Below are 55,477 nucleotides of genomic sequence, written 5' to 3'. Positions count from 1 at the left end.
CCTCCGGTGCCCGACGCCGACGACTTCCGCGCCCTCGCCCGGTCCTCGCCGTGGCGCTGGACGACGCTGCGCCTCACCGAGCGCCGGAGGCACGACCGGACCTGGTCGGAGCCGGTGCACGCGTGGCTGCGTCGGCCGGACCTGCTGCGCGTCGAGGACGCCGCCGCGCGGCTGCTCGACGTCGTCCGCGGGACCCCGACCGTGTCCGCGGTCCTGGGCAGCGGCCCCTGGGACCCGCCCCCGCCGGTGGGCGACCCGGTGCTCCGCACCGACGGGCTGGTCGCCGTGCGGCCGGACGGGGCGCACCTGGAGGACCCGATGTGGCAGGACCACCGCTGGGTCGCCGAGCTGGACCCGGCCGAGCTGGCCGACGGTCGCGACGGGCCGCCGCTGGAGCTCGAGCGCCGGCGCCGGAGCCAGGCGCGGAGGCAGCGCTAACCGAGGTGGACGGTGCCGTCGGCGCCGACCGACCAGCCCGGGTTGTGCGCGACCTCCCAGACGACACCGTTCGGGTCGGCCACCAACGCGTGGAACACCCCGCCGAAGGCGCCCTCCTCCGGCGGGGTGAGCACCGTGCCACCGGCCGCGACCATAACGTCGACCAGCGCGGTGACCGCGTCCCGGTCGGCCACGTCGTGCGCCAGCGTCACGCCGGAGACGGCGGGCCGCGCCGGGCCGCGGCCGAGGTCCTGCGCGAACTTCCCGGCCTCGAAGAAGGCCAGCACCGTGCCGGGCGCGATCTGGAAGAAGACGATCTCGCCGGGGACGTCGAGCAGCGGGCGCCAGCCCAGCCCGTCGACGTAGAAGCGGCGGGCGGCGTCGAGGTCGGCGGTGGCCAGGGTGGTGAAGTGGACCTGCTGTTCCACGGGGGTCTCCTCGTCGGTCAGGGGCAGACTCGGCCTGTGAGCGGCTACCGGGAGGTGCGGGGGATGCGCACGGGTGCCGTCCTGTGGCGGGTCACGGCCGGCCCCGGGCACCGGGTGCTGCCCGACGGCGCGGTCGACCTGCTGTGGTGGCGTGAGCGCCTGGTGGTCGCCGGGCCGGACACCCGCGCGGTCGTCGTCGACACCGCGCCCGGCGAGGAGATCGCTGGACTGCGGCTGCCACCGGGTGCGGCGGCCGAGTTGCTCGGCCGGCCCGCCAGCGAGCTCACCGACGTCCGCACCGACCTCGCCGAGCTGGTCGGTGCCCGCGCAGCCGACCCGGGACGCGGCGCCTCCCGTCCAGGGGAGCTGCTCGAGCGGGCCTACGCCGCCCTGTGGCGACGGGCCGACCCCGACCCCGCCGCGCTGCGGCTGGCCGCGGCGCTCGACCGATCCCTGACCGTCGGCACCCCGGTCGGGCGGGTGGCCGCGCGGACCGGCCTGCCGCTGCGGACCCTGCACCGGGTCAGCACGCGGGCGTTCGGCTACGGCCCGAAGACGCTGACCCGCATCCGCCGCTTCCAGCTCGCCCTCGACCGGGCCCGGCGCGGTGAGCCCCTGGCCGAGGTGGCCGTCAGCGTCGGCTACGCCGACCAGGCGCACCTGACCCGCGAGGTCACCCGGCTGGCCGGGCTGCCGCCGCGGCGGCTGCTCGGGGGCTGAGGGTGGGGGCACGCCTCGAGCCTGGTCCCGATCGGGGCGGCCGTCTTGTACGGATCGGCCGGCTCAGTAGCCGGGGCCGAGCTGGCCGACGGCGTCGAGCAGGCGGCGCAGGCTCTCCAGCCGTTCGCGGCGGGCGGGCGGGCCGGCGCCGGCCCAGGCGTCCAGCGCGCAGTCGGGGTCCTCGGCGGTGTGCCCGCAGCCGGGCGGGCAGTCCACCGCGGCCTCGGCGACGTCGTCGAACGCGGCGACGACGTCCTCGGCGGTCACGTGCGCCAGGCCGAACGAGCGGATGCCCGGGGTGTCGATGACCGTGCCGCCACCGGGCAGGTCCAGCAGCACCGCCGAGGACGACGTGTGCCGGCCCTTGCCCACCTTGGTGACCTCGCCGGTGGCCCGGTCGGCGTCGGGCACCAGCCGGTTGACCAGCGTGGACTTGCCGACGCCGGACTGGCCGACCAGCACGCTCATCCGTCCGTGCAGCCGCTCCAGCAGCGGGTCCAGCGGCGCCTCCCGCGACATCGGGACGGCGTCGACCTCCAGGCCCGCATAGCGGTCGAGCAGCGGCTGCGGGCTGGCCAGGTCGGTCTTGGTCAGGCAGAGCAGCGGCTCGAGGCCACCGGCGTAGGCGGCCACCACGCAGCGGTCGAGGAAGCCCAGCGCGGGGTCGGGGTTGGCGACCGCGGTGACGATGACGAGCTGGTCGGCGTTGGCCACCACCACGCGCTCGGTGGGGTCGGTGTCGTCGGCGGTGCGGCGCAGGGACGTCGTCCGGTCCTCGATGACGACGATGCGGGCGAGGGTGTCCGGCCGGCCGCTGGTGTCGCCGACCAGCCGCACCCGGTCGCCGACGACGACCCCGTGCCGGCCCAGCTCGCGGGCGCGCATCGCGGTCACCTCGAGCGGGACGCCGTCGGGGCCCTCGATCCGCACCGTCATCCGGCCGCGGTCGACGGCGACCACCAGGCCCGGCACGGCGTCGGAGTGCATCGGCCGGGTGCGGGTGCGCGGGCGGGAGCCGCGCCGGCTGGGCCGGACCCGGACGTCGTCCTCGTCGGACCGGGAGTCGTGCCTGCGGGGACTCAGGGCAGGGCTCCCGCGGGCGTCTCCAGCATCCCGTCCCACCGCGCCACGAAGTCCGGCAGCGTCTTGCTCACCGCACCCGGGTCGCGCACCTCGACGCCCTCGACGGCCAGCCCGAGGACGGCCGCGGCGTGCACCATCCGGTGGTCGGCGTAGCTGTCCAGGCACGCCGCCCGGTGCGGCCCCGGCTCGATCACCAGGCCGTCGGGCAGCTGCTCGACGCGGGCGCCGACCGCGGTGAGCACCTCGTCGAGCGCCTGCAGCCGGTCGGTCTCGTGGCCGCGCAGGTGACCCACGCCGGTCAGCCGGGAGGTCCCGTCGGCCAGGGCGCAGAGGGCGGCCAGCACCGGCGTCAGCTCGCCCACCTCGCCGAGGTCGGCGACCAGCGGGCGGATGGTCCCGGTGCCGGTGACCCGGAGGCCCTCGTCGGTGCGCTCGACGCCGGCGCCCATGGCACCGAGCAGCACGTCCAGCCGGCCGCCGGGCTGGGTGGTCTCCGCGGGCCAGTCGCGCACCGTCACCCGCCCGCCGGTCACCAGCGCCGCCGCGAGGAAGGGGGCCGCGTTGGACAGGTCGGGCTCGAGCACCTCGTCCCGCGCGGCGACGGGGCCGGGGGTCACCCGCCAGCCCCGCTCGGTGCGGACGACGTCGACACCGCGCTCGCGCAGCGACCCCACGGTCATCTCCACGTGCGGCATCGACGGCACCCCGCCGGCGAGGGCGAGGTCGAGGCCCTCGTCGAAGCGGGCCGCGGCCAGCAGCAGCCCGGAGACGATCTGCGAGGACTCGCTCGCGTCCACGGTCACCGCGCCGCCGCGCACCCGCCCGGTGCCGTGCACGGTGAACGGCGCCCGTCCGCGGCCGCCGTCGTCCAGCTGCACGCCGAGGTCCCGCAGCGCCGCGATCAGCCCGGCGTTGGGCCGCTCGTGCAGCCGCGGGTCGCCGTCCACCCGCACCGGGCCGTCGGCCAGGGCGGCGACCGGCGGCAGGAACCGCAGGACGGTGCCGGCCAGGCCGGCGTCGACCTCGGCCGGGCCGCGCAGCGGACCGGGGGTGACGACCCAGTCCCCGCCGTCCTCCTCGATCCGCACACCCAGGGCCCGCAGCGCCGCCGCCATCAGGTCGGTGTCCCGAGCCCGCAGCGGCCGGACCAGCCGGCCCGGGCCGTCGGCGAGCGCGGCCAGCACCAGCGCCCGGGCCGTCAGCGACTTCGACCCGGGCAGCGCCACGACGGCATCGACCGGGGTGACGCGGTGCGGCGTCGTCCAGACCTCGCTCACGGGACCATCCTGCCCTGTCGCGCCGACCGGCCGGCCGGCGCGACAGGGCAGGGCTCAGCCCGCGGCCGCGGCGTCCGCCGGCTTCGACTTCTTGGCCCCCGCGACGCGCACCAGCCGGCGGTTGGCGAACTCGAACATGCCCAGCTCGGAGAGCTCCCGGCCGTAGCCGGAGTTCTTCACGCCGCCGAAGGGCAGCTCCGGTGACGTCCCGGACGGCGAGTTGATCCACACCATGCCGGAGTCGACCTGGTCGGCCACCCGTCGGGCACGCTCCACGTCGCCGCTGAAGACGGTGGCCGACAGCCCGTACGGGGTGTCGTTGGCCAGCCGCACCGCCTCCTCCTCGCTGGAGACCCGGTGGACGACGCCGACCGGGCCGAACAGCTCCTCGCGGTAGGCGCGCATCTCCGGGGTGACGTCGGCCAGCAGGGTGGCGTGGACGTAGGCCCCCTCGCGGTCCGGGCGGCCGCCGCCGGCCAGCACCGTGGCGCCCTTGTCGATCGCGTCCTGCACCTGGGCGGTGAGGTCGGCCGCGGCGCGCTCGGAGGACAGCGGGCCCAGCCGCGTGGACGGGTCGCTGGGGTCACCCGGCTGCAGGCCCGAGAAGACCTCGGCGAGCCCGCTGACGAACTCGTCGTAGACGTCGTCCATGACGATGAAGCGCTTGGCGGCGATGCAGGCCTGCCCGGCGTTCATGGTCCGGGACATCGCCGCGGCCTTCACCGTCTTCTCCACCTCGGGGGCGTCGAGGACGATGAACGGGTCGCTGCCGCCGAGCTCCAGCACCGACTTCTTCAGGTACTTGCCGGCCAGGGAGGCCACGGCGCTGCCCGCCCGGTCGCTTCCGGTCAGCGTCACACCGGCCACGTGCGGGTGGGCGATGACCTGCTCGACGTCGGAGATGCGCAGGAAGAGGTTGGTGTAGACCCCCTCGGGGACGCCGGCGTCGTGGAACAGCTGCTCCAGCGCGAGCGCGGTCTGCGGGTTGTTCTCCGCGTGCTTGAGCAGGATCGCGTTGCCCAGCACCAGGTTGGGCGCCGCGACGCGGGCCACCTGGTACAGCGGGAAGTTCCACGGCTCGATGGCCAGCAGGACGCCGGTCGGCTCGTTGACCACGACCGCCTCGCCGTCCATGACGTCGATGGGCCGCGGCTCCAGGAAGCGGGGGCCGTTCTGCGCGTAGTAGTCGAAGATGCCGGCGACCAGCATGGCCTCACCGGCGGCCTCGCGGACCGGCTTGCCCATCTCGCGGGTGATGAGCGCGGCCAGCTCGTCGCGGCGCTCGGTCACCAGCTCGCCGATCCGGCCGACGACCGCGGCACGCTCCTCAACCGGCCGGCGGCGCCAGTCCTGGAAGGCCGCGTGCGCCTTCTCGACGACGCCCGGGACCTCCTCGCTGTCGAGGAAGGGGAACTCCTTCTCGGTCCGGCCCGTGGCCGGGTTGACCGTCGCGTACGGCCGGTCGCCGGTGGTGCTCGCGGTCTTGCCGACCGGGACGGTCTCGGTGGTGGTCACTGCTCTGTGCCTCCGTCGCGCTGCTCGGGTGTGTCCGGTCCCGTCCTACCCCTCGCCTCCCGGGGCACGCGCAGGGGGCGGCGGATGTCGGCACGGCGATCTACGCTCGCGATCACGGTCCGCCGGACCGAGCCGCCGCCCGCCGTCCGCCCGCAGGGAGGAGTGCCGCCGTGTGTGGCCGCTACGCCGCCAGTCGCCGTCCCGAGGACCTCGTCCTGGAGTTCGACGCGGTCCCGGCCGAGGGGCAGCCCCCGCTCCCGGCCGACTACAACGTCGCCCCCACCAAGGACGTCTACGTCGTGCGCACCAAGCGCGAGCGCGACGCGGAGGGGGCGCCCACCGGTGCCGCGCACCGCGAGCTGCGCGCCGTCCGCTGGGGCCTGGTGCCCTCCTGGGCCAAGGACCCGTCCGTCGGCAACCGGATGCTCAACGCCCGCGTCGAGTCGCTCACCGAGAAGCCGGCCTTCCGCCGCGCCGCCCGCTCCCGCCGCTGCCTGGTGCCGGCCGACGGCTGGTACGAGTGGGCCAAGAAGCTCGACGGCCCCGGCAAGCAGCCGTACTACACGACCCCGCGCGACGGCTCGGTGCTCGCCTTCGCCGGCCTCTGGGAGGTCTGGGGCGAGGGCGACGACCGGCTCTACACCTGCACGGTCATCACCCAGCCCGCCGTCGGCGCGCTCACCGAGATCCACGACCGGATGCCCCTCGTGCTGCCCCGCGAGCGCTGGGCCGACTGGCTGGACCCGGCGCGCGAGGACGTCGCCGAGCTGGCCGCGCCGACCCCGCCGGAGCTGGTGGAGGGCCTGGAGGTGCGGCCGGTGAGCCCCGCGGTCAACAGCGTGAAGAACAACGGCGTCGAGCTGACCGCCCGCGCCGAGACGGTCGCCGCGCCGGCCGACCAGCCCGCGCTCTTCTGAGGTGGCGGGCACCGGGGAGGCCCTGGCCGAGAGCGCGGACCGGGCCCGCTCGGCCGCGCTGCCGGACTGGGTGGCCGCCGTCGTCACCTTCCTGGCCTCCGGCGCCGTGCTGGTGCTCGAGATCGCCGGGCTGCGGCTGATCGCGCCCTACGTCGGCATCACCCTGCAGACCAACACCGCGGTCATCGGCTTCGCGCTGGCCGCGATCGCGGTCGGGGCCTGGATGGGCGGTGCCCTGGCCGACCGCACCGACCCGCGCCGGCTCATCGCGCCGCTGCTGGTCGCCGGTGGCGCGCTCGTGGTCGCCGTCCTGCCGCTGGTGCGCTTCGCCGGGTCGGTGTTGACCGGTGCCGACGCCGGGAGCGTGCTGCTGCTGGCCGCCGTCGCCGTCGTCGTCCCCGCGGCGCTGCTGTCGGCGGTGCCGCCGATGGTGGTCAAGCTGCAGCTGGCCAGCCTCGCCGAGACCGGCTCGGTGGTGGGCCGGCTCTCGGGCATCGGCACCCTCGGCGGGATCGCCGCCACGTTCCTCACCGGCTTCCTGCTGGTCGCGGTGTTCCCGACCAGCGGCATCCTCGTCGGCACCGGCCTGGTCGCCGTCCTGGCGGGGATCGCGGTCGGGGTGCTGCTGCGGCGGCGGACCGGTGGTGCGGCCGGGCGGGTGCCGGCGGCGCTGCTCCTGCTGGCCGTGGTCGGCGCGCTGCTCGCCGCGGTCGCGCCCAGCCCCTGCCAGGCCGAGACCGCCTACCACTGCGCGCGGGTGGCCGCCGATCCCGAGCGGGACAGCGGCCGGGTGCTGGTCCTCGACACGCTGCGGCACTCCTACGTCGACCTGGCCGACCCCACGTACCTGGAGTTCGCCTACGTCCGGGCGATCGCCGCGGTCACCGACGCGATGGCGCCGGCGGGCGAGCCGCTGTCGGCGCTGCACCTCGGCGGCGGCGGGGCGACCGTGCCCCGCTACCTCGCCGCCGTCCGCCCGGGCACCGAGAGCCTGGTCATCGAGGTCGACCCCGGGGTCGTCGAGATGGACCGCGAGCAGCTCGGGCTGACCGAGACCGACGGACTGCGCGTCGAGGTCGCCGACGCCCGCGTCGGGCTCGAGCAGGAGGCGCCGGGGGAGCGCGACCTCGTCGTCGGCGACGCGTTCGGCGGGCTGTCGGTGCCCTGGCAGCTGACCACCGTGGAGGCACTGGGCCTGGTCGACCGAGCGCTCACCGACGACGGCGTCTACGTCGCCAACCTCATCGACCACCCGCCGCTGGGCTTCGTGCGCGCCGAGCTGGCCACCCTGCAGGCGGTCTTCCCGCACGTCGCGCTGCTCGCCCGGGACGCCGTCCTGGCGGGGGAGGAGGGCGGCAACGTCGTCGTCCTGGCCTCGCAGCAGCCGCTGCCGCTCGACGCGGTGGGCACCGCGCTGGGCCGGCGGGACCTGGACTGGCGGGTGGCCTCCGGCGCGGAGCTGGCGGAGTTCGTCGGGGAGGCCGAGGTGCTCACCGACGACCACGCGCCGGTCGACCAGCTGCTCACCCCCTACGCCACGGCCGGTTCCTGAGTCCGGCCCCGTCCCGGTTCCCGCCCCGAGCCTGCGCCCCCTGTGCCCGCCCCAGCGGTGATCATGGACCTGCGGTGGCGACACGCTCACGACCGACGGCGTGTCGCCACCGCGGGTCCATGATCGTCCGGGAGAGCGGGATGCAGCCGGGCCGTCAGCGGCCGATCGCGGCGGTGCGCGCGCGGGTCAGCCGCACCAGATCGGCCGGTGCCAGCTCCACCTGCAGGCCCCGCCGTCCGGCGCTGACCATGACGGTCGGGAAGCCCAGGGCGGACTCGTCGACGACCGTCGGCAGGGCCTTGCGCTGCCCGAGCGGGCTGATGCCGCCGAGCACGTAGCCGGTCGTGCGCTCGGCGTCGGCCGGGTCGGCCATCGTCGCCTTCCGCCCGCCGGTCGCCGCCGCGAGCGCCTTGAGGTCCAGGCTCCCGGCCACCGGGACGACGGCGACGGTCAGGGCGCCGTCCACCCGGGCGACCAGCGTCTTGAAGACCTGCCGCGGATCCTGGCCGAGCGCGGCCACCGCGGCCTCCCCGTACCCGTGTCCCTCGGCGTGCTCCGGGTCGTAGGTGTACAGGGTGTGGGCCACCCGGGCCCGCTCGAGAGCCCGCACCGCGGGGGTCGCCGCCACGCTGCGGGAGCGTAGCCAGCGGCGCCGCCCATCTGGTTCCACCTCACACCGGGGAATGGGTGCCCCCGCCCGCACGGTTGGACAGGCCGTGAGCAGCACCCTCTCCACCAGCGCACGCCAGCGCCCCGCGCTCCGGCGGCCCCCGGGCCGGCCGGGTGCCGCGCGGCTAGGATCGTCGGAGGCGGTGGCCCGCGTCCGGGCGCCGCAGAGAGGACGGTCGGTGCCTGAGGAGTCCGTGGACCGCACGCCCGAGACCACGACCGCCGACGCCGTCGAGCAGAGCTCGCCGGTCGAGGTGCCCGAGGCGCGCGAGGGCGGCAGCCGCACGGAGGTCGACGAGACCCGTGCCGAGCGCGACGCCCGTTTCGAGCGGGACGCGCTGCCGTACCTCGACCAGCTCTACCCGGCGGCCCTGCGGATGACCCGCAACCCGGCCGACGCCGAGGACCTGGTCCAGGAGACGTTCGTGAAGGCCTACTCGGCCTTCCACCAGTTCGCCGAGGGCACGAACCTCAAGGCCTGGCTGTACCGGATCCTGACAAACACCTACATCAACAGCTACCGCAAGAAGCAACGGCAGCCGCAGCAGTACCCCACCGACCAGGTGCAGGACTGGCAGCTGTACGCCGCCGAGGAGCACAGCTCCAGCGGCCTGCGCTCGGCGGAGATCGAGGCCCTGGACCACCTGCCGGACTCCGACATCAAGGAGGCCCTCCAGCAGCTGCCGGAGGACTTCCGCCTGGCGGTCTACCTCGCCGACGTCGAGGGGTTCGCGTACAAGGAGATCGCCGAGATCATGGGCACGCCCATCGGCACGGTGATGTCCCGCCTGCACCGCGGCCGCCGGGGGCTGCAGAAGCTGCTGGCCGACTACGCCCGGGAGCGCGGCTTCGTCCGGGCCGGTGCCGGGGAGGAGGCGAGCCGTTCGTGACCAGCGACCAGCGTCCGGACGCCGGCGAGCCGATCTCGATCGACTCCTGTGACGACGTCCTGTCCCACGTGTTCGAGTTCCTCGACCACGAGACCGAGCCCGCCCGGCGCGAGGTCATCGCCGAGCACCTCGAGGACTGCTCGCCCTGCCTGCGGCAGTTCGGCATCGAGCAGGAGTTCAAGGCCCTGGTCCGCCGTCGCTGCGGGGGCGACACCCCGCCGCCCGGCCTGCGGGACCGGATCAAGCTGCAGCTGACGTCCGTCTCCTTCGAGGAGGACGGCACGCAGGTCAGTGTCGAGCGGGTCAGCGTGGAGCGCACGCAGGAGCGCCCCACCACCGCCTGAGGGACCCTCGAACGCCAGAGGCCCAGAACCCCGTCGGGTTCTGGGCCTCTGGCGTTCGTCTCCCCGCCGCGCTCCGGCGGCCACCCTCCAGGTCCCTCCGCCCGAGCCTGCGAGGCGTGGTGGGGAAGGGTGGTCCTCCTTCAGGCGTTGGGGCGCTTGCCGTGGTTGGCCTTGTTCCCCTTGCGGGAGCGCCGCTTGCGTCCACGCTTGGACATCGCTGCCCTCCTTCCCTCGTCGCTGCTGCGGGCCCGGTGCCGGGCCCCTGGACACCTCTGGGTGACCCGGGGCACGTCTGGCGCTGCGATCCCGGGTGGACCCGTCAGGCTGGACCCCCAGCCTCTCACGAGCCCGCGCGGCGCCGGCCCCCTGTGGCGGTCCGGCGGGGCGCGGGGTGAGGCTGGGAGGCTGGGACGCGTCGAGGTCGGTGGAAGGCGGTTCGGGACGTGGCACACGTCGGGATCGAGAGCGTGCTCGTGGCAGGCCGTGGGCCGGCCGCGTGCGCGGTGATGGCGGCCTGCTCACGCCTGGACGTGAAGACCGTCGCCGTCCACTCGGAGGCCGACCGCAACGCCCGGCACGTGCGGCTGGCCGACGACGCGATCCTGCTCGGCCCGGCCCCCGCCGCGGAGTCCTACCTCGCCGTGGACCGGATCGTCGAGGCAGCTCGCCGCAGCGGCGCACGGGCGGTCCTCCCGGTGCCCCCGGCACTGGCCGGCAACGCCCGGCTGGCCGGTGCGGTGGTGGCTGCCGGCCTCACCTGGGTGGGCCCCTCCGCCGCGGTGCTGGAGCGGCTCGGCGGGGACGGCGTCGAGCCGGCCAGCGAGCGCGGGTTCCTCGCCCTGGTCACCGACGGCGGTCTGCGCTGCACGACCCCGGTGTCGCGCGACCGTGCCGCCGGCATCGCCCGCGTCTCCTGGACCCCCGACGAGCCCTTCGAGCTGCCTCCGGCGGCCAAGCGGCTGCCCGAGATCGGCTGGCGCGGCCTGGTCACCGTCGGCATCGCCCCGGACGGCGAGCTGGCCGAGGTGGCGGCCGGGTTCTCCCTCGACACGACGGTGCTGGAGCGGGCGCACGGCGTGGACGCCGTCGAGCTGGCGCTGCGCAGCGCGGCGGGCGGCTCGGCCGCCGACTCGGGGACGGGCGCGCCGCCGCGGCGGGCGGTCACCGTCCAGCTGCGCTCGACGTTGCCGCCGGGTCGGGGCGGGCGGGTCACCGGGCGGCTGCCCCGCTCGGGCCGGCACACCGCCGGAGGACGCGGGGTCGAGGTCGTCGCGGTGAGCGGCTACGACCCCGGCGATCGGCTGGACCGCTGGTACGACGCGCTGCTGGCGACCGTGAGCGCCGGCGCCCGGGACACCGCGACCGCCGCGCGGGCCGTCAGCGACGTCCTCGACGCGGTGCCGGAGGTCGGCGTGCCGCACGACGGTCCCGAGGTGTGCGCGGTGCTCGAGCGGCTGGCCTCCGGGAGCCCCGCGGCGGAGGTCTGACGCGTGCCAGGATGGACCGACGGCGAGCCCAGGGAGGTGCGGTGGCGGTCGAGGAAGTGCACGCCGAGATGGTGTCGAGCGTCTGGAAGGTGCTCGTGCAGCCCGGCAGCGAGGTGGCGGCCGGCGACACCCTGGTGATCCTCGAGTCGATGAAGATGGAGATCCCCGTCCTCACCGAGCGGGCCGGCACCGTCCGCGAGCTGCACGTCGTCGAGGGCGAGGTGCTCCAGGAGGGCGACCTCATCGCCACCGTCGACGGCTGAAGCTCAGAGGTCGAGGGCGTACACGAGGAGGTCGATGCCCGGCGCGGGCCGCCAGTCGCGCTCCGGCAGCCGGGTGAAGCCCAGCCGCTGGTAGAGGCGCTGCGCCGCCGTCATCCGCCGGTCCGTCGAGAGCACCACCCGTCGCTTGCCGGCCGCGCGGGCCCGCTCCAGGCAGGTCCGCACCAGCAGCTCGCCGATCCCGCGGCCCTGCACGGCCGGGTCGACGACGAGCATCCGGAACGCCGCCTCGTCGCCGGACCGGGTGACCTCGCCGAAGTCACCCGAGAGCACCAGCGCCACGCTGCCGACCACGCGGCCCTCGTCGTCCCGCACGACGAGCAGTTGGGCCCGGTCGGCCCGCCCCGCGACGTCGCGCAGCTGCACGCCGTACTCGGGGGAGGCCAGCCCGCCACCCACGTACACGTCGGAGGTCAGCTGCCCGATCCGCGGGAAGTCGTCGGGACGGGCGCGGTCGACGGTCAGGGCCGGTGCGTCGGAGGACGGGGACACGGCGACGAGCCTAGAGAGGGTCCCCACAGGCTGGAGACGCCCCGGGCAGGGCCGGTCATACGCTCGGTCTCACCATGAACAGCCTCTCCGAACGCCTCACCCGCGGCTCGGCGTCCGCCCCGGCCCAGGTCGACCACGCCCGCCGGCTGGTCGCCGACTGGCAACTGCTGGCCGACCTGTCGTTCGCCGACCTGACGCTGTGGGTGCCGCTGCCCACCGGGGCGTGGTGGTGCGTCGCCCAGGTGCGGCCGCTCACCGCCCCCACCAGCCAGCCCGAGGACCTCGTGGGCTCGGAGCTGGAGGGTCCGGCCGCGGAGCCGTTCCTGGTGGCGCACCGCGAGGGCCGCCCGGTGACCGAGGGGGAGCCGGACTGGTCGGGCAGCACCCCGCGCCGCCGGGAGGTCGTGCCGGTGCGCCACGACGGCGTGGTCGTCGCCGTCCTGGCGCGGGACACCAACCTGGCGGTGACCCGGTCGCCGTCCACCCTGGAGCTGACCTACCTCGACATCGCCGCCGACCTCTGCCTGATGGTCTCGGCGGGCACGTTCCCGCCGGAGAAGCCGCTGGACGCCGAGCTGAGCCCACGCGTGGGCGACGGGCTGGTGCGGCTGGACGCCGACGGTCGGGCCGTCTACGCCAGTCCCAACGCGCTGTCGGCCTACCGCCGGCTGGGCGTCACGGGAGACGTCGTCGGCGCCGACCTGGCCCGGCTCACCCGGGACGCCGCGGTCGACCGGGTGGCCGGCGAGGCGGTCTCGGCCGGCATCCGGGCTGCGGTGGCCGGGCGGTTCCCCGACCCGATGGACGTCGACAGCGTGGGGGCGACCCTGCTGGTGCGGGCGCTGCCGCTGCAGGCGCCCGGTGCCGAGGAGGGCGCGCTGGTCCTCGTGCGCGACGTGACCGACGTCCGCCGGCGGGACCGCGCGCTGCTGACCAAGGACGCCACCATCCGCGAGATCCACCACCGGGTGAAGAACAACCTGCAGACGGTGGCCGCGCTGCTGCGGCTGCAGGCCCGCCGCATGACCGAGCCGGCCGCCCGGGAGGCGCTGGAGGAGTCGGTACGCCGGGTGTCGTCGATCGCGGTGGTGCACGAGACCCTGGCCGGCAGCCGGGAGGACGTGGTGGACGTCGACGACGTCCTCGACCGGGTGCTGCCGATGCTGGGCGACCTGACCTCCGTCGGCCCGGCCGCGCGGACGCGCCGGGTCGGCCAGTTCGGCGAGCTGCCGGCGGTCGCCGCGACACCGCTGGTGCTGGTGGTCACCGAGCTGCTGCACAACGCCGCGGAGCACGCGTTCCCCGACGGCAGCCCGGGCAGCATCGAGCTGGTGGCCGAGCGGGACGGTGACGACCTCGTCGTGCGCGTGGTGGACGACGGGCAGGGGCTGCCCGAGGGGTTCGACCCTTCCGCCAGCGAGGGACTGGGCCTGCAGATCGTGCGCACGCTGGTCGCCAGCGAGCTCGGTGGCAGCCTCGCCATGACCAGCCCGCCCTCCCGCCCCGCCGACGGCCGCACCGGCACCGAGGTGGTGCTCACCCTCCCCGGCGCGGGCCGTCTCCGTCGTTAGGCGGGCGGACCGATCGCTGGGGGACGGCACCTGGTCGCGGTGGACCGACCGCGGGGGCCGACAGCGACACGGACGACACAGGGGCCGGTCCGGAGATCCCGGACCGGCCCCTGCGGCCGTGCAGTGTGGTGGTGCCGGGCGCGGGGCCCGGGTGCCGTGGTGCGGTGTGCTCAGGCGGTGCGGACGCGGGTGCGGGCCTGACGCCGCTTGAGCGCGCGCCGCTCGTCCTCCGAGAGCCCACCCCAGACGCCGGAGTCCTGACCCGAGCGCAGTGCCCAGTCGAGGCACGACTCGGTGACGGGGCAGCGGCGGCACACACCCTTGGCCTGCTCGATCTGCACGAGAGAGGGGCCGCTCGTCCCGATGGGGAAGAACAGCTCCGGGTCCTCGTCGCGGCAGAGCGCGCGGTGGCGCCAGTCCATGGCGGTGTTCTCCTCGATGTCGTCTACGGTGTGGTGCAGTCGTCGCCGGCCTCGGACCGATCCGCAGGCCGGCACCGGGGTGGCCAGCGCCATGGCACAGCGACTTCGTGCATTTGTTACCGACAGGTTGCTTTCCTACCGCGATGTTTTCACGGCGAGGACGCCTGTCAAGCAGAACGAGGGCATCGGTCGACCCCTCGTGAGCAAGCTCACCACGGGCATGGTAGGGCCCGCCACTCGACCAGCGGAACCTCCTGCGCGGTGCGTTGACAGGCGGCTGTGTCCGTGGGGAAAGCCCAGGTCAGCGACCCGGTAGCGGAACCGTGTGGTTCCCGTTGCTAGACGACGACGGTCAGCGCCGAGGGCACGCTGCGCACCCGCAGTCCGGTCGCCGTCCCGAGGTGGTCGCCGTCGAGCTGCCATCCCTGCGGACGGCGTGCGGTGAGGGTCAGTTCGTCCAGGTCGTGCCAGCGGTGCACACCCCCGCCGCGGACGTCGGGCCCCGAGGCGAACACCTCGCGCACGTGGTGCAGCATCCGGACGATCCCCGTGGGGCCGAGCGCGAAGACGTCCAGGCCGCTGTCGAAGGTGGCGTCCGGGGTCGGGTTGACCGCGTGGGCGCCCAGGTAGGTCCACGGGGAGACGTTCGAGACCAGGCACAGGAACAGCCCGTCGAGGGGCGGACCCCCGGGCAGGTGGGCCGACATCGCCGGGTCGCGGCGCTCGCGGCCGAACACGAACGTGCTGGTCGCCTCGAGCACGTAGAGCAGCCCGGTCGAGCGGAGCCCGCGGGCGCGGTGGGCCTCCACCCGGCCGATGACGTCGGCGTCGAAGCCCAGCCCGGCGGAGAAGGCGAACCAGCGCGGCTCGCTCCACCCGGGGTGGGCGGCGGCCCCGGCGTCGGCGGCGGACTGCGCCAGCGCCGGGTCGGGCAGCCGGGCCGGCGCCGTGGTGGCGCCGCGGACGCTGGCCGTGCCGAGCGAGATGCTCCGGGTGCGCCCGGCGCGCAGCGAGTCGAGGACCTCGCGGGTCGCGGTCAGCGGGTCGCGCGCCCGGCCCAGCGCGCGGGAGAACACGTTGGTCGACCCGCCGGGCACCACGGCGAGCGGCGGGACGTGCTCGCCCGGGCCGTCGTGCAGCAGGCCGTTGACCACCTCGTTGACCGTGCCGTCACCGCCGAGCGCGAGGACGACGTCGACGCCGTCCACGCAGGCCTTGCGAGCCAGCTCGCTGCCGTGGCCGCGGTGGGTGGTCTCGGCGAGCTCCACCTGCAGCTCACCGGCGAGGGTGGTGAGCACCCGGTCGCGCACGCCGCGGTTGGTCGTCGTCGCCGCGGGGTTGGCCACCACGAGCGCGCGCATGGCAGTCAGGCTAGCCAGCGGCGCAGCCCACCCCGGCGCTGGCGTGGCACGGGCGCGCGGGAACGGACTCGACGGGTCCAGCGGGACGCCGTCCCGCGGGTGCCCCGGCGCGTACCCTGCCGGTCGTGACCGAGCAGTCCGGAGCCCGGCCGTCGCGGGACCGCCGGCGGATGGAACGGCTGCTCGGCGGCGCGGCCGAACCGGCGGCGCCGCGCCCGGAGCGGGAGCGACCGGCGGCCCCGACGGCGGTGCGCCGGGCGGCGCTGGTCGCCGGCGTGGAGGCCGCGGGGCTGGCCGCCGTCGCGCTGTGGCTGCTCGTCCTCACGTTCACCTCGACGGCTGACAGCGTCGGACGGGCCCTCGCCGAGGTGGTCTACGTCGGCATCTTCGCGGTCGCGTTGGGCGCGGCCGCCGTGGGGCTGTGGCGGGTGTCGCCGTGGTCGCGCGGGCCGGTCGTCTTCCTGCAGCTGCTGCTGGGCCTGTTCGGCTTCTACTCGGCGTTCGAGTGGGGTGGCGCGTGGGTCGGCGTCCCACTGCTGGCGCTGGTGGCGACCGAGCTGTACCTGCTGGCGACCCCCGAGGCCCGGCTCGCGTTCGAGGACCGCTGACGCTGGTGAGGTGATGGAACGGCCACCCTCCAGGGGCCCGCACCGAGCTTGCGGGGCGCGGGGGAAGGGTGGTCCCTCACACGAGGTCGACGACGTCGGCGATCGAGTCCAGCACCCGGCCCGGCCGGAACGGGAAGCGTGCGACGTCGGCGGCCCGGGTCGACCCGGTGAGCACCAGGATGGTGTCCAGGCCGGCCTCGATGCCCGCGACGACGTCGGTGTCCATCCGGTCGCCGATCATGACCGTCGACTCCGAGTGCGCCTCGATCCGGTTCATGGCGCTGCGGAACATCATCGGGTTGGGCTTGCCCACGAAGTAGGGCTCCGAGCCGGTGGCCCGGGTGATCATCGCCGCGACCGAGCCGGTGGCCGGCAGCGGGCCCTCGGGGGAGGGGCCGGTGACGTCGGGGTTGGTCGCGATGAACCGCGCCCCCGCGCCGACCAGCCGGATGGCGCGGGTGATGGCCTCGAAGGAGTACGTGCGGGTCTCGCCGAGGACGACGTAGTCCGGGTCGGTGTCGGTGAGCGTGTAGCCGGCCTCGTACAGCGCGGTGGTCAGGCCCGCCTCGCCGATGACGTAGGCCGAGCCGCCCGGCAACTGGGTGGACAGGAAGTCCGCGGTCGCCAGCGCCGAGGTCCAGATCGACGCCTCGGGCACCTGCAGGCCCGACCTCGCCAGCCGCGCGGAGAGGTCGCGCGGTGTGAAGATCGAGTTGTTGGTGAGGACGAGGAAGCGCCGGCCTGCCGCGACCAGGCGGTCGAGGAAGTCCGCGGCGCCGGGCAGTGCCTGGCCCTCGTGCACCAGGACGCCGTCCATGTCGGTCAGCCAGCACTCCGCCGGCTTGCGGTCGATGCTCACCCCGGTGATCCTGCCGACCCCCCCTCGGTCCTGCTCAGCGGGGCCCGCGGCGGTCGGCCGCGAAGGTGGTCAGGGCGTCGTCGGTGAGCCGGAAGACCGTCCACTCGTCCATCGGCACCGCGCCGGCTGACTCGTAGAACTCGATCGAGGGCGTGTTCCAGTCCAGCACCGACCACTCCAGCCGGTCGTACCCGCGCTGCACGCACAGGTCGGCGAGCGTGCGCAGCAGCTCGCGGCCCAGCCCGCTGCCGCGGTGCTGCGGCTGGACGTAGAGGTCCTCCAGGTAGACGCCGTGGGTGCCGCGCCAGGTGGAGAAGTTGAGGAACCACAGCGCCATCCCGACGACCGCCCCGTCGGCCACGGCGACGTGCCCGAAGAGCGCGGGAGAGTCGCCGAACAGCGCCGCGGACAGCTGCTCCTCGGTCATCCGGGCCTCGTGCAGGGCCTTCTCGTACTCGGCCAGCTCGCGCACCAGGTCTACCACGGCGGGGACGTCGTCGGGGCGCACCGGCCGGACGCTCACGGGTCCTCCTCGCTGAGGCTCGTCGGACCCGTGCCCGACGGTGCTCTGCCCTCCGCGTGAGCTCGCAGGCTCGCTCACGTGAGCAGCTCCTTGAGACGGGTCGGGACCAGCCGGCCGAGCGGGGCGACGACCGGCACGAGGACCGGTGCCAGGAGGTAGCCGTAGGCCAGGACGCATCCGGTCACGACCGGCACGAACGCGAAGCCGACGACGACGGCCAGCGCCGCGACGATCAGCCCGTACGGTCGTCCGCTCTTCGGGCTGACCAGCGAGCGGAACGAGCGGAAGCGGATCGTGCTGACCATCAGCAGCGCCGGGACGGCCACGATGAGCAGCACCCACAGCCGCTCCCGGCCCTGCATCTGGCCGCCGAACGCGAACACCGAGGCGAGCACGACACCGGCCGCGCCGGGGCTCGGCATGCCGGTGAAGTACCGCTTGTCCGCGGTCGGGTCGATGGTGGTGTTGAAGCGCGCCAGCCGGATGGCCGCGCACGCCACCCACAGGCCGCAGACGACCCAGCCCAGCGGGTCCCAGGCGTCGCGGCCCTCGGAGAACAACGTGAAGGCGAGCAGCGCCGGGGCCAGCCCGAAGGACACCAGGTCGGCCAGCGAGTCGAACTGCAGGCCGAAGGGCGTCACCGCCCCGACCAGCCGGGCCACGGCGCCGTCGGCGATGTCGAAGACCACCGAGAGCCCGACCAGGACGGCGGCCAGCGTGTACTGGCCCCGGATGGAGACCAGGATCGCCACGAAGCCGCACATCATGTTGGCCAGCGTGAACAGGCTGGGCAGCGTCGCCAGCGCCCGTCGCCGGCTGCCGCGCACCGATCCGCGGACGAACTCGACGGTCGCCGTCCGCCGGGTCTGGGGGAGCCGGGCCCCGGACGAGGAGCTGGGCACCAGGGACCTCCTCAGCGGGCGTCGGACCAGCGGGCGATGACGGTCTCGCCGCCGCGCACCCGCTGGCCCACCTGGACGAGCACCGTGCAGTCCCGGGGGACGAAGACGTCCATCCGGGAGCCGAACTTCATCAGGCCCATCCGCTCGCCGGTGGCCAGCCGCCGGCCGACGCCGGTGCGGGTGACGATGCGGCGGGCGAGCACGCCGACGATCTGCCGGAAGACCACCGTGCGGTCGCCGTCGCGCAGCCACAGCTCGCTGCGCTCGTTCCGGTGCGCCGACTCCTTGCGGTAGGCGGCCAGGAAGCTGCCCTTGCGATAGGAGCTCTCCACGACCTCACCGTGGTAGGGCGAGCGGTTCACGTGCACGTCGACGACGGACAGGAACACGCTGACCTGCTGCCAGTCGCCCTCGGGGGCCACCCCCTCCTGGGGCTCGCCCGCGACCATCACCACGCCGTCCGCGGGGGAGAGGACGTCGTCGGGTGCCGGTGCCTCGACGTCGCAGCGCCGGTCCGGGTCGCGGAAGAACAGCGCCATGTAGGCCGACAGGACAGCGAAGGGCCAGGCGGCGAGCCGCAGGCCACGCCGCCCGCCGGCGCGGCCTGCCGCAGCGAGGACGGCGGCGGGTGCCAGGGGCCCGGTGATGAAGGGCCACCCGGCCCGGTCGATACGCATCGAGATCAGACGGTACCGGGGAGCAGTCGCTCCCACCGACGGTCTCCGCCCCCGGGACGACCGGTCGTCGCCCACGCGAGGACGGCGACCGGACGAGGTCCTTCCTCAGGCCGGGGCCGAGCCGATGTTCACCAGCCAGCGCAGGCCGTAGCGGTCGGTCACCTGACCGAAGGTGTCGCCCCACACCTGCTTCTCCAGGGGGACGTCGACCGTGCCGCCCTCGGCCAGCCCCTCGAACCACCGGGTGAGCGTGGGGGCGTCGTCCCCGGACAGGGACAGCGACACCCGGTCGGGTCCGGCGGCGTCCGGGTCGTGCCCGTCGGAGGCCATCAGCTCGAGTCCGCCGTCGGTGCGCAGGGAGGCGTGCATGACGCCGTCGTCGGGGAACTGGTCCCCGCCCCCGCCGACGTCACCGAAGGTCATCACGTCGAGCTCGCCGCCGAGGACGGAGCGGTAGAACTCCATCGCCTCGCGGGCGTTGCCGGCGAAGTGCAGGTACGGGTTCAGGCGGGCGGCCATCGGGTCTCCTGGGGTGTGGGTGGGTGTCTCGGCACGGCAGACCGTCCGGGCCCGCAGAAGTCATCGCCCGCGGCCGGGAGGCGGTCAGCGCTCGGTCGCGGCGAGTCCGCGCCCGGCGTCACCGCGAGCACCAGCGACGTCAGGGCGTACCCGATGCCCCCCAGGCCCTCCCCGGCGGCGGGACGGCGACGGCCGGCGAGCGGAGCGCTCGCCGGCCGTCGCGACGTGGTGCAGCGGCCTCCCTGCAGGGGTCCGCCGCCGGCGTGCGAGCGGCGGGGGCGGGGAGGCCCTTCTTCAGGCAGCGGCCTTCGTCTCCCAGAAGATCTTGTCGATCTCGGCGATGTAGTCGAGCAGCTTCTGGCCCTCGGCCGGGTCCATACTGCCCTTGGCGCCGGAGGCGCCGGCCTGCTTGGTCGCCTTGTTGAACAGCTCGTGCAGCTGCGGGTACTTCTCGAAGTGCGGGGCCTTGAAGTAGTCGGTCCACAGCACCCACAGGTGGTGCTTGACCAGGTCCGCCCGCTGCTCCTTGATCAGGATGGCGCGGGTGCGGAACACCGGGTCCTCGTTGGCCTGGTACTTCTCCTGGAGGGCCTTGACGGACTCCGCCTCGATGCGGGCCTGGGCCGGGTCGTACACGCCGCAGGGGAGGTCGCAGTGAGCGGTGGCCTCCACGGCGGAGAACATGCGGAAACGCATGGGCTGAGCCTCCGGTTCTGTGGGGTCGGTTCGTCTGCGACCCTACTCCCGGTGAGCAGCGGGGACACGTCCGGAGCAGGGCGGACGACGGACGTCGAGCCGCTGGTCACGCCCTGGGTCGTGGCCCGGGTGTCCGGTCCGTCGATGACCCCCACGGTCCGCTCCGGCGACCGGCTGCTGGTGCGGCGGGTCACCGGAGCGACCACGGTGCGTCACGACGACGTCGTCCTGGCCCGCTTCCCGGCACGGCCCGAGCTGCTGGTGGTCAAGCGGGTGCGTCGCGCGGTGCCGGGTGGGCACTGGGTCGAGGGGGACAACCCCTTCGTCACCGACGACAGCCGCGCGTTCGGCCCGGCGGTCGTCGTCGGCCGGGTGGTCGGCCGGCTGTGGCCGCGGCCGGGGCGGCTGCCCGGGCGTCCGGCCTAGCGGGCCGTGCGCAGCTGCGCGTAGCGGGCGCGGCACTCCTCGATCGTCGGCAGCAGACCCTGCTCGCGGGCCTCGGCCAGCGTGGGCGCCTGCCCGTCCTTGGCCGACAGCTCGAACTCCACGTCGTCCGGCCACGGCAGGTCCAGCGCCGGGTCCAGCGGCGAGACGCCGAACTCCCGCGAGGGGTCGTAGCCGCTGGAGACGAGGTAGGTGACCGAGCTGCCGTCGGCCAGCGACAGGAAGGCGTGCCCGAGGCCCTCGGCGAGGTACACCGCACGGGGCCGCTCGCTGTCGAGGACGACGGCGTCGTGCACGCCGAACGTGGGGGAGCCCACCCGGACGTCGACGACGACGTCGAGCACCCGGCCGGCCGGGCAGTAGACGTACTTGGCCTGGCCGGGCGGGACGAGGGCGAAGTGGACGCCGCGCAGCACGCCGCGGGCGGAGACGCTGTGGTTGGCCTGGGCCAGCGGCAGGCCGTGGCCGACGACGTCGGCGAGCACGTCGGCGCGGTACCACTCGGTGAACCGGCCGCGGGCGTCGCCGTGCGGGACGAGGTCGAGGACGTAGGCGTCGCCGACGGCGAGCTGACGGATCTGCACGCCTGGACGGTAACCAGGTCGGTCCCCGGCACCGCGCAGCCCCGGCCCACCGCCCGGACCGTGTCCCCCGCACGGCGGGACGGGACCGTGCGAGGGGGATTACGCTCCCGGTTCCATGAGCGCGCAGCAGCACGACGGGACTGCCGACCGTTTCGCCGACGACCCGGCGTTCGCGGTGCACGAGGGCGGCAAGCTGGTCGTACGCCCCACCCGCTCGATCGACTCCGTCGCCGACCTGGCGCTCACCTACACGCCCGGCGTCGCCCGGGTGTCCAGCGCCATCGCCGCCGAGCCCACGCTGGCCGACCGGTTCACCTGGGCGCCGCGCGTGGTCGCGGTGGTCTCCGACGGCACCGCCGTCCTGGGCCTGGGCGACATCGGCCCGGCCGCGGCGCTGCCGGTCATGGAGGGCAAGGCCTGCCTGTTCAGCGAGTTCGCCGGCCTCTCGTCGGTGCCGGTGGTGCTGTCCACGTCCGACGTCGACGCGATCGTGGAGACCGTGGCGGCGATCGCGCCGTCCTTCGGTGGCATCAACCTCGAGGACATCAGCGCGCCGCGCTGCTTCGAGATCGAGGACCGGCTGCGCGAGCGGCTGGACATCCCGGTCATGCACGACGACCAGCACGGCACGGCGATCGTCGTCCTGGCCGCGCTGCGCAACGCGGCGCGGGTGGTCGGCCGGGAGCTCGGGTCCCTGCGGGTGGTCGTCTCCGGCGCGGGCGCGGCCGGGGTCGCCTGCACCAAGATCCTGCTGGAGGCCGGCGTCGGTGACATCGCCGTGGCCGACTCCCGGGGCGTGCTGCACACCGGCCGGGAGGACCTCACGCCGATCAAGCGCTGGCTCGCGGAGAACACCAACCGGGCGGGCTACGCGGGCACGATGGCCGGTGCGCTGCAGGGCGCCGACGTCTACCTGGGCCTGTCCGGGGGGTCGGTGCCCGAGTCGGTGATCGCCTCGATGGCGCAGGACTGCATCGTGTTCTCGCTCGCCAACCCGATCCCCGAGGTGGACCCGGCGATGGCGGCCCGGTACGCGGCCGTCGTCGCCACCGGTCGCAGCGGCGAGCCCAACCAGATCAACAACGTGCTCGCCTTCCCCGGGGTCTTCCGGGGCGCGATCGACGCCGGGGCGACCAGCATCACCGAGGAGATGAAGCTGGCCGCGGCCACCGCGATCGCCGATGTCGTGGGCGACGAGGTGCGGGCGGACTACGTGGTGCCCAGCCCGCTGGACCGCCGGGTGGCCGAGGCCGTGGCCACCGCGGTGGCCGCCTGCGCCCGCGAGCAGGGCGTCACCCGCTGAGGGAGACCCCCTGCCCCCTGCCCCCGCCTGCTCAACCCCAGCTGCGCAGGTCCTGCAGCAGCGGGTCGACCGCGGCGCGGACGTCGGTGTTGAGGTAGACGCAGTACAGCGTCACCAGCGCGAACGCCGGCACCAGCACGACCTTCTCCAACGACGCCCCGGTGCGCAGCGGGGTCAGCTTCAGCCGTGACCGGCGCAGCAGCCAGAGCACCGGCACCGGCACGCCCTGCGTCGTGATCGCGTCCCCGGCGATGTGGGTCAGCACGCCCAGCGCGACCGCCCAGGGCAGCCAGGCCGGGCTGGGGGAGTGCTCGAGCAGCAGCCAGGCGCCACCCCACGACAGCACCAGGTTGCCGACGACGGTGTTCTCCGCCCGCCCCGGGATGACGAAGTGCAGCGCCCTCAACGCCAGCCCGACCGCCAGGCTGAGGAGCAGCAGGCTGGACCAGAACGCGTGCGCCGCGGCCAGCGCGAGGGCGCCGAAGGCCAGCGGGGCCAGGACGGCGTCGTGGGTGCCCCAGCGGTGCCCCTGCGCCAGCCGTCCCACCGCACCGGAGGGGACGTCGGTGATCGGGCCCCACATGTCCGACACCGTCGAGCCGTTGTGGTCGAGGTCGGGCAGCATGGCCATCCCGCCGACGGCGGCGATCCAGGCGACCTGGCCGACGGTGCCGCCGACCGGGGCCCACGGCAGCGTCGCGGCACCGGCGGCGAGCCCGGAGAGCGCGTGCGAGTGACCGAGCACGGACACAGCGTGCCGTCGCGGGCCGCCGTCCCCACGCAGGCGCGCCAGGACACCGCGGTCCTCCGGACCGCACCGCGGGCAGGTGCCGCCCCGGGTGCGTGGAGCCGACCCGCTCAGCCGCGGGGAGGAGCCTCCGGCCCCGTCCCCGCGGCTGGCCCTCGCAAGGGCGCCTCGCTCAGTCCTCCTCGTCCTCGGTGCCGCCCCGGGCCAGCCAGGTGGCCAGCCGCTCGACGGGCACCTCGAACTCGGGGTGCTGGTCGACGAACGCCTGCATCTGGTCGGCCAGCCAGGCGAGGGTCACCTGCTCCTCGCCCCGCCGGTCGGCCAGCTCCTCCAGGCCCCGGTCCGTGAAGTACATGGCTCGGGTGGACTAGTCCGCGAAGGCCTCGGCCACGAGACGCTTCTGCTCGACCTCGTGGACCTTCGCCGAGCCGACGGCCGGGCTGGCCGCCGCCGGGCGGCTGACGCGGCGCAGGCGGCGGCCGCCCGGCAGGTGCTCGGGCAGGTTCACGGCCATGAACTGCCAGGCGCCCATGTTCGCCGGCTCCTCCTGCACCCAGACGACGTCCTGCGCGTTCGGGTAGCGCTCCAGCGCCTGCCGGATCTGCTCGGCCGGCAGCGGGTAGAGCTGCTCGACGCGCAGCACCGCGGTGTCGGCTGTGCCGGTGGCCTCCCGCTGGGCCAGCAGGTCGTAGGCCACCTTGCCGCTGCACAGCAGGACCCGGCGCACGGCGCCGTCGTCCAGCGGCTCGCCGCCCACGCCCGGGTCGGCCAGCACCGGCCGGAAGGTCTCGTCGGTGAACTCCGAGACCGGGCTGACGGCGGCCTTGGCCCGCAGCAGCGACTTGGGCGTGAAGACGACCAGCGGCCGGTGCACGTCCGAGAGCGCCTGACGGCGGAGCAGGTGGAAGTAGTTGCCCGGCGTCGAGCAGTTGGCGACGGTCATGTTGTTCTCCGCCGACAGCTGCAGGAACCGCTCGATGCGACCGCTGGAGTGGTCCGGGCCCTGCCCCTCGAGGCCGTGCGGCAGCAGCAGGGTGACGCCGGAGCGCTGACCCCACTTGGCCTCACCGGAGCTGATGAACTCGTCGATGACCATCTGGGCGCCGTTGACGAAGTCGCCGAACTGCGCCTCCCACAGCACCAGGGCGCTGGGGTTGGCCACCGAGTACCCGTACTCGAAGCCCAGCGCCGCGTACTCCGAGAGCAGCGAGTCGTAGACGAAGAACTTCGCCTGCTCCGGGGACAGGTTCGCCAGCGGCGTGTACTCCGCGGCGGACTCCCGGTCGATGAGCACCGAGTGGCGCTGGACGAAGGTGCCGCGGCGGGAGTCCTGACCGGCCAGCCGCACCGGGACGCCCTGCATGAGCAGGGACCCGAAGGCCAGCAGCTCACCCATCGCCCAGTCGATGCCGCCCTCGCTGACCATCGCCGCGCGCCGCTCCAGCATCCGCTGGAGCTTCGGGTGGACGGTGAAGTCCGGCGGCAGGGAGACGTGCGCGTCGCCGATCGCCTTGAGCACCTCGGTGGTGATCGCCGTGGCGACCGGCTGCTCCTGCGCGGGCTGGTCCATGACCGGCTGCGGCTTCGAGGTGTCCTGCGCGTCGTGCGTCTCGGCGAAGGCCCGCTCCAGCTGGTCGCGGTAGTCCTTGAGCGCCTCCTCGGCCTCGGCCAGCGTGATGTCGCCGCGGCCGATGAGGGACTCGGTGTACAGCTTCCGGACCGAGCGCTTGCGGTCGATGATGTCGTACATCAGCGGCTGGGTCATCGACGGGTCGTCGCCCTCGTTGTGGCCGCGGCGGCGGTAGCAGACCAGGTCGATGACGACGTCCTTCTTGAACGCCTGCCGGTACTCGACCGCCAGCCGCGCCACCCGGACGCACGCCTCGGGGTCGTCGCCGTTGACGTGGAAGATCGGCGCGTTGACCATCCGCGCCACGTCGGTGGAGTACAGGCTCGAGCGGGACTGCGCCGGGCTGGTGGTGAAGCCGACCTGGTTGTTGATGACGACGTGCACGGTGCCGCCGGTGCGGTAGCCGCGCAGCTGCGAGAGGTTCAGCGTCTCCGCGACGACGCCCTGGCCGGCGAAGGCCGCGTCCCCGTGCAGCAGGACCGGCAGGACGGTGAAGCCCTGCTCGCCCTTGTCGATCATGTCCTGCTTGGCGCGGACGACGCCCTCGAGGACGGGGTTGACCGTCTCCAGGTGCGAGGGGTTGCTGGCCAGCGAGACGGCGATCTCGGCACCCGGCTTGAACGGGTTCTCGAAGGTGCCCTCGGCGCCCAGGTGGTACTTCACGTCCCCGGAGCCCTGCACGGTGCCGGGGTCGATGTTGCCCTCGAACTCGCCGAAGATCTTGGCGTAGCTCTTGCCGAGGACGTTGGCCAGCACGTTGAGCCGGCCGCGGTGCGCCATGCCGATCGCGACCTCGTCGAGGCCGTGGTCGGTGCCGGCGATGAGCACCTCGTCCAGCAGCGGGATGACCGACTCGCCGCCCTCGAGGCTGAACCGCTTCTGGCCGACGTACTTGGTCTGCAGGAAGGTCTCGAACGCCTCGGCCGCGTTGAGCCGGCCGAGCACGTGCTTCTGCTTCTCCCGGTCGGGCTGCTCGGCCTTGACCTCGACCCGCTGCTGGATCCACTCCCGCTCTTCGGGGTCGGTGATGTGCATGTACTCCACGCCGACCGTGCGGCAGTAGGAGTTGCGCAGCACCCCGAGGACGTCGCGCAGCGCCATCAGCTTCTCGCCGGCGAAGCCGCCGACGGGGAACTTCCGGTCGAGGTCCCACAGCGTCAGGCCGTGCTGGAGGATGTCCAGGTCGGGGTGGCTGCGGACCTTGAACTCGAGCGGGTCGGTGTCGGCCATGAGGTGGCCGTTGCGCCGGTAGGACTCGATGACCTCGATGACCCGGGCTTCCTTGTCGATCTGCCCCTCGCGGCTGACCCGCACGTCGGGCATCCAGCGCACCGGCTCGTAGGGGATGCGCAGCGACCGGAAGACGTCGTCGTAGAAACCGTCCTCACCGAGCAGCAGCTGGTGCAGGCGGCGCAGGAAGTCGCCGGACTCGGCGCCCTGGATGATCCGGTGGTCGTACGTGGAGGTCAGCGTGATGATCTTGCTGACCGCCATGTCGGTGAGCGCCTCGGGGCTCATCCCCTGGAACTCGGCGGGGTACTCCATGGCGCCGACGCCGATGATCGCGCCCTGGCCGGCGGTCAGCCGCGGCACCGAGTGGTTCGTGCCGATCGTGCCCGGGTTGGTCAGGCTGATCGTGGTGCCGGAGAAGTCCTCGAGGGTCAGCTTGCCCGCGCGGGCGCGGCGGATGACGTCCTCGTAGGCGCCCCAGAACCGGGCGAAGTCCATCTCCTCGGCGGCCTTGATGGAGGCGACGACCAGAGAGCGCGAGCCGTCGGACCGGGGCAGGTCGATGGCCAGGCCGAAGTTGACGTGCTCGGGCTGCACCAGGGTCGGCTTGCCGTCGACCTCGGCGAAGGCGGCGTTCATGTTCGGGAAGTCGTCGAGCGCACGGACCAGCGCGTAGCCGATCAGGTGGGTGAACGAGACCTTCCCGCCGCGCGAGCGGGCCAGGTGGTTGTTGATGACGATGCGGTTGTCGGCCAGCAGCTTCGCCGGGACCGCGCGCACGCTGGTCGCCGTCGGCACGGTCAGCGAGGCGTTCATGTTCTTGACGACGCTGGCCGCCGCCCCGCGCAGCGGGACGCGCTTCGGGCCGTCACCGGCGGGCTGGTCGGCCTTGGCGGCGGCGGCGGGCTTCGCGGCCGGTGCCGGCTTCGCGGCGGGCGCGGCCTTGGCGGCCGGCTCCTGCTGCGCCTTCCGGTCGGCGGCCCGGTCCACCACGGTGTCCTCGGTGCGCTCCTGCACGCGGGTGGCCCGGGAGGGGGCGCCGGCGCCGTCGCTGGGCTGCTGGTCGGGGGCCGGCTGCTGGGCGGCGGGGGCCGGCTGCCGGTCGGCGGGCGCGGGGGCCGGGGCGGACGACGCGGGTTCGGCGGCCGGAGCGGCCGGTGCCCCCCGGTCGTCGCTCGCGGACACCGGACTGCCCGGCCGGTAGTCGGCGAAGAACTCGTGCCACGCCTGGTCCACGCTCGAGGGATCGGCGAGGTACTGCTGGTACATCTCCTCGACCAGCCACTCGTTGGTGCCGAATCCCGCCACCGCTGAGGAGTTGGGGGTGGAGGACGGCCGGGATGAGCTCACGCTTGACACGGGGTCGAGTGCCTTCTTCGTCGTCGGTGCACGTCTCTGGACCGGGGATGGAGTCTACGCCCGCAGCTCTGTGCGGACCGGGTGCGAAACGGCCCCGTCCAGGGCGCCGCCCCGAGCCTGCGAGGGGTGGGGAGGACGGGCGGCCCCCTGCAGGGTCCCGCCGCGAGCCCGGAAGTGGTGGGGGGCAGGGCGGGCCTCCCTCAGTCCGTGGCGCCGCGTGCGACGAGCAGGTCGGCGAGGGCGTCGTGCGTGGTCGCCCGACCTGCGTCGTCCCGGCGGGTGCGGGCCGCGGCGACCCGGCTGATGTCGAGGGCGGTGGCGCCGTCGACGGTGGTGGCGTTGACGTCGGCTCCCGCGTCCAGCAGGACGCGGACCACGTCGGACGCGTCGCGCCCGGGAGCGCCGGCGACAGCCGCGTGCAGCGGGGAGCGGCCGGTGTCGGGTTCGCGCCGGTTGACGTCGGCCCCGGCGGTCAGCAGCAGGCGGACCAGCTCGAGCCGGGTGCTCGCCGCGGCGGCGTGCAGCGCGCCGTGGTCGACGTGGGCGCCCCGGTCCAGCAGCGTCCGGGTGCTGCCGGCGGCACCGCCGGCCGCGGCGAGGGTCAGCAGGTCCACCCCCGTCACCGGGTCGGTCAGCGGGGCACCGGCGTCCAGCTCGGCGCGCAGCCGCTCGACGTCGTCGAGGTAGGCGGCGCTGGCGGCGTCGACCGGGGCGCCCAGCTCGCGCAGCAGCGGGACCAGTCCGGGCGCTGACTCCAGCGCGGTGTGCAGCGGGTCCCGGCCGTGCTCGGTCCGCGCGGAGACGTCCGCGCCGGCCTCCACCAGCAGTCGCACCACCTCGGCGCGCCCCTCGGCGACGGCCAGGTGCAGCGGCGTCCAGCCGCCCTGGCCGTCGCGCTCCACCGTGGCGGTCAGCAGCCGGGGGGAGTCCTGGACGGCGGCACGCACGGCCTCGAGGTCGCCGTCGGCGATCAGCCGGGCCAGTCGCGGGGCGGTCATGCGCGTGGTCATGGGGCGATCCCCGTTCCGATCGGGAGCGCGGCCCCTGCAGGGCCCCGCCGTGAGCTCGTGAGTGGTGGGGGCAGGGGGTCCTTCATCGGACGACGTCGCGCTTCATCAGACGACGTCGCGCTTCATCAGACGACGTCGCGGCGGACGGAGAGCAGAGTGCCCACGAGCGCCGCCACCAGACCGTAGCCGAGCAGCAACAGGCCGCCCTGCCACCGCTCGAGGAGGTCGGGGGCGATGGCCTGCGGGCCGCGGAAGGTGGTGGTCATGGCCTCCAGCGCGCCGCCGGGCAGCCACTTGTAGACCGCCGCCGTGGCGGAGAAGGCCGACAGCAGCGGCTCGACGACGTAGAGGTAGACCAGCGCCCCGACGATCGCCCCGACCTGGTTGCGCAGCAGCGCGCCCAGGCCCACGCCGATGACCGCGTACACGACGATCGCCAGCCCGGCGCTGAGCAGCACCTCCGCGTTCTCGCCGGTCAGGGACGGCGCGGCGCCCCGCGCCCCGGCGTAGACGACGACCACCGCGACCGTCACGGCCACCGCCGCCAGCGCGAACGGGACGGCGGCCAGCGCGTAGGCCACCAGCTTGGCGACCACGACCCGGCCGCGCCTGGGCGTGGTGAGGAAGGTCGGGGTCGCGGTGCGGTGCCGGAACTCCTGGGTCATCCCGATGATGCCGAGGATCAGCGCGAACACCACGGCGTTGGCCGCGACGGCGAGGGCCAGCGCCTCGTAGTCGGGCGAGCCGACGGGCGGCGGGCCACCCTCCTGGCCGGCGAGCCCGGTGAGCAGGGCGGCGAACCCGCCGGCCATCACGCAGGCGCCGGCCAGCAGCCCGATCCAGACCCGGGTGGTGAACAGCTTGGTCCACTCGGCGCGGACGAGCGCGGTCATCGGGTGGCCCCCTGGGGTGCGGCGTACTGCTCCTGGCCGGCGGTGAGCCGGAAGTACAGCTCCTCCAGGCCGCTGGTCTCCGCGCGCAGCTCGTGCAGCTCGACCCCGGCCCGGAAGGCCTGCGCACCCACGGCGTCCGGCGTCGTCCCGGTGACCGTGACCCGGCCGTCCTCGCTCGGTGCGACGGCGAACCCAGCGGCGCCGAGGACCTCGGCCAGCCGGCCGGCCTCGGGGCTGCGCACCAGCACCGCGCCGCTGCCCTGCGCGCCGGAGCGCAGCTCGGCCAGCGAGCCCTCGCGGACCAGCCGGCCGGCGCCGACGATGACCACGCGGTCGGCGGTCTGCTCCATCTCGGCGAGCAGGTGGCTGGAGACCAGCACGGTGCGCCCCTCGTCGTGCGCGAGGTGGCGCAGGAAGCCGCGGAGCCAGTGGATGCCCTCCGGGTCCAGCCCGTTGGCCGGCTCGTCGAGCACCAGCACCGCCGGGTCGCCGAGCAGCGCGGTGGCCAGCGCCAGCCGCTGCCGCATCCCCAGCGAGTAGCCGCCCGCGCGACGCCGGCCGGCGTCGGCCAGGCCGACCTGGGCGAGGACCTCGTCGGCGCGCGTGACCGGCAGGCCCGCGGCCCGGCAGTACACCCGCAGGTGGTTGCGCCCGGACCGCGCCGGGTGGAACGCCGTCTCGAGCACCGCGCCGACCCTGCGCACGGGCGACGGGAGGTCGGGATAGGCGACGCCGTCGAAGGTCGCCGTCCCCGTGTCCGGCCGCTCGAGGCCCAGGACCATGCGCAGCGTCGTCGTCTTGCCGGCCCCGTTGGGTCCGAGGAAGCCGGTGACGGCGCCCGGCTCGACGGTGAAGCTGAGGTCGGAGACGGCGCGGACGGCGCCGAAGCTCTTGCTGAGGCTGCGGACCTCGACCCGCACGGGGTCGCGGTGGCGGCTGCTGCCGGGGTGGATGGCGCTCTCCTCGCGTCGGCCGGGCGACGTCCCCATCCAAGCGCACCCGGCGGACGCAACGGCACCCTCCGGTCCGCTCCGCGCGCGTCCCGGCGTGACCCCGCGCACACCGCGTGACCGGCGTCTTCGGTAGGTTGCCCGGTCAGGCGGGTGAGCCGGCTCCCCGGCGAGCCGGAGCCGTGCCGCTCGAGGCGGCCCGGGCAGGCCATCGAGGAGGGTCCGTGAGCGCCTACCGCACGGTGGTCGTCGGGACCGACGGGTCGGACTCCTCGCTGCTGGCGGTGCGCCGTGCCGGGGCCCTCGCCGGGGCCTGCCGGGCGCGGCTGGTGATCGTGTGCGCCTACCTGCCGCTGCGGGCGGACGAGCGCGAGGGGCGCCGCGCGCGGGACCAGCGGGGCGAGGGCGCGTACCCGGTGGTCGGGTCCGAGCCGGCGGACGACGTCGTGCGGCGCGCCGCGGAGGAGGCCGTCGGGGCCGGCGCGGGGGAGGTCGAGCAGATGGCCGTCGTCGGCTCGCCGGTCGAGACCCTGCTCGACGTCGTCACCCGCGCCCAGGCCGACCTGCTCGTCGTCGGCAACCGGGGGCTCGACAGCCTCAAGGGCCGGCTGATCGGGTCGGTGCCGGCGGACGTGACCCGACGCTCGTCGGTCGACGTCCTGGTCGTCCACACCACGGGCTGACGGCCCTGCCGGACACCCCTCGGGACCCAGACGTGGTGGCGGACGCCGGCGACGCCCACGAGGCGCTGCTGCGCCTGCTCCTCGACGGTCCGCGCCGCTACACCCGGCTGCAGATCGCCGCGATGGCCGGTCTGCCCCCCGAGCGGACCCGGCGGCTGTGGCGGGCGCTCGGCTTCCCCGACGCCGCCGACGACGACCCGGTCTTCACCGACGCCGACGTCCGGGCGCTGGAGCTGCTCCGCGCGCTCATCGACTCGGGCTTCGTCGAGCCGGGCAGCGAGGCCTCGATCGCCCGCGCCATGGGGCAGTCGCTGTCGCGGCTGGCCGACTGGCAGACCGACCTGCTCGCCGACGCCCTGTCCCGCGGCGGCGCCGAGGGCGGGCGCGCCGTCCCGCCGGAGGAGGCCGTGGCCGCCGCCCGCAGCCTCTTCCCCCTGCTGCGTGAGCTGCAGACCTACGTGTGGCGGCGGCACCTGGCGGCCAACGCCGACCGGCTGCTCACCCCGGCGGCTGCCGTCGCCCGGCGGGAGCTCGCCGTCGGCTTCGCCGACCTGGTCGGCTACACCAGCCGCAGCCGGGGGATGGGTGGGCGGGAGCTCGGCGCGATGGTGGAGGACTTCGAGAGCATCGGGAGCGAGGTCATCGCCCGCCACCACGGCCGGGTGGTCAAGACGGTGGGGGACGGCGTGCTCTACACCGCCGTCTCGGCGATCGACGCCGTGGAGATCGGGCTGGAACTGCCCGAGGCCTGGCAGGCCGAGGACCGCCCGCCGCTGCGGGTCGGCGCCGCGTACGGCACCGTGCTCACCCACCTCGGCGACGTGTACTCACCGGTGGTGAACCTGGCCAGCCGGCTCACCTCGATCGCCCGGCCCGGCACGCTGCTGGTCGACCGGGACCTCGCCCGGCAGCTGCGCGGGCTGCCCCGCTACCGGGTGCGGCCGCTGCGCCGGGTGTCGGTGCGCGGCTACGACGACCTGCAGCCCTGGCGGGTGCAGCGCCGCCCGCCGGGGGAGGCCGACACCGCGCTGGAGAGCATGCTCGACGAGATGGCCGACGACGTCCTCGAGGAGGACGACCCCGGGGAGGACGACCTCGAGGATTGAGGCCGGCGGAACCCGTTCGCGCCGTCCCGGCCGGGCTTGGCACCCTGGTGCCCCGTGAGTGCCACGCTCGTCGCCCGGGGCCTGGCCGCCGGCCACGGTGCCCGCGTCCTCTTCTCCGACCTCGACCTCGTCGTCGCCCCCGGCGACGTCGTCGGGCTGGTCGGGGTCAACGGCGCGGGCAAGTCCACACTGCTGCGCACGCTCGCCGGTGAGCTGCCACCCGAGTCGGGCAGCGTCACCGTCAGCCCGCCCACGGCGACCCTCGGGTACCTGCCGCAGGAGCACGAGCGCCGGCCGGGCGAGACGGTGCGCCAGGCGCTGGCCCGCCGGACGGGGGTCGCCGCCGCGCAGGCCGCTCTGGACGCCGCCACCGACGCGCTCACCGAGGGCGCGGACGGCGCCGACGACGCCTACGCCGAGGCGCTGGAGCGCTGGCTGGCCCTCGGCGGGGCCGACCTCGACGAGCGCGCGGCGCAGGTCGTCGGCGAGGTGGCGCCCGGCGTGTCCCTCGACGCGGCGACGACCGGGCTCTCCGGCGGCCAGGCCGCGCGGGTCGGGCTGGCCGGCCTGCTGCTCTCGCGCTACGACGTGCTGCTGCTCGACGAGCCGACCAACGACCTGGACCTGGCCGGCCTGGAGCAGCTGGAGCGCTTCGTCGCCGGGGCGCGCAGCGGCATCGTCGTCGTCAGCCACGACCGGGAGTTCCTCGCCCGCACGGTGACCCGCGTGGTGGAGCTGGACCTCGCCCAGCAGCTGGTGCGGGTGCACGACGGCGGCTACGAGGCCTACCTGGTCGAGCGGGAGGTGGCCCGGCGGCACGCGCGCGAGGAGTACGAGGAGTACGCCGAGACCAGGGCCGGGCTCGAGGCGCGCGCCCGCATGCAGCGCAACTGGCTGGCCAAGGGGGTGCGGGACGCGGTCAAGAAGCAGAAGGACCCGGACAAGTTCATCAAGGCCCACAACCGGGCGACGGCGGAGAAGCAGGGGGCGAAGGCCAAGCAGACCGAGCGGATGATCGAGCGGCTGGAGGTGGTCGAGGAGCCGCGCAAGGAGTGGGAGCTGCGGATGGAGATCGCCGCCGCGCCGCGCGCCGGGGCGGTCGTCGCCACGCTGTCCGGTGCGGTCGTGCGCCGCGGGGACTTCACCCTCGGCCCGGTCGACCTGCAGGTGGACTGGGGCGACCGGGTGGTCATCACCGGCCCCAACGGCAGCGGCAAGTCCACGCTGCTGGCCGCCCTGCTGGGCCGGGTGCCGCTGGACGAGGGCCGCGGCGGGCTGGGCCCGTCGGTGCGGATCGGCGAGATCGACCAGGCCCGCGGCGCGTTCCTCGGCGCCGAGCCGCTGCTGGAGGCCTTCGCCGCGGAGGTGCCCGACCGGCCCACCGCCGACGTGCGGACCCTCCTGGCGAAGTTCGGGCTCACCGCGGAGCACGTGCTGCGCCCGGCCGACACCCTCTCGCCGGGGGAGCGGACCCGGGCCGGGCTGGCGCTGCTGCAGGCCCGCGGGGTCAACGTGCTGGTCCTCGACGAGCCGACCAACCACCTCGACCTGCCGGCCATCGAGCAGCTGGAGCAGGCGCTGGCCGGCTACCGCGGCACGCTGCTGCTGGTCACCCACGACCGCCGGATGCTGGCCGCCGTCGACACCCCCCGCCGGATCACCGTCGAGGACGGCCGGGTCACCGAGTAGGAGGAGGACCCCGTCCTCCTCACGCCTCGGAGAAGGACCCCCTCCTCCCCACCCCTCGCGCGCTCGGGGCGGGACCCGGGAGGGGGCCGGAGCCTCGGGACGGGGCCGGGGACGGGATCTCCAGGGCCGCGGCCACCGCGTACTCGGCCGTGGTCGCCAGCTCCCGCGGCGTCGCGCCGGCGGAGGACAGCGCGGGCAGCAGGTGCACCTCCGCGACGGTGCCGGGGGAGGCGGCCAGCCAGCGCATGGCCGCCACCGTCGAGCGTCCGACAGGCGGCGGGGACGCCGCGCCGCGCCAGCGGACGGCGACCGGGCACACCGCGGCGCCGGCGTCCACCGCGGCGGCCAGCAGGGCGGGGGAGAAGCGGCCCAGACCCGCGCCACCCCGCACGCCCTCCTCGGGGCGCACGCTGACCGGCGTCCCCAGGCGCAGGTGCGTGGCGATCCGCGCGGAGACCGCGGGGACCGCCGGCACCGGCACCCCCGCGAGCCGGTGGGGGACCCCGGCGACCGCGGCGCCGGGGACGACGGTGAGCAGCGCCAGCGGGTCCAGGGCGGTGGCGGTGTTCGACACGAGCAGCAGCCCGGTGCCGGTGCGCGGCCAGGCCGTGGCCGGCACGTGGACCTCCACGCGCACCCCCAGGCCGGTCAGCACGCGGGCGGCGCCGCAGACGCTGCGGCGCCGGCTGCTGCCCACGGGCGGACGCAGACGGCCCGCGGCGACGGTGGCGCCGACGCGCAGCCAGGTCGACGAGGTCGCAGCGGTCACGGTGCCTCCCGGGACGTGCGGCGGACCCGGGTGGTCCGCTCGCACCGGGAGCGTCGCGGGCGCAGGTGTCGGGCCGGGAACGTCCGGGAGACGGCGACGAGACGGTCGCGGGACGACCCGTCGCCGACCCCTCAGGGCGTGTCGAGCGCCTCCGTGAGGCCGACCGCGTCCATGCCGGCCCAGGTGTCGTCGACGTGGTGGGCCAGCACCATGAGGTCGCGCAGGTTCCCCTCCCGGTCGCGGATGTGGTCCTCCAGCAGTGCCTCCCCGGTGAAGCCCAGACCGGTGAACAGCGCCAGGGCCGGCCCCTGGTCGGCGACCACCTCGACGACGAGCTTGGTCAGCCCGGCCTCGAGGGCGTGCACCACGGCGTGCCGGGCCAGCTCCCGCCCCAGCCCCGAGCCGCGGCGGTCGGGCGAGACCACCAGCCGGACCTCGCCGACGTGGTCGGACCAGCCGGGCAGCCGGAGGACGGCGACGTAGCCGAACACCCGGCCGCCGTCGTCCACCGCCACCCAGCGGTCGACCCCCGGTGAGCCGGCCGCCCAGCCGCGCACGACCTCGGGGTCGGTGACGTCCTCGCGGATGAAGGTCCGGTCGCCCTCGGGGAGGTCGGCGAAGAAGCGCACCAGGGCCTCGCAGTGCGCCTCGGTCAGCGGGGTCACGGTGGTCACCGGGCGACCTCCTCGCCCTGCAGCGGCTCACTGCGCCGTCGGAGGAAGTCGATGATCGTGGGCACCGTCGTCCGGGCCGCCGTCCGACCGACGACCAGGCCCATGTGCCCGGCCGGCAGCCGCAGCTCGTGCTTGTCCGGGGAGCCGACCAGGTCGATCAGGGGGGCGCTGGCCTCTGCCGGGACGATGTGGTCGCGATCGGCCCGGACGGTCAGGAACGGCACCCGGATGTCGGACAGGTGCACGCGGTCGCCGCCCACCGCCAGCCGGTCGGTGACCATCCCGTTGTCGCGCACCAGCATCCGCACCGTCTCCTCCGCGGCGGCCCCGGGGAAGGGGACGTGGTCGTCCGACCAGCCGGTCATGGCCTGGTAGCCGGCCACGTACTCGTCGTTCCAGAGGCGCTCCCACAGCGTCACGTAGCGGGTCACCTCGGCGGTGGGGGTCAGCGTCTTGAAGCCCTGCAGGACGACCCGGGGCGGCACGTTGCCGTCGGCGTCCAGCACGTCGGACACCTCCAGGCCGCCGACCCGGAACAGGTCGGCCAGCGGGCCCATGTGCCGGAAGTCGGCCGGGGTGGCCAGCACGGTGAGGCTGCGGATCGGCGCGTCCGGGTGGTGGGCGGCGTAGAGGAGGGCGAGGTCGCCGCCGAAGCAGTAGCCGAACAGGGTGACCTCGTCGGCCCCGGAGACCTCCAGCACCCGCTGGACGCCGGCCGGGATGTAGTCGTCGACGTAGTCCTCGAGGGTGTTGGCGGCGTCCCGCTCGTCCGGTTCGCCCCAGTCGAGCAGGTAGACGTCGAAGCCGGCGCGGAGCAGCTGCTCGACGAAGCTGTTGCCCGGCGCCAGGTCGAGGATGTAACTGCGGCTGACCAGGCTGAACACGACGAGCAGCGGTGGCGAGTACCGGACCCCGCCGTGGGTGTCGGGGTCGTTGCGGTAGTGCCACAGCTGGGTCCGGCCGCGCTGCCAGACGACGTCCTTGGGCGTCTGCCCGACGTCGGGCCGGGCGACGCCGCTGACCAGGCGCAGACCGTTACGGGCGCGCAGGGCGTTGCGCTCGACGTCGCGCCGGACGCGGTCGAGCACCGTCTGCGGGCTGGGCACTGTCGGCATCGGACTCCTCGGGGGTGCGGCGGCGCTCGGTCTCCCGTCGCGCCGCCTCGAGCTGCAGGGTCAGCCGGCGGACCTCGCGGTCGAGGGCGCCGACCTGGGCGCGCAGCCGGCTGACGTCGGTCCCGGCCGGCAGGTTCAGCAGGTGCCAGGCGCGGGCCGTCAGGTCGCGGGCGGAGCCGCGGGCCAGGGTGACCGCACGGCGGGTCAGGGCGGCACCGACGGCGAAGGCCTCGCTGCGGACGACCTCCTCCGCCCGGGGGGTCACGCGGCGCTCGACGGCGTCGAAGGCCTGCCGCCACCGCGGTGGCTCGGTCACGCGTCCTCCTCGACCGTGGGTGCTGCGTCCGTGCGTGCGGTCGCGGGTCCGCTCACGCCCGCACCCCCTCGGGGACCTCGACGGCCCGGCGGAGGATCTTGCCGGTGGGTCCCTTGGGCAGGGACTCGACCAGCCAGACGTGCCGCGGGTACTTGTAGGCGGCCACCCGCTCCTTGACCCAGGCGCGCAGCTCGTCGGGGTCGGCCTGCTGCCCGGGCTTGAGGGCCACCGCCGCGGCGACCTCCTCGCCCAGCTCGGGGTGCGGGACGCCGACGCACGCGGCCTCGGCGACCGCGGGGTGCTCGTAGAGCGCCTCCTCGATCTCCCGCGGGTACACGTTGTAGCCCCCGCGGATGATCATCTCCTTCTTGCGGTCGACGATGGCGAAGTAGCCGTCCTCGTCCTGCCGGGCCAGGTCGCCGGTGCGGAACCAGCCGTCCGGGATGGCCTTGGCCGTCTCCTGGGGCTTGCCCCAGTAGCCCCGCATGACGTTCTCGCCGCGGATGGCGATCTCGCCGACCTCCCCGCTGGGGACGTCGCGGCCCTCGTCGTCGACCAGGCGCATCTCCACGCCGCGGATGGGCGTGCCGATCGTGCCGGGCTTGCGCTCGGCGTGCGGGTGGTTGAACGAGGCCACCGGCGAGGTCTCGGAGAGCCCGTAGCCCTCGAGCACGATGCAGCCGAAGGCCTCCTCGAAGCCGCGCATGACCTCGACCGGCATCGCGGATCCGCCGGAGACGCACAGCCGCAGGCTGCTGACGTCGTACCGGTCGCGGTCGGGCTGGTGGAGCATCCCGGCGAACATCGTCGGCACGCCCTCGAAGACGGTCACCCGGTCCCGCTCGACGATCGACAGGGCCTTCCCGCCGTCGAAGCGCGGGAGCAGGGTCAGGCAGGAGCCGCCCATGACCGCGGCGTTGAGCGCGCAGGTCAGCCCGAAGACGTGGAACAGCGGCAGGCAGCCCATGACGACGTCGTCGGGGGTGTTCTCGAGCAGCGTCTCGCGGGTGGTCCGCGCGTTGCCCGCCAGGTTGGCGTGGGTCAGCTCCGCGCCCTTGGGCGGGCCGGTGGTCCCCGAGGTGTAGAGGATGACCGCCGCGTCCTGGTCCTCCCGTGGCTCGAGGTCCCGGCCGCCGGACCCGTCCAGCGCCTCGCCGGCGTCGACCGGGCCGACGGTCACCGCGTCGACGCCCACGGCGGCCGCGGCCTCGGTGGCCGCCTCGGCGATCGCGTCCAGCGCCACCACGAGCCGCGCGCCCGAGTCGCGCAGGTAGTACTCGACCTCGCGGGCCTTGAGCAGCGGGTTCATCGGGACGACGGCGGCGCCGGCCATCAGCGCGCCGTAGAACACGACCGGGAAGCTGAGCACGTTGGGCAGCACCATCCCGACCCGGTCGCCGGGCTGCACGCCCCGCTGCCGCAGGCCCGCGGCCACGCCGGCGGCGGCCTCGCAGAACCCGTCGTAGGTCAGGACGGCGTCGTCCATCCGGAGCGCCGGCCGGTCGCCGTGCGCGGCCGTGGTGTCGAGCAGGTGCTGTGCCAGGTTGGCCACGGGTCCTCCCCACCGGATCGCAGAACGGGTCCGGCCCCTACCCGGGAGGTCTGTGCTCTACCCCACAGTTCCGAGGGCCGCGGGTGGCGGGGCGGCCGCGGGGGCGACAGGCTCAGGGCCCACCGACGACGACGGGAGTGCACGTGACGGACAGGACGGTCCTCGACATGTTCCGGCTGGACGGCCGGGTGGCGATCGTGACGGGGGCGTCCTCCGGCCTCGGTGCCGTGTTCGCCCGTGCCCTGGCCCAGGCCGGTGCCGACGTCGCGCTCGGCGCCCGCCGGGAGGACCGGCTGGGCGACACCCGCGCGGCCGTGGAGGCGGCCGGACGGCGGGCGATCACGGTGCGCACCGACGTCGCCCGGCCCGAGGACTGCCAGGGGCTCGTGGACGCCACCGTGGCGGAGTTCGGGAAGGTCGACGTCCTGGTCAACAACGCCGGCGTCGGCACCGCCGTGCCGGCCACCCGGGAGACCCCGGAGCAGTTCCGCTCGGTGATCGACGTGAACCTCAACGGCTGCTACTGGATGGCGCAGGCCTGCGCGCGGGTGATGCAGCCGGGCAGCTCGATCGTCAACATCTCGAGCATCCTCGGGCTGACCACCGCCGGGCTGCCCCAGGCGGCCTACGCGGCCAGCAAGGCCGGTCTCATCGGGCTCACCCGCGACCTGGCGCAGCAGTGGACCGGCCGCAAGGGCATCCGGGTGAACGCGCTGGCCCCCGGCTTCTTCGAGTCGGAGATGACCGACCAGTACCCCGAGGGCTACATCGAGGGGCAGATGACCCGCGTCCTGGCCGGCCGCAAGGGCGACCCCATGGAGCTGGCCGCCGCGCTGGTCTTCCTGGTCAGTGACGCCGGCGGCTACGTCACCGGGACGACGCTGCCGGTCGAGGGCGGCCTGCTCACCAGCTGACCAGGGCCGCCCGTCCGGGGGACCTGCTCCCGCCGGGGAATGCGTCTCCGGACGGGGGGTTCGTGCGGGGCGGACCGCCGTCCGCCCCGCACGAGAGCCCCGAGGAGCACCCACATGTCGATCGTCGTCACCGGAGCCACCGGACACCTGGGCCGGCTGGCCGTCGAGGCGCTGCTGGAACGCGGCGTCCCGGCCGCGCACGTCGTCGCCACCGGACGCCGCACCGGGACCCTCGCCGACCTCGCCGACCGCGGCGTCGTCGTCCGCACCGCCGACTACGACGACGAGGCGTCGCTGGAGGAGGCCCTCGCCGGCGCCGACCGGCTCCTGCTGGTCTCCGGCAGCGAGGTCGGGCAGCGCGTGCGGCAGCACCGCAACGCCGTCGCGGCGGCGCGCGCCGCCGGCGTCGGGTTCATCGCCTACACCAGCATCGCGCACGCAGACACCTCCACGCTGCTGCTGGCCGAGGAGCACCGGGCCACCGAGCAGCTCCTGGCCGAGGCCGGGGTGCCGCACGCGCTGCTGCGCAACAGCTGGTACACGGAGAACTACACCGCCCAGCTGCCCGTCTACCTGGAGCACGGCATCGCCGGAGCGGCCGGCGACGGCGCGGTCAGCGCGGCGACCCGCGCCGACTACGCCGCGGCGGCCGCCGCCGTCGTGGCCACCGACGGGCACGCCGGTGCGGTGTACGAGCTGGGCGGCGCGCCGTTCACCATGACCGAACTGGCGCAGGTCGTCTCCGCAGCGACCGGCCGCACGGTGACCTACACCGACCTGCCCGTCGAGCAGTACCAGCAGGTCCTGGTCGCCGCGGGCCTGCCCGAGCCGGTCGCGGCCGTCGTCGCCGACGGCGACCGCGGCGTCGCCGCCGGCGAGCTCCTGGTCGAGGGCGACGACCTGGCCCGGCTGCTCGGTCGCGCGCCGGCGTCGCTGGCCGACGCCGTGGCCGCCGCCGTCACTGCGCTGCGCGCCTGACGCCGGCCCCGGACGGACGAGGGGCCCCGCCGCGGACGGCGGGGCCCCTCGCTGCCGCCCCGGCCAGTGCTCGCCGGGCGCCGGTCCCCTCGTCGGCCGGCACGTACCGGCGCGTGCCGGGCATCACCTCACGACACCGGCATGGTTGAGCCTTCAAGCAGGTTCTCAGGGCAGCCATCCGGCGACGCGGTGCACTCCTCGACCCGCTGCCGACCGAGCGACACACGGAACGGACGCCATGACCGCGACGAACCCGCCCACCTCGAAGACCGCGACCACCGCCGCGCCGCTGCACCCGCTGCTCGCCGAGCGGTGGAGCCCCCGCGCCCTCGACCCCCGGCACGAGCTCACGGTCGACCAGCTCACCGCCCTGCTCGAGGCCGCCCGCTGGGCGCCGAGCGCGTCGAACACCCAGCCGTGGCGGTTCGCCGTCGCGCTGCGGGGCAGCGCCGAGCACGCCGGCGTGCTCGATGCCCTGGCCCCCGGCAACCGAGCCTGGGCCCACGCCGCCTCGGCGCTCGTCGTCGCCGCCGCCGAGACGGCCGCTCCGGACGGCACGGCCCGGCCGTGGGCGGTCTACGACACCGGGCAGGCGGTGGCGCACCTGTCGGTGCAGGCGCAGCACGAGGGCCTCGTCGTCCACCAGCTCGGGGGCTTCGACCGGGACCGGGTCGCCGCGCTCCTCGCCGCCCCCGGCGAGGTCATGCCGCTCGTGGTGCTGGCTCTGGGGCGCCGTGACGAGGGAGTGCAGCTCGCCGAGCCGTTCGCCAGCCGGGAGACGGCCGCCCGGGACCGGCTGCCGCTCGACCAGCTGCTGCTGCCGCTGCAGCCCGTCGCCGTCGATCCCGCCGCCTGACCGGAACCGCTCACCGTCGGCGGCGTTCCGCCGCACCAGCCAGGTGAGCTCGTCGCCGTGATCCGGAACGGTCGGGAAGCCGCCGCCGGGTGCCGCCTGACCGCTGCGGTGACGGAGGGGGCGCCCCCGGACGCGAGAGGCCCCGCCGACCCGTTCCCGGGTCGGCGGGGCCTCTCGTGCTGCTGGGTGCCCCCGGCAGGATTCGAACCTGCGCACCCGCCTCCGGAGGGCGGTGCTCTATCCCCTGAGCTACGGGGGCTCTGCGGTGGGGCGTCGTAGAACCTACCAGCCCCGCCGCGGCGTCCGGACGGCGGTGCGTCAGGGCGCGGGGAGCGGGGTGCCGCCGCGGGCGGCGAGCATCCCCTCCATGGTCGTCACCTCCGCCGTCTGGGTCTCGGCGATCGTGCCGGCCAGGTCCGCGACGGCCGGGACGTCGGCCTGCTCGGCGGCGTACTGCGCCATGTCGAAGCCGCCCTGGTGGTGCCGGATCATCAGCCGCAGGAACTCGACGTCGAACTCCGTGCCCGACAGGGAGCGCAGCTGCGCCAGCTCCGACTCGGTGGCCATCCCCGGCATCAGACCGCCGTGCGCCGGGGCCACGTCGTGCCCGGCGTGCCCGCTGCCCGGGCCCATCCAGGCCATGGTGTCCCCGCCGCTGGGCGGCAGGCCCCACAGCGCCAGCCAGCCCTGCATCCGACCGGCCTGGTTCTGCTGGGTCTCGGCGATGTCGAAGGCCAGCTGGCGGACCTCCGGGTCGGTGCTGCGCTCGGGCACCAGGTTCGCCATCTCCACGCCCTGCAGGTGGTGCTGGGACATGTCACGGGCGAAACCGGCCGCCACCGACCCCGACTCCGGCGTCGCCTCGCCGCGGCCGATGCCCAGGGCGACCGCCGCGCCCCCGCCGATCAGGACCAGCCCGACGGCGATGACCGCCAGCAGGAGGACCCGCAGCGGGCTGCGCCCGGCGGTCACGGCGCGCCGGTCTCGGCCCCGGCCGTCGGCGTGGTCGGGGAGTCGGTGGTCGTGGAGGCAGCGCCGCGGCTGCTGTCCTCCACGGTCAGCGGGTCGCTGATGAACTGCGGGTTCTCGCAGCTGGCACCCGGCTCGGGGTAGAACTCCTGGTTGTAGGTGAAGAAGTCGGCGAACTGCTGGACCCGCGGGTCGTCGGCCGAGTCGACCTTCAGCTGGTGGTTCCAGGACTGCAGGCTGACGGGGGAGTCCTGCCCGGGGTTCGGGGAGAGCATCCGCCCGGACTCGCTGGTCAGGTCGGTGAGCGTCTGCAGGGCGTCGCCGCTGACGACGCCGGGGTCGTAGGTGATCCAGACGGCGCCGTGCTCGAGGCTGTGGACGGCGTTCTCCAGCCGGATCGGCACGTCGTAGACGGTGCCGGTGCAGTCGGCCCACTCGCCGTCGTGCGGCCCGCCCACCGGCGGGGACTGCTCGTAGGTGACCGGGGTCGTGACGTGCTGCTGGCCGGCGGCGTAGTCGAAGGTCTGCAGGCCCTGGATCTCGTCGGCCGAGTCGACCCGGCCCTCCTCGGCCTCGTTGACCTGCAGGACGGCGTAGGTGAGGACGGCGGCGGCGAACACCAGGACGGCGACCGCGGCGGCGATCAGCCCCCACGGCCGCTGCGGGGCCACGACGTTGGTCACCGGCGGACGCGTGCGCCCGCCCCTCCCGCCTGCCGCGCCCGCCCGGTCGGCTCCGCCGCGCGTGCGGTGGGGCTCGGGCTTGCGGTCCTTGGCCAAGGCCTCTCCTCGGTGCTCGGTGTCCTCGCCGGCCGCGTCCGTGCGCGTGCCGGTGCGCCGCGCGGCGACTCCTGCGCGGCGGGTGCGGCCGCCGAGTCTAGGTGCGCGACCTGAACGCACCCGGGCAGAACGCCGGTCGGGGTGAGGAAGGCCGCACGGGGCGCACGGGCCCGGTCAGTACGCTCGTGCGGTGACACCCGAGCAGCTGCGGAACGTCGTCCGGACCGCCGTGGCCGCCGCCGTCGACCGCGGCGCGCTGGCCGTCCCGGTGCCCGAGGACGTCGTCGTCGAGCGCCCGAAGAACCCCGAGCACGGCGACTACGCGACCAACGTGGCCCTGCGCCTGGCCAAGCCCGCCGGCCGCCCGCCCCGCGAGGTCGCCGAGGTGCTCGCCGAGGAGCTGCGCGCCCGGCCCGGCATCGCCGCGGTCGACGTCGCCGGGCCCGGCTTCCTCAACGTCACCCTCGCCCAGGGCGCGCTCGGCCGCATCGCGGTCGAGGCGGTCACCGCCGGCCCGGCCTACGGGCACACCGACACCCTCGCCGGGCAGAAGCTGAACCTGGAGTTCGTCTCGGCCAACCCGACCGGGCCGGTGCACATCGGCGGCACCCGCTGGGCCGCCGTCGGCGACGCCCTCGGCCGGCTGCTGGAGGCCAGCGGCGCCACCGTCACGCGGGAGTACTACTTCAACGACGCCGGTGCGCAGATCGACCGGTTCGCCCGCAGCCTGATGGCCGCCGCCCACGGCCGGCCGGTACCCGAGGACGGTTACGCCGGCGACTACATCGGCGAGATCGCCACCCAGGTCGTCGACGCCGAGCCCGGCGTGCTGGAGCTGCCCGGGGAGCAGCAGCAGGAGCGCTTCCGGGAGCGCGGCGTCGAGCTGATGTTCGCCGAGATCAAGCGGACGCTGGCCGCGTTCGGCGTCGAGTTCGACGTCTACTTCAGCGAGCGCACGCTGCACGAGACCGGTGCACTGGAGAAGGCCATCGCGCGGCTGCGCGAGAACGGCCACGTCTACGAGGCCGACGGCGCCACCTGGCTGCGGACCACCGACTTCGGCGACGACAAGGACCGTCCGCTGGTCAAGAGCGACGGCGACCCCACCTACTTCGCCGCCGACTGCGCCTACTACCTGGACAAGCGCAACCGCGGCTTCGACAAGGTCGTGATCATGCTGGGTGCCGACCACGCCGGCTACGTCGGCCGGTACAAGGCGCTGGTGGCCGCGGTCGGCGACGACCCCGAGGTCAACCTGGAGATCCTGCTCGGCCAGCTGGTCAACCTGGTCCGCGACGGCGAGCCGGTGCGGATGAGCAAGCGGGCCGGCACCGTCGTCCTGCTCGAGGACCTCGTCGAGGCCGTCGGCAAGGACGCCGCCCGCTACGCCCTGGCGCGGGCCTCGGTCGACCAGCAGATCGACCTGGACCTCGACCTGTGGAGCCGGCAGACCAACGACAACCCGGTCTTCTACGTCCAGTACGCGCACGCCCGGATCTCCTCCGTGCTGCGCAACGCCGCCGACCTCGGCCTGGCGCTCGGCGACCCGGGGGGCGTCGACGTCGCCGAGCTGACCCACGAGCGGGAGAACGACCTGCTGCGGGCGATCGGCGAGTTCCCCCGGGTGCTGACGTCGGCCGCCGAGCTGCGCGCCCCGCACCGGGTGGCCCGCTACCTCGAGGAGCTGGCCGGCACCTACCACCGCTTCTACGACTCCTGCCGCGTGCTCCCGCGCGGCGACGAGGAGGCGACCCCGCTGACCACCGCCCGGCTGTGGCTGTGCGCGGCCACCGCCGTGGTGCTGCGCAACGGCCTCGGCGTGCTGGGCGTCGACGCCCCGGAGCGGATGTGAGAGCGCACCCTGCCGGCCCGCTGCACGGCGGCATGACCCCGCCGCCGTCGGTCGGCCTGCCGCCGGCCGACCTCGGCGCCCTCGACCCGCAGGTCTGGCCGCGGTCGGCGCAGCGGGTCGACGGCGAGCTGCACCTGGGTGGCCGGCCGGTCACCGAGCTGGCGCGGGCGCACGGCACCCCGCTGTTCGTGCTGGACGAGGCCGACTTCCGCGGCCGGGCCGCGGACTTCGCCGCCGCCTTCGACGGCGCCGACGTGCACTACGCGTCGAAGGCGTTCCTCTGCGGGCAGGTCGCCCGCTGGATCGCCGACGACGGCCTGCACCTGGACGCCTGCTCGGGCAACGAGCTGGCCCTGGCCCTGGCCGCCGGGTTCCCGGCCGAGCGGATCGCGCTGCACGGCAACAACAAGTCGCTCGTCGAACTGCAGCTGGCCGTCGACTCCGGCATCGGCCACGTCGTCCTGGACTCCTTCGACGAGATCGACCGGCTGGTCCCGATGGCCGCCGCGCGGGTCGCCGCCGGCGGCGCGCCGGTGCCGGTGCTCATCCGGACGACGGTCGGCATCGAGGCGCACACCCACGAGTTCATCGCCACCGCCCACGAGGACCAGAAGTTCGGCTTCTCGCTGGCCACCGGCGACGCGCTGACCGCCGCGGTCCGGGTCATCCGCGAGCCGGCCCTGCGGCTGACCGGCCTGCACAGCCACATCGGCTCGCAGATCTTCGACACCGCCGGGTTCGAGGCGGCTGCGCACCGGGTGGTGGGCCTGCTCGGCCAGGTGTGGCAGGCCACCGGTGAGGTGCTGGGGGAGCTCAACCTCGGTGGCGGCTTCGGCATCGCCTACCTGCCGGAGGAGGACCCGGTCAGCCCCGACGACGTCGCCCGCCGGCTGCGCAGCGTCGTCGCCGCCGAGTGCGCGGCGCTGGACCTGCCGGTGCCACGGCTGGCCGTCGAGCCCGGGCGGGCCATCGCCGGCCCCGGCACGGTGACGCTGTACGAGATCGGCACCATCAAGCCGGTGCGGCTGGGCAGCGGCGGGCAGGGCGCCCCGCAGGTGCGCAACTACGTCTCGGTCGACGGTGGGATGAGCGACAACATCCGCACCGCGCTCTACGACGCGTCCTACACCTGCGTGCTGGCCAACCGGACCTCCGACGCCCCGCCGGCGCTGTGCCGGGTCGTCGGCAAGCACTGCGAGAGCGGCGACGTCCTGGTCCGCGACCTGTGGCTGCCCGCCGACGTGCAGCCCGGCGACCTGCTCGCCGTCGCCGCGACCGGCGCCTACTGCTGGTCGATGGCGAGCAACTACAACTACCTGCTCAAGCCGCCGGTGGTGGCCGTCCGGGAGGGCGTCGCCACGGAGGTCGTCCGGCGTCAGACACTGTCGGACGTGTTCGCCCTCGACGCCGTCCTCGCCGACGTGCCCGCGCCCTCGCCGGCGATCGACCAGCCCGCGCCCGAGCACCCGGCAGGAGCCCGCTCGTGAGTGATCCGCTGAAGGTCGCGCTGCTGGGCTGCGGCACCGTCGGGAGCGCCGTGCTCCGGCTGCTGGAGGAGCAGGCGGGCGACCTCACCGCCCGCATCGGCCGGCCGGTCGAGGTCGCCGGCGTCGCGGTCCGCCGCCCCGACCGGCACCCCGACGTCCCGGCGCACCTGCTCACCACCGACGCGCACGGGCTGGTGACCCGGGACGACGTCGACCTGGTCGTCGAGGTCATCGGCGGCATCGAGCCGGTGCGGTCGCTGCTCCTGGCCGCCTTCGAGGCGGGCAAGTCGGTGGTCAGCGCCAACAAGGCGCTGCTGGCCGACGACGGCGTCGAGCTGCACGCGGCCGCGGCCAAGGCCGGCGTCGACCTGTACTACGAGGCCGCCGTGGCCGGGGCGATCCCGCTGCTGCGCCCGCTGCGCGAGTCGCTGGCCGGTGACCAGCTGCGCCGGGTGGTCGGCATCGTCAACGGCACGACCAACTACATCCTGTCCCGGATGGCCGAGACCGGGCACGGCTTCACCGAGGCCCTGGCCGAGGCGACCGAGCTGGGGTACGCCGAGGCCGACCCGACCGCCGACGTCGACGGCTTCGACGCCGCGGCCAAGGCCGCCATCCTGGCCTCGCTGGCGTTCCACACCCCGGTCTCGGCCACGGACGTGTACCGGGAGGGCATCTCCGCGGTCACCGCGACCGACGTCGCCCGCGCCGCGGAGATCGGCTGCACGGTCAAGCTGCTGGCCATCTGCGAGCGGGTGCTGGCGGACGGCGGGGACTCCGTCGCCGTCCGCGTGCACCCGGCGATGATCCCGACGACGCACCCGCTGGCCTCGGTCGGCGGCGCGTTCAACGCCGTCTTCGTCGAGGCCGAGGCCGCCGGGCAGCTGATGTTCTACGGCCAGGGCGCCGGCGGGGACGCGACCGCCAGCGCCGTGCTCGGCGACCTGGTCGCCGTCGCGCGCAACCGGGTCGCCGGGGTCGCCGGCCCGGGCGTCACCACCTACGCGGGGCTGCCCGCGCGGCCGATCGCCGAGACCCCCACCCGGTACCACGTCAGCCTCGACGTGGCCGACAAGCCGGGCGTGCTCGCGACGGTGGCGCAGGAGTTCGCCCGCCACGGGGTCAGCATCGCCACCGTGCGGCAGGACGGGCACGGGGACGCCGCGACGCTGGTCATCGTGACGCACAGCGCCCCGGACGCCGCCCTGTCGGCGACGGTGACCGCGCTGCGGGAGATGCCCGCGGTGCGCGGCGTCACCAGCATCCTGCGTGTGGAAGGACTGTCATGACGACGCAGCTGCCCGTGCGGGGCACCGTGTCCCCGCTGTGGCCCGGCCTCATCGAGGCCTACCGCTCGCGGCTGCCGGTCAGCGACAGCACCCCGGTGGTCACCCTCCAGGAGGGCGCGACCCCGCTGGTGCCGGCGCAGGAGCTGTCCCGCCGCACCGGCTGCGACGTCTACCTCAAGGTCGAGGGCGCCAACCCGACCGGGTCGTTCAAGGACCGCGGGATGACCATGGCCATCACCAAGGCCAAGGAGGAGGGCGCGCAGGCGGTCATCTGCGCCTCCACCGGCAACACCAGCGCCAGCGCCGCCGCCTACGCCGCGCGCGCCGGCCTGGTCTGCGCCGTCCTGGTGCCGCAGGGCAAGATCGCCCTGGGCAAGCTGGCCCAGGCGCTGGTGCACGGCGCCAAGCTGCTGCAGGTCGACGGCAACTTCGACGACTGCCTGGCGCTGGCCAGCAAGCTGTCGATCGACTACCCGGTCAGCCTGGTCAACAGCGTCAACCAGTACCGGATCGAGGGGCAGAAGACCGCCTCGTTCGAGGTCGTCGACGTCCTCGGCGACGCCCCCGACATCCACTGCCTGCCGGTCGGCAACGCCGGCAACATCACCGCGTACTGGCAGGGCTACCGCGAGTACGCCGCCGACGGCACGGCCGGCCGGACACCGCGGATGTGGGGCTTCCAGGCCGCCGGCGCCGCGCCCATCGTCACCGGGCAGGTCGTCGAGCAGCCGCAGACCATCGCCACGGCCATCCGCATCGGCAACCCGGCGTCCTGGACCAAGGCGCTGGCCGCCCGCGACGAGTCCGGCGGGCGCATCGACGCCGTCACCGACCGGGCCATCCTGGCCGCCTACCGGCTGCTGGCCCGCACCGAGGCCGTCTTCGTCGAGCCGGCGTCGGCCGCCTCGGTCGCCGGGCTGCTCCAGGTCGCCGAGGCCGGCGAGCTCGAGCCCGGCCAGCGCGTCGTCTGCACGGTGACCGGCAACGGGCTCAAGGACCCGGAGTGGGCCATCTCCGGCGCGCCGGCCCCGGTCACCGTCCCGGTCGACGCCGCGACCGCCGCCGCCCAGCTGGGGCTGTAGTGGCGCAGCTCGACCCGGACGCGGTGCGGGTCCGCGTCCCGGCCACCAGCGCCAACCTGGGGCCGGCCTTCGACAGCGCGGGCATCGCCCTGGCCTGCCACGACGTCGTCGCGTTCGGCGTCGTCGCGTCCGGCCTGGAGGTCGAGGTCTCCGGCAGGGGCGCGGGGGAGCTGCCCACGGACGAGTCGCACCTGGTGGTGCGCGCCTTCCGGGCCGCGTGCGACGAGCTCGGCTGGACGCCGTCCGGCCTGCGCGTCGTCGCCGAGAACGGCATCCCCCAGGGGCGGGGGATGGGCTCGTCGGCGGCGGCCGTCGTGGCCGGCGTGCTCGGCGCCTGGGCGCTGTGCCCCGAGGTCGACACCGTCGACCTCGACGCGGTGCTCCGGCTCACCTCCGAGCTGGAGGGCCACCCGGACAACGTCGCCCCGTGCCTGCTCGGTGGGGCGACGCTGTCGTGGACGACCGGCGGGGTCGCCCGCGCCGACACCATCCCCGTGCACGACGACGTGCGACCGGTGGTGCTCGTCCCCGACGCGACGCTGTCCACGCACGTCGCCCGCGGCCTGCTGCCCGACGCCGTCCCGCACGCCGACGCGGCCTTCAACGCCGGGCGCGCCGCGCTGCTGGTGCACGCCCTGGTCAGCGAGCCGGCGCTGCTGTTCGAGGCGACCGAGGACCGGCTGCACCAGCGGCAGCGCGCGGCGGCCATGCCCGACTCCGCGCGGCTGCTCGAACGGCTGCGCGCCGCCGGCCACGCCGCCGTGGTCTCCGGCGCCGGCCCGAGCCTGCTGGTGCTCACCCGGCGGCACCCCGACGACCCCGCGGACGACCCGGCCGGCGCGGTCTGCGTGCGCGACGTGGCCGATCTCACTCCCGAGGGGTGGTCGGTGCTCCCCCTGGGGGTGGATGTCCACGGTGCGCGTGTGCAGCGCCCCGGCCAGCAGGTATCGTCTCGATAACGAGGAACACACCGGTACCGCACGGTGTTGTCGCGTTCGTGAGCTCGAACTAGGCTCACGGCGTAGCCGCCCAGTCGGGCGAGCCTCGCGCGGGGCGTTGCAGACGATCTGATGTCCGTCGCCGCAGAACCGCTCCGCACCCACTGCATCCCGCTTTCCTCGCTGTCCGCTCAAAGATCGGGCGGCAGGGGCCGGATCACCCCCTGCGCTGGTAGGCGCAGGTCTCCGCAGGGAAGGACCTGTACGTGAGCGAGACCACCGACCTCGTCACCGCGCCGCAGGGCGCAGGCACCGACGAGGCACCTGCCGCTTCTGGGACGACGGGCCGTACCCGTCGCCGCGGCAGCGGGCTCTCCGGCATGCTGCTGCCCGAGCTGCAGCGACTGGCCGCCGAGCTCGGCATCTCCGGCACCGCCCGGATGCGCAAGGGCGACCTGGTCGCCGCCATCTCCGCCCGCCAGGTGGGCGGCGAGGGTGCTGGTGGCGCCACCACCGACGCGGCCCCCGCCGACATCCCGACCGCTCGTGGCGCCGACACCGCGCGCGGGGTGGCTGCCACGGCCGCACCGCTCGAGGCCCCGATCAGCGGTGGCGCGAACAGCGGTCCGCTGACCGCGTCGCCCGACGCGGGCACCGAGGCCGCCCCGCGCCGCCGTCGTGCGGCCAGCCGGCCCGCCGGCGCGCCGGCGGCCGAGAGCACCGCTCCGGCCGAGGCCACCGCCCCGGCGGCCGAGGCCGCTGCTCCGGCGGCCGAGGGCACCGCCCCGGCGGGCGAGGTCGCGCCGAGCGCGCCCGAGCCGCGCGCCGGGACCGCTGCGCCCGCAGCCGGCACCGCGCCCGAGCAGACCGACGGCGAGCGCACCGAGGGCGACCGCCCGCAGCGCAACCGCGACCGCGGGCGCAACCGCGGCGAGCGGGACGGCGGCAACCGTGGCGACCGCGGCGACAACCGCGAGCGCGAGGCCACCCGGGACGGCGGCGACCGCGCCGAGCGCACCACCCGCGGCGACCGCGACACCACCCGCACCGACCGCGACACCACCCGCGGCGAGCGGGACGGCAACCGCGGTCCCGACCGGGGCGAGCGCGGCGGCCGGCCGGACAACCGCACCGACAACCGCAACGACCGCGGCACCGACAACCGCAACGACGAGGACGACGACGACTTCGAGGGCGGTCGCGGCCGCCGGGGGCGTCGTTACCGGGACCGCAACCGTCGCGGCAACAACCGCGAGCGCTTCGACCAGAACGAGCCGACCATCAGCGAGGACGACGTCCTCCTGCCGGTCGCCGGCATCCTCGACGTGCTGGACAACTACGCGTTCGTCCGCACCTCCGGCTACCTGACCGGCCCGAACGACGTCTACGTCTCGCTGTCGCAGGTGCGCCGCTACGGCCTGCGCCGCGGTGACGCCATCACCGGCGCCGTCCGTCAGCCCCGCGAGGGCGAGCGCAAGGACAAGTACAACGCGCTGGTCCGGCTGGACACCGTCAACGGCCTGGAGCCCGAGCAGGCCCGGCAGCGCCCGGAGTTCACCAAGCTGACCCCGCTCTACCCGCAGGAGCGCCTGCGGCTGGAGACCGAGCCGCACCAGCTGACCACCCGGGTCATCGACCTGGTCATGCCGATCGGCAAGGGGCAGCGCGCCCTCATCGTGTCGCCGCCCAAGGCCGGCAAGACGATGGTGCTGCAGTCGATCGCCAACGCGATCACGACGAACAACCCCGAGTGCCACCTCATGGTCGTCCTCGTCGACGAGCGGCCCGAGGAGGTCACCGACATGCAGCGCTCGGTGAAGGGCGAGGTCATCGCCTCGACCTTCGACCGGCCGCCGTCGGACCACACCACGGTCGCGGAGCTGTCCATCGAGCGCGCCAAGCGCCTGGTCGAGATGGGCCACGACGTCGTCGTGCTGCTGGACTCGATCACCCGCCTGGGCCGCGCCTACAACCTGGCGGCCCCCGCCAGCGGGCGCATCCTCTCCGGCGGTGTCGACTCCACGGCGCTCTACCCGCCCAAGCGCTTCCTCGGTGCCGCCCGCAACATCGAGAACGGCGGCTCGCTGACCATCATCGCCTCGGCGCTGGTCGAGACCGGATCGACGATGGACACGGTCATCTTCGAGGAGTTCAAGGGCACCGGTAACGCGGAGATCAAGCTGGACCGCCGCCTGGCGGACAAGCGGGTCTTCCCGGCCGTCGACGTCAACGCGTCGGGCACGCGCAAGGAGGAGATCCTCATGTCGCCCGACGAGCTGGCCATCGTCATCAAGCTGCGCCGGGTGCTCGCCGCGCTCGAGCCGCAGCAGGCGCTGGAGCTGCTGCTCGACAAGCTGCGCAAGACGCGCAACAACATCGAGTTCCTCATGCAGATCCAGAAGACGACGCTCGGCCCCGGCAACGAGTGAAGGACCCCTCCTGCCCCCCGACCCTCGCTCCGCCCGGGCCGGGACCCTGCAGGAGGGCCGTCCCAGCACGTCGCCGGCGTCAGGGATACTGAGCGACCGAGCCCCGCTGCGCGGCCGGAATGACCGGCCGGCCGCCGGCGTTCGACCACCTGAACGGCACAGACCACCGGAAGAGGCGACATGAAGCCCGGCATCCACCCCGACTACCACACCACCACGGTGACCTGTGGTTGCGGGAACACCTTCACCACCCGCAGCACGGCACCTGGCGGCACGTTGACCGTCGAGACCTGCTCCGCCTGCCACCCCTTCTACACGGGCAAGCAGCGGATCCTGGACACCGGCGGCCGCGTGGCCCGCTTCGAGAAGCGGTTCGGCAAGCGCAACGCCAACGCCGGCCAGTAGTCCACCCGACGGCGCCCGTCCCACCTCGCGTGGGGCGGGCGCCGTCGTCGTGTCCAGCCCCGTGCACCACCCCGAGAGGACTTCCCATGAGCAGCACCGACGCCGCACCTGACCGGCTGAGCGGGCTGCTGGCCGAGCACGCCGCGCTGGAGACCGAGCTGGCCGACCCCGCCGTCCACGCCGACGCGTCCCGCGCCCGGCGCCTGGGCCGCCGCTACGCGCAGCTGGCCCCGCTGGTGGAGACGAAGCGCGCGCTGGACGCCGTCCGTGACGACCTCGCCGCCGCGCGCGAGCTCGCCGACGAGGACGCCTCCTTCGCCGCCGAGGCCGCGGCGCTCGAGCAGCGGGTGCCCGAGCTCGAGGAGCGGCTGCGCGAGCTGCTCCTGCCCAAGGACCCCGACGACGACAAGGACGTCATCCTCGAGATCAAGGCGGGGGAGGGCGGCGCGGAGTCGGCGCTGTTCGCCGGCGACCTGCTGCGCATGTACCTGCGCTACGCCGAGCGCCGCGGCTGGGCCACCGAGGTGCTCGACGCCGTGCCGGCCGAGCTCGGGGGCTACAAGGACGTCTCGATCGCGATCAAGTCCCGTACCGACGAGGGCATCTGGTCCCGGCTGAAGTTCGAGGGCGGTGTGCACCGGGTCCAGCGGGTGCCGGTCACCGAGTCCCAGGGCCGCATCCACACCTCCGCCGTCGGCGTCCTCGTGCTGCCCGAGGCGGAGGAGGTCGACGTCACCGTCGACCCCAACGACCTGCGCATCGACGTCTTCCGCTCGTCGGGCCCCGGCGGGCAGAGCGTGAACACCACCGACTCCGCCGTCCGGATCACCCACCTGCCGACCGGCATCGTCGTCAGCTCGCAGAACGAGAAGAGCCAGCTGCAGAACCGCGAGTCGGCGCTGCGGGTGCTGCGCTCCCGGCTGCTGGCCGCCGCTCGCGAGGAGGCCGCCGCGGCCGCCAGCGACCAGCGCCGCAGCCAGGTCCGCACGGTCGACCGCAGCGAGCGGGTGCGCACCTACAACTTCCCGGAGAGCCGGATCTCCGACCACCGGGTCGGCTTCAAGGCGCACAACCTCGACCAGGTGCTGGACGGCGAGCTCGACCCGGTCATCGACGCGCTCACCCGCGCGCACACCGCCGAGCTGCTGGCGGCCGGCTCCTGAACACCCGGCTGCTGCTCACCGACGCCGCGCGGCGGCTCGCCGACGCCGGGGTCGAGTCGCCACGGGTGGACGCCGAGCTGCTGCTCGCCCACGTCCTCGGCGTCCCCCGCGCCGGCCTGCTCACCCTCGGCGAGGTGCCGGACGACGCGGCCGTCCGCTTCGAGGCCCTCGCCGGGCAGCGCGCCGACCGGGTGCCGCTGCAGCACCTCACCGGCCGCGCCCCGTTCCGCCACCTCGAGCTCGCCGTCGGCCCGGGCGTCTTCGTGCCGCGGCCGGAGACCGAGCAGCTCGTCGAGTGGGCGCTCGCGCGGCTGGCCGGTCTGGCCGAGCCGGTCGTCGTCGACCTGGGCAGCGGCTCCGGCGCCATCGCGCTGGCGATCGCGCACGAGCACCCCGGCGCGCGGGTCACCGCCGTCGAGCGCGACCCCGTCGCGATCGAGTGGACGAAGGCCAATGCCGCCACCCGCGCCGCGGCGGGGGACACCCCCGTCGAGGTGCTGTCCGGCGACATGACCGACCCCCGCCTGCTGCGGGACCTCGACGGCACGGTCGACCTCGTCGTCTCCAACCCGCCCTACGTGCCCGACGGCGCCACGGTGCCGCGCGAGGTGGCCGACCACGACCCGCCGCTCGCGCTGTGGGGCGGCCCCGACGGGCTCGACGTCGTCCGCGGGCTGCTGCGCACCGCCGCCCGCCTGCTGCGGCCCGGCGGCGGGCTGGGCATCGAGCACGCCGACCAGCAGGGGGGCGCACTGCCCGCGCTGGTGCGGGCCTCCGGCGGCTGGACCGACGTCGAGGACCACCCCGACCTGGCCGGCCGTCCCCGGTACACGACCGCGCACCGGAGCGGGGGATGACAGACTCGCCCTCCGTGGCCCCGTCTTCGACCCCGGCGACCTACGACTGCTCCGACCCCGACGCCCGTGCCGCCGGGCTGGACGCCGCGGCGGCGGCGATCGGCAGGGGCGAGCTGGTGCTCATGCCCACCGACACCGTGTACGGCGTCGCCGCCGACGCGTTCACCCCGCCGGCGGTCGCCGCGCTGCTGGCGGCGAAGAACCGCGGCCGCACGATGCCGGTGCCGGTGCTCATCGGCGAGGCGTCCACCCTCGTCGGCCTGGTCACCGTCGTCCCACCGCTGGCGACGAAGCTCGCTGAGGCGTTCTGGCCCGGGGGGCTGACCCTGGTCCTCGAGCACGCGTCGTCCCTGGCCTGGGACCTGGGGGACGCCGAGGGCACCGTCGCCGTCCGGCTCCCGGACGACGAGGTCGCCCGGGACCTGCTGCGGCGCACCGGCCCGCTCGCGGTCTCCAGCGCCAACCGCTCCGGGCGGCCGGCCGCGACCACCGCCGACGAGGCGGTCGCCCAGCTCGGCCCGCACGCGGCGGTCGTCCTGGACGGCGGGCCGCGCGCCGGGAGCGCCGCCAGCACGATCGTGGACTGCACCGTGCCGGCCCCGCGGGTCCTGCGGGTCGGGGCGATCCCGGTCGACCGGCTGCGCGAGGTCGTCCCCGAGATCGTCGACTGATGGCAGGACCCCGTCCTCCCCACCCTTCGCAAGCTCAGGGCGGGACCCGGGACGGGGCCGCCCCTGCCCCCCGCTGGCAGGCTCGCGGTGGGCCCGGCCCCTGCAGGGGGCCGTCCCAGCACCTCACCGGCTCAGGACCGGGGCCCGGACGGGCCACCGTCCTCCGCGCCCTCCGCATGCCCAGGACGCGGCCACTCCCGCAGGCTCCGGACCCCGGAAGGGCCAGGCGGGACGCGCGCTCCCGGTGGCGCGGAGGTCGGAGCGATACCGTGGGACCACATTCCGTCGTCGATCCCGGGAGATCCGCTGCGATGAGCACCCTCTCCTGGGGCACCGTCTCCGGCACCGCCTGAGCCATGCGCGAGTACGTCGTCGTCCTGCTCACCGCGGGCCTGGTCACCTACCTGGCCACCCCGGTGGTGCGGCTGGCGGCGGTCCGGCTGCGCATGATGGCCGCGCCGCGCGAACGCGACGTGCACGTCATCCCCACCCCGCGCGGCGGGGGCGTCGCGATGTACCTCG

58 protein-coding genes and 1 tRNA gene (1 of these 59 cut by a window edge) are annotated in these 55,477 nt (G+C 75.0%); 29 read left to right on the top strand and 30 right to left on the bottom strand.

All coding sequences use genetic code 11. The annotated features are described in order from the left end of the window. Positions 1–6: 6 nt before the first annotated feature. Positions 7–438 (top strand): hypothetical protein, encoded by a 432-nt coding sequence (locus tag BLS21_RS01325; RefSeq protein WP_139176983.1) that lies wholly within the window; start codon positions 7–9, stop codon positions 436–438. On the opposite strand, the gene BLS21_RS01320 is transcribed toward BLS21_RS01325, so the two are convergent. Then, complete coding sequence (locus tag BLS21_RS01320; protein WP_091212793.1) at positions 435–866, bottom strand: VOC family protein; 432 nt, start codon at positions 864–866, stop codon at positions 435–437. The genes BLS21_RS01325 and BLS21_RS01320 overlap by 4 nt on opposite strands. A gap of 36 nt (positions 867–902) precedes the next feature. Here BLS21_RS01320 and BLS21_RS01315 point away from each other — a divergent pair, with 36 nt between their 5' ends. After that, positions 903–1,586, top strand: coding sequence for a helix-turn-helix domain-containing protein (locus BLS21_RS01315; protein WP_217635931.1), 684 nt, complete (start codon positions 903–905; stop codon positions 1,584–1,586). Positions 1,587–1,649: 63 nt separating this feature from the next. Here the strand turns inward: BLS21_RS01315 and rsgA are convergent, their stop codons facing one another. From rsgA to BLS21_RS01300, 3 genes are all read right to left on the bottom strand, one after another. Continuing rightward, complete coding sequence (gene rsgA, locus BLS21_RS01310; protein ID WP_245699909.1) at positions 1,650–2,573, bottom strand: ribosome small subunit-dependent GTPase A; 924 nt, start codon at positions 2,571–2,573, stop codon at positions 1,650–1,652. Between the two features lie 92 nt (positions 2,574–2,665). Beyond that, positions 2,666–3,946 (bottom strand): 3-phosphoshikimate 1-carboxyvinyltransferase, encoded by a 1,281-nt coding sequence (gene aroA / locus BLS21_RS01305; protein WP_091212789.1) that lies wholly within the window; start codon positions 3,944–3,946, stop codon positions 2,666–2,668. A 54-nt stretch (positions 3,947–4,000) separates the two neighbouring features. Beyond that, positions 4,001–5,461, bottom strand: coding sequence for an NAD-dependent succinate-semialdehyde dehydrogenase (locus tag BLS21_RS01300; protein WP_091212787.1), 1,461 nt, complete (start codon positions 5,459–5,461; stop codon positions 4,001–4,003). 170 nt (positions 5,462–5,631) lie between these two features. Between BLS21_RS01300 and BLS21_RS01295 the strand changes: the two genes are divergently transcribed. Together BLS21_RS01295 and BLS21_RS01290 are read left to right on the top strand one after the other, a co-directional pair. After that, positions 5,632–6,378: an SOS response-associated peptidase gene (locus tag BLS21_RS01295; protein WP_091212786.1), complete on the top strand. Its 747-nt coding sequence runs from the start codon at positions 5,632–5,634 to the stop codon at positions 6,376–6,378. A gap of 1 nt (position 6,379) precedes the next feature. Next, positions 6,380–7,930, top strand: a complete 1,551-nt coding sequence (locus tag BLS21_RS01290; RefSeq protein ID WP_091212784.1) for a fused MFS/spermidine synthase — start codon at positions 6,380–6,382, stop codon at positions 7,928–7,930. Positions 7,931–8,084: 154 nt separating this feature from the next. On the opposite strand, the gene ybaK is transcribed toward BLS21_RS01290, so the two are convergent. Then, positions 8,085–8,558, bottom strand: a complete 474-nt coding sequence (gene ybaK, locus BLS21_RS01285) for a Cys-tRNA(Pro) deacylase (protein WP_091212782.1) — start codon at positions 8,556–8,558, stop codon at positions 8,085–8,087. Positions 8,559–8,793: 235 nt separating this feature from the next. On the opposite strand from ybaK, the gene BLS21_RS01280 reads away from it, so the two are divergent. Both BLS21_RS01280 and rsrA read left to right on the top strand, forming a co-directional pair. Next, on the top strand, positions 8,794–9,489 hold the full coding sequence (locus BLS21_RS01280) for a sigma-70 family RNA polymerase sigma factor (RefSeq protein WP_091213715.1): 696 nt from the start codon (positions 8,794–8,796) through the stop codon (positions 9,487–9,489). After that, positions 9,486–9,833: a mycothiol system anti-sigma-R factor gene (rsrA, locus tag BLS21_RS01275; protein ID WP_091212780.1), complete on the top strand. Its 348-nt coding sequence runs from the start codon at positions 9,486–9,488 to the stop codon at positions 9,831–9,833. Before BLS21_RS01280 ends, rsrA begins: the two co-directional genes overlap by 4 nt. 140 nt (positions 9,834–9,973) lie before the next feature. On the opposite strand, the gene BLS21_RS26365 is transcribed toward rsrA, so the two are convergent. Next, positions 9,974–10,048 (bottom strand): 50S ribosomal protein bL37, encoded by a 75-nt coding sequence (locus tag BLS21_RS26365; protein WP_014377707.1) that lies wholly within the window; start codon positions 10,046–10,048, stop codon positions 9,974–9,976. Between the two features lie 228 nt (positions 10,049–10,276). Here BLS21_RS26365 and BLS21_RS01270 point away from each other — a divergent pair, with 228 nt between their 5' ends. Next, positions 10,277–11,320, top strand: coding sequence for a biotin carboxylase N-terminal domain-containing protein (locus BLS21_RS01270; RefSeq protein WP_091212778.1), 1,044 nt, complete (start codon positions 10,277–10,279; stop codon positions 11,318–11,320). Between the two features lie 41 nt (positions 11,321–11,361). Then, complete coding sequence (locus tag BLS21_RS01265) at positions 11,362–11,583, top strand: biotin/lipoyl-binding carrier protein (RefSeq protein ID WP_091212776.1); 222 nt, start codon at positions 11,362–11,364, stop codon at positions 11,581–11,583. 3 nt (positions 11,584–11,586) lie between these two features. Here BLS21_RS01265 and BLS21_RS01260 read toward each other — a convergent pair whose 3' ends face one another. Next, positions 11,587–12,093, bottom strand: coding sequence for a GNAT family N-acetyltransferase (locus BLS21_RS01260; RefSeq protein WP_091212774.1), 507 nt, complete (start codon positions 12,091–12,093; stop codon positions 11,587–11,589). Positions 12,094–12,167: 74 nt separating this feature from the next. Between BLS21_RS01260 and BLS21_RS01255 the strand changes: the two genes are divergently transcribed. After that, positions 12,168–13,664: a sensor histidine kinase gene (locus tag BLS21_RS01255; RefSeq protein ID WP_091212772.1), complete on the top strand. Its 1,497-nt coding sequence runs from the start codon at positions 12,168–12,170 to the stop codon at positions 13,662–13,664. Between the two features lie 170 nt (positions 13,665–13,834). Here the strand turns inward: BLS21_RS01255 and BLS21_RS01250 are convergent, their stop codons facing one another. Both BLS21_RS01250 and BLS21_RS01245 read right to left on the bottom strand, forming a co-directional pair. Then, positions 13,835–14,086, bottom strand: coding sequence for a WhiB family transcriptional regulator (locus BLS21_RS01250; RefSeq protein ID WP_091213712.1), 252 nt, complete (start codon positions 14,084–14,086; stop codon positions 13,835–13,837). Positions 14,087–14,424: 338 nt separating this feature from the next. Beyond that, the gene (locus BLS21_RS01245; RefSeq protein ID WP_091212770.1) at positions 14,425–15,447 is read right to left on the bottom strand and encodes a diacylglycerol/lipid kinase family protein; all 1,023 of its coding nucleotides are present in this window, start codon (positions 15,445–15,447) and stop codon (positions 14,425–14,427) included. Positions 15,448–15,572: 125 nt separating this feature from the next. Here BLS21_RS01245 and BLS21_RS01240 point away from each other — a divergent pair, with 125 nt between their 5' ends. Further along, complete coding sequence (locus BLS21_RS01240) at positions 15,573–16,055, top strand: hypothetical protein (RefSeq protein ID WP_245699908.1); 483 nt, start codon at positions 15,573–15,575, stop codon at positions 16,053–16,055. Between the two features lie 76 nt (positions 16,056–16,131). Here the strand turns inward: BLS21_RS01240 and BLS21_RS01235 are convergent, their stop codons facing one another. The 6 genes from BLS21_RS01235 to sodN all read right to left on the bottom strand — a co-directional run bounded on the left by BLS21_RS01235 (position 16,132) and on the right by sodN (position 20,231). After that, the gene (locus BLS21_RS01235; RefSeq protein WP_217635930.1) at positions 16,132–16,914 is read right to left on the bottom strand and encodes an HAD-IIA family hydrolase; all 783 of its coding nucleotides are present in this window, start codon (positions 16,912–16,914) and stop codon (positions 16,132–16,134) included. Between the two features lie 34 nt (positions 16,915–16,948). Then, a complete protein-coding gene (locus BLS21_RS01230; RefSeq protein ID WP_091212767.1) occupies positions 16,949–17,437 on the bottom strand; it encodes a GNAT family N-acetyltransferase in 489 nt (162 codons plus the stop codon). Between the two features lie 74 nt (positions 17,438–17,511). Next, a complete protein-coding gene (gene pssA, locus BLS21_RS01225) occupies positions 17,512–18,339 on the bottom strand; it encodes a CDP-diacylglycerol--serine O-phosphatidyltransferase (RefSeq protein WP_091212766.1) in 828 nt (275 codons plus the stop codon). An 11-nt stretch (positions 18,340–18,350) separates the two neighbouring features. After that, positions 18,351–19,016 carry a phosphatidylserine decarboxylase gene (locus tag BLS21_RS01220; protein ID WP_091212763.1) on the bottom strand — a complete coding sequence of 222 codons (666 nt, stop codon included), beginning with the start codon at positions 19,014–19,016 and terminating at the stop codon, positions 18,351–18,353. Between the two features lie 105 nt (positions 19,017–19,121). Then, the gene (locus BLS21_RS01215) at positions 19,122–19,535 is read right to left on the bottom strand and encodes a VOC family protein (protein WP_091212762.1); all 414 of its coding nucleotides are present in this window, start codon (positions 19,533–19,535) and stop codon (positions 19,122–19,124) included. A 294-nt stretch (positions 19,536–19,829) separates the two neighbouring features. After that, positions 19,830–20,231: a superoxide dismutase, Ni gene (gene sodN, locus BLS21_RS01210; protein ID WP_091212760.1), complete on the bottom strand. Its 402-nt coding sequence runs from the start codon at positions 20,229–20,231 to the stop codon at positions 19,830–19,832. 51 nt (positions 20,232–20,282) lie between these two features. Between sodN and BLS21_RS01205 the strand changes: the two genes are divergently transcribed. Then, positions 20,283–20,657: a S26 family signal peptidase gene (locus tag BLS21_RS01205; protein WP_245699906.1), complete on the top strand. Its 375-nt coding sequence runs from the start codon at positions 20,283–20,285 to the stop codon at positions 20,655–20,657. Here the strand turns inward: BLS21_RS01205 and BLS21_RS01200 are convergent. After that, on the bottom strand, positions 20,654–21,259 hold the full coding sequence (locus BLS21_RS01200) for a dTDP-4-dehydrorhamnose 3,5-epimerase family protein (protein WP_091212758.1): 606 nt from the start codon (positions 21,257–21,259) through the stop codon (positions 20,654–20,656). The genes BLS21_RS01205 and BLS21_RS01200 overlap by 4 nt on opposite strands. A gap of 115 nt (positions 21,260–21,374) precedes the next feature. Here BLS21_RS01200 and BLS21_RS01195 point away from each other — a divergent pair, with 115 nt between their 5' ends. After that, entirely contained in the window at positions 21,375–22,562 is a 1,188-nt protein-coding gene (locus BLS21_RS01195) for an NAD(P)-dependent malic enzyme (protein ID WP_091212757.1), read from the top strand. A gap of 31 nt (positions 22,563–22,593) precedes the next feature. Here BLS21_RS01195 and BLS21_RS01190 read toward each other — a convergent pair whose 3' ends face one another. The 6 genes from BLS21_RS01190 to BLS21_RS01165 all read right to left on the bottom strand — a co-directional run bounded on the left by BLS21_RS01190 (position 22,594) and on the right by BLS21_RS01165 (position 30,421). Next, positions 22,594–23,307 (bottom strand): metal-dependent hydrolase, encoded by a 714-nt coding sequence (locus BLS21_RS01190; RefSeq protein ID WP_091213704.1) that lies wholly within the window; start codon positions 23,305–23,307, stop codon positions 22,594–22,596. Between the two features lie 175 nt (positions 23,308–23,482). Further along, entirely contained in the window at positions 23,483–23,665 is a 183-nt protein-coding gene (locus BLS21_RS01185; RefSeq protein WP_091212755.1) for a DUF6104 family protein, read from the bottom strand. 12 nt (positions 23,666–23,677) lie between these two features. Continuing rightward, entirely contained in the window at positions 23,678–27,520 is a 3,843-nt protein-coding gene (locus BLS21_RS01180) for a multifunctional oxoglutarate decarboxylase/oxoglutarate dehydrogenase thiamine pyrophosphate-binding subunit/dihydrolipoyllysine-residue succinyltransferase subunit (protein ID WP_245699903.1), read from the bottom strand. A gap of 209 nt (positions 27,521–27,729) precedes the next feature. Next, a complete protein-coding gene (locus BLS21_RS01175) occupies positions 27,730–28,539 on the bottom strand; it encodes an ankyrin repeat domain-containing protein (protein ID WP_091212751.1) in 810 nt (269 codons plus the stop codon). Between the two features lie 125 nt (positions 28,540–28,664). After that, positions 28,665–29,432: an ABC transporter permease gene (locus BLS21_RS01170; RefSeq protein WP_091212749.1), complete on the bottom strand. Its 768-nt coding sequence runs from the start codon at positions 29,430–29,432 to the stop codon at positions 28,665–28,667. Beyond that, positions 29,429–30,421 carry an ABC transporter ATP-binding protein gene (locus tag BLS21_RS01165; RefSeq protein WP_091212748.1) on the bottom strand — a complete coding sequence of 331 codons (993 nt, stop codon included), beginning with the start codon at positions 30,419–30,421 and terminating at the stop codon, positions 29,429–29,431. The genes BLS21_RS01170 and BLS21_RS01165 overlap by 4 nt, the downstream gene beginning before the upstream one ends. 185 nt (positions 30,422–30,606) lie before the next feature. On the opposite strand from BLS21_RS01165, the gene BLS21_RS01160 reads away from it, so the two are divergent. From BLS21_RS01160 to BLS21_RS01150, 3 genes are read left to right on the top strand one after another with little or no spacing between them, the layout of a single operon-like run. Then, a complete protein-coding gene (locus tag BLS21_RS01160; protein ID WP_091212746.1) occupies positions 30,607–31,065 on the top strand; it encodes a universal stress protein in 459 nt (152 codons plus the stop codon). 32 nt (positions 31,066–31,097) lie between these two features. Further along, positions 31,098–32,171: an adenylate/guanylate cyclase domain-containing protein gene (locus BLS21_RS01155; protein ID WP_091212744.1), complete on the top strand. Its 1,074-nt coding sequence runs from the start codon at positions 31,098–31,100 to the stop codon at positions 32,169–32,171. A gap of 54 nt (positions 32,172–32,225) precedes the next feature. Continuing rightward, positions 32,226–33,860: an ABC-F family ATP-binding cassette domain-containing protein gene (locus tag BLS21_RS01150; protein ID WP_091212743.1), complete on the top strand. Its 1,635-nt coding sequence runs from the start codon at positions 32,226–32,228 to the stop codon at positions 33,858–33,860. A 19-nt stretch (positions 33,861–33,879) separates the two neighbouring features. On the opposite strand, the gene BLS21_RS01145 is transcribed toward BLS21_RS01150, so the two are convergent. From BLS21_RS01145 to BLS21_RS01125, 5 genes are all read right to left on the bottom strand, one after another. Continuing rightward, the gene (locus tag BLS21_RS01145) at positions 33,880–34,629 is read right to left on the bottom strand and encodes a hypothetical protein (RefSeq protein WP_091212741.1); all 750 of its coding nucleotides are present in this window, start codon (positions 34,627–34,629) and stop codon (positions 33,880–33,882) included. 131 nt (positions 34,630–34,760) lie between these two features. Then, positions 34,761–35,303: a GNAT family N-acetyltransferase gene (locus BLS21_RS01140; protein WP_091212740.1), complete on the bottom strand. Its 543-nt coding sequence runs from the start codon at positions 35,301–35,303 to the stop codon at positions 34,761–34,763. Beyond that, positions 35,300–36,418: an alpha/beta fold hydrolase gene (locus tag BLS21_RS01135; protein ID WP_091212738.1), complete on the bottom strand. Its 1,119-nt coding sequence runs from the start codon at positions 36,416–36,418 to the stop codon at positions 35,300–35,302. Before BLS21_RS01135 ends, BLS21_RS01140 begins: the two co-directional genes overlap by 4 nt. Next, positions 36,339–36,734, bottom strand: coding sequence for a hypothetical protein (locus BLS21_RS01130; RefSeq protein WP_091212736.1), 396 nt, complete (start codon positions 36,732–36,734; stop codon positions 36,339–36,341). The genes BLS21_RS01135 and BLS21_RS01130 overlap by 80 nt, the downstream gene beginning before the upstream one ends. 52 nt (positions 36,735–36,786) lie before the next feature. After that, a complete protein-coding gene (locus BLS21_RS01125) occupies positions 36,787–38,286 on the bottom strand; it encodes a long-chain-fatty-acid--CoA ligase (RefSeq protein ID WP_091212734.1) in 1,500 nt (499 codons plus the stop codon). Positions 38,287–38,429: 143 nt separating this feature from the next. Between BLS21_RS01125 and BLS21_RS01120 the strand changes: the two genes are divergently transcribed. From BLS21_RS01120 to BLS21_RS01110, 3 genes are all read left to right on the top strand, one after another. Beyond that, positions 38,430–39,200 carry an SDR family NAD(P)-dependent oxidoreductase gene (locus BLS21_RS01120; RefSeq protein WP_217635929.1) on the top strand — a complete coding sequence of 257 codons (771 nt, stop codon included), beginning with the start codon at positions 38,430–38,432 and terminating at the stop codon, positions 39,198–39,200. 114 nt (positions 39,201–39,314) lie between these two features. Continuing rightward, the gene (locus tag BLS21_RS01115) at positions 39,315–40,178 is read left to right on the top strand and encodes an NmrA family NAD(P)-binding protein (RefSeq protein WP_091212733.1); all 864 of its coding nucleotides are present in this window, start codon (positions 39,315–39,317) and stop codon (positions 40,176–40,178) included. Between the two features lie 238 nt (positions 40,179–40,416). Beyond that, positions 40,417–41,034: a nitroreductase family protein gene (locus BLS21_RS01110; protein ID WP_091212731.1), complete on the top strand. Its 618-nt coding sequence runs from the start codon at positions 40,417–40,419 to the stop codon at positions 41,032–41,034. 187 nt (positions 41,035–41,221) lie between these two features. Here the strand turns inward: BLS21_RS01110 and BLS21_RS01105 are convergent. From BLS21_RS01105 to BLS21_RS01095, 3 genes are all read right to left on the bottom strand, one after another. After that, a tRNA-Arg gene (locus BLS21_RS01105) sits at positions 41,222–41,293 on the bottom strand. Between the two features lie 59 nt (positions 41,294–41,352). After that, positions 41,353–42,006, bottom strand: a complete 654-nt coding sequence (locus BLS21_RS01100; protein ID WP_091212730.1) for a DUF305 domain-containing protein — start codon at positions 42,004–42,006, stop codon at positions 41,353–41,355. Then, a complete protein-coding gene (locus tag BLS21_RS01095) occupies positions 42,003–42,686 on the bottom strand; it encodes a thioredoxin-like domain-containing protein (protein WP_245699901.1) in 684 nt (227 codons plus the stop codon). The genes BLS21_RS01100 and BLS21_RS01095 overlap by 4 nt, the downstream gene beginning before the upstream one ends. A gap of 286 nt (positions 42,687–42,972) precedes the next feature. Here BLS21_RS01095 and argS point away from each other — a divergent pair, with 286 nt between their 5' ends. The 11 genes from argS to BLS21_RS01040 all read left to right on the top strand — a co-directional run. Then, positions 42,973–44,634, top strand: a complete 1,662-nt coding sequence (gene argS, locus BLS21_RS01090) for an arginine--tRNA ligase (RefSeq protein WP_091212726.1) — start codon at positions 42,973–42,975, stop codon at positions 44,632–44,634. Then, positions 44,631–46,121, top strand: a complete 1,491-nt coding sequence (lysA, locus tag BLS21_RS01085; protein WP_091212725.1) for a diaminopimelate decarboxylase — start codon at positions 44,631–44,633, stop codon at positions 46,119–46,121. The genes argS and lysA overlap by 4 nt, the downstream gene beginning before the upstream one ends. After that, positions 46,118–47,410 carry a homoserine dehydrogenase gene (locus BLS21_RS01080; RefSeq protein WP_091212723.1) on the top strand — a complete coding sequence of 431 codons (1,293 nt, stop codon included), beginning with the start codon at positions 46,118–46,120 and terminating at the stop codon, positions 47,408–47,410. The genes lysA and BLS21_RS01080 overlap by 4 nt, the downstream gene beginning before the upstream one ends. Further along, on the top strand, positions 47,407–48,492 hold the full coding sequence (gene thrC / locus BLS21_RS01075; protein WP_175479351.1) for a threonine synthase: 1,086 nt from the start codon (positions 47,407–47,409) through the stop codon (positions 48,490–48,492). The genes BLS21_RS01080 and thrC overlap by 4 nt, the downstream gene beginning before the upstream one ends. Then, the gene (gene thrB, locus BLS21_RS01070) at positions 48,492–49,451 is read left to right on the top strand and encodes a homoserine kinase (RefSeq protein WP_091212721.1); all 960 of its coding nucleotides are present in this window, start codon (positions 48,492–48,494) and stop codon (positions 49,449–49,451) included. Before thrC ends, thrB begins: the two co-directional genes overlap by 1 nt. A gap of 245 nt (positions 49,452–49,696) precedes the next feature. After that, positions 49,697–51,859 carry a transcription termination factor Rho gene (gene rho, locus BLS21_RS01065; RefSeq protein ID WP_091212720.1) on the top strand — a complete coding sequence of 721 codons (2,163 nt, stop codon included), beginning with the start codon at positions 49,697–49,699 and terminating at the stop codon, positions 51,857–51,859. A 180-nt stretch (positions 51,860–52,039) separates the two neighbouring features. Then, on the top strand, positions 52,040–52,264 hold the full coding sequence (gene rpmE, locus BLS21_RS01060) for a 50S ribosomal protein L31 (RefSeq protein ID WP_091212718.1): 225 nt from the start codon (positions 52,040–52,042) through the stop codon (positions 52,262–52,264). 86 nt (positions 52,265–52,350) lie between these two features. Then, positions 52,351–53,427, top strand: a complete 1,077-nt coding sequence (prfA, locus tag BLS21_RS01055) for a peptide chain release factor 1 (RefSeq protein WP_091212715.1) — start codon at positions 52,351–52,353, stop codon at positions 53,425–53,427. Further along, positions 53,424–54,284, top strand: coding sequence for a peptide chain release factor N(5)-glutamine methyltransferase (gene prmC / locus BLS21_RS01050; RefSeq protein WP_091212713.1), 861 nt, complete (start codon positions 53,424–53,426; stop codon positions 54,282–54,284). Before prfA ends, prmC begins: the two co-directional genes overlap by 4 nt. A 14-nt stretch (positions 54,285–54,298) precedes the next feature. Continuing rightward, complete coding sequence (locus tag BLS21_RS01045) at positions 54,299–54,955, top strand: L-threonylcarbamoyladenylate synthase (protein ID WP_245699895.1); 657 nt, start codon at positions 54,299–54,301, stop codon at positions 54,953–54,955. Positions 54,956–55,311: 356 nt separating this feature from the next. Further along, positions 55,312–55,477: the 5' portion of a glycosyltransferase family 4 protein gene (locus BLS21_RS01040; protein ID WP_091212708.1), read on the top strand. 1,085 nt of this gene lie beyond the right edge of the window; 166 of the gene's 1,251 nt are visible here — the first part of the coding sequence; the start codon lies at positions 55,312–55,314; its stop codon lies beyond the right edge, outside the window.

Source organism: Geodermatophilus siccatus (assembly GCF_900103785.1).
GTDB classification, from domain to species: domain Bacteria; phylum Actinomycetota; class Actinomycetes; order Mycobacteriales; family Geodermatophilaceae; genus Geodermatophilus; species Geodermatophilus siccatus.
Note: the sequence above shows the minus strand (reverse complement) of the source record. Positions and strands in the feature narration are given on the sequence as shown.

What these genes read in the sequence shown, in the direction of transcription:
- rsgA (WP_245699909.1), bottom strand. Translation starts at nt 2,573, where the DNA reads ATGCACTCCGACGCCGTGCCGGGCCTGGTGGTCGCCGTCGACCGCGGC.
- BLS21_RS01255 (WP_091212772.1), top strand. Translation starts at nt 12,168, where the DNA reads ATGAACAGCCTCTCCGAACGCCTCACCCGCGGCTCGGCGTCCGCCCCG.
- BLS21_RS01250 (WP_091213712.1), bottom strand. Translation starts at nt 14,086, where the DNA reads ATGGACTGGCGCCACCGCGCGCTCTGCCGCGACGAGGACCCGGAGCTG.
- BLS21_RS01245 (WP_091212770.1), bottom strand. Translation starts at nt 15,447, where the DNA reads ATGCGCGCGCTCGTGGTGGCCAACCCCGCGGCGACGACGACCAACCGC.
- BLS21_RS01220 (WP_091212763.1), bottom strand. Translation starts at nt 19,016, where the DNA reads ATGCGTATCGACCGGGCCGGGTGGCCCTTCATCACCGGGCCCCTGGCA.
- BLS21_RS01215 (WP_091212762.1), bottom strand. Translation starts at nt 19,535, where the DNA reads ATGGCCGCCCGCCTGAACCCGTACCTGCACTTCGCCGGCAACGCCCGC.
- sodN (WP_091212760.1), bottom strand. Translation starts at nt 20,231, where the DNA reads ATGCGTTTCCGCATGTTCTCCGCCGTGGAGGCCACCGCTCACTGCGAC.
- BLS21_RS01195 (WP_091212757.1), top strand. Translation starts at nt 21,375, where the DNA reads ATGAGCGCGCAGCAGCACGACGGGACTGCCGACCGTTTCGCCGACGAC.
- BLS21_RS01185 (WP_091212755.1), bottom strand. Translation starts at nt 23,665, where the DNA reads ATGTACTTCACGGACCGGGGCCTGGAGGAGCTGGCCGACCGGCGGGGC.
- BLS21_RS01175 (WP_091212751.1), bottom strand. Translation starts at nt 28,539, where the DNA reads ATGACCACGCGCATGACCGCCCCGCGACTGGCCCGGCTGATCGCCGAC.
- BLS21_RS01170 (WP_091212749.1), bottom strand. Translation starts at nt 29,432, where the DNA reads ATGACCGCGCTCGTCCGCGCCGAGTGGACCAAGCTGTTCACCACCCGG.
- BLS21_RS01165 (WP_091212748.1), bottom strand. Translation starts at nt 30,421, where the DNA reads ATGGGGACGTCGCCCGGCCGACGCGAGGAGAGCGCCATCCACCCCGGC.
- BLS21_RS01135 (WP_091212738.1), bottom strand. Translation starts at nt 36,418, where the DNA reads ATGCCGACAGTGCCCAGCCCGCAGACGGTGCTCGACCGCGTCCGGCGC.
- BLS21_RS01115 (WP_091212733.1), top strand. Translation starts at nt 39,315, where the DNA reads ATGTCGATCGTCGTCACCGGAGCCACCGGACACCTGGGCCGGCTGGCC.
- BLS21_RS01110 (WP_091212731.1), top strand. Translation starts at nt 40,417, where the DNA reads ATGACCGCGACGAACCCGCCCACCTCGAAGACCGCGACCACCGCCGCG.
- thrC (WP_175479351.1), top strand. Translation starts at nt 47,407, where the DNA reads ATGACGACGCAGCTGCCCGTGCGGGGCACCGTGTCCCCGCTGTGGCCC.
- rpmE (WP_091212718.1), top strand. Translation starts at nt 52,040, where the DNA reads ATGAAGCCCGGCATCCACCCCGACTACCACACCACCACGGTGACCTGT.
- prfA (WP_091212715.1), top strand. Translation starts at nt 52,351, where the DNA reads ATGAGCAGCACCGACGCCGCACCTGACCGGCTGAGCGGGCTGCTGGCC.